At 72.4% G+C, this 45,592-nt stretch carries 45 protein-coding genes, 2 pseudogenes and 1 riboswitch; of the genes and pseudogenes, 22 read left to right on the top strand and 25 right to left on the bottom strand.

Annotated features, from left to right (window positions below):
* Positions 1-271 precede the first annotated feature (271 nt).
* A complete protein-coding gene (locus tag OO63_RS34735; protein ID WP_030358707.1) occupies positions 272-1,081 on the bottom strand; it encodes an SDR family NAD(P)-dependent oxidoreductase in 810 nt (269 codons plus the stop codon).
* A 327-nt stretch (positions 1,082-1,408) separates the two neighbouring features.
* Positions 1,409-3,571, bottom strand: a complete 2,163-nt coding sequence (kdpB, locus tag OO63_RS34730; protein ID WP_030358708.1) for a potassium-transporting ATPase subunit KdpB — start codon at positions 3,569-3,571, stop codon at positions 1,409-1,411.
* Positions 3,572-4,226: 655 nt separating this feature from the next.
* Between kdpB and OO63_RS34725 the strand changes: the two genes are divergently transcribed.
* The gene (locus tag OO63_RS34725; RefSeq protein ID WP_030358709.1) at positions 4,227-4,910 is read left to right on the top strand and encodes a response regulator; all 684 of its coding nucleotides are present in this window, start codon (positions 4,227-4,229) and stop codon (positions 4,908-4,910) included.
* Positions 4,911-5,040: 130 nt separating this feature from the next.
* On the opposite strand, the pseudogene OO63_RS47135 reads toward OO63_RS34725, so the two are convergent.
* Positions 5,041-5,136: pseudogene (locus OO63_RS47135) on the bottom strand (endonuclease/exonuclease/phosphatase family protein); the annotation flags it as partial.
* Positions 5,137-5,346: 210 nt separating this feature from the next.
* Here OO63_RS47135 and OO63_RS47625 point away from each other — a divergent pair.
* Both OO63_RS47625 and lysA read left to right on the top strand, forming a co-directional pair.
* Positions 5,347-6,183, top strand: a complete 837-nt coding sequence (locus OO63_RS47625; protein WP_346009349.1) for an SAV_915 family protein — start codon at positions 5,347-5,349, stop codon at positions 6,181-6,183.
* Between the two features lie 333 nt (positions 6,184-6,516).
* Positions 6,517-7,887 carry a diaminopimelate decarboxylase gene (gene lysA, locus OO63_RS34720; RefSeq protein ID WP_030358710.1) on the top strand — a complete coding sequence of 457 codons (1,371 nt, stop codon included), beginning with the start codon at positions 6,517-6,519 and terminating at the stop codon, positions 7,885-7,887.
* An 81-nt stretch (positions 7,888-7,968) separates the two neighbouring features.
* Here the strand turns inward: lysA and OO63_RS34715 are convergent, their stop codons facing one another.
* Positions 7,969-8,613 (bottom strand): response regulator, encoded by a 645-nt coding sequence (locus tag OO63_RS34715; RefSeq protein ID WP_030358711.1) that lies wholly within the window; start codon positions 8,611-8,613, stop codon positions 7,969-7,971.
* Positions 8,604-9,755 (bottom strand): sensor histidine kinase, encoded by a 1,152-nt coding sequence (locus OO63_RS34710; RefSeq protein WP_030358712.1) that lies wholly within the window; start codon positions 9,753-9,755, stop codon positions 8,604-8,606. The genes OO63_RS34715 and OO63_RS34710 overlap by 10 nt, the downstream gene beginning before the upstream one ends.
* A gap of 156 nt (positions 9,756-9,911) precedes the next feature.
* Here OO63_RS34710 and OO63_RS34705 point away from each other — a divergent pair, with 156 nt between their 5' ends.
* Positions 9,912-10,721, top strand: a complete 810-nt coding sequence (locus OO63_RS34705) for a DedA family protein (RefSeq protein WP_234311182.1) — start codon at positions 9,912-9,914, stop codon at positions 10,719-10,721.
* Positions 10,722-10,795: 74 nt separating this feature from the next.
* Here OO63_RS34705 and purB read toward each other — a convergent pair whose 3' ends face one another.
* Complete coding sequence (gene purB, locus OO63_RS34700) at positions 10,796-12,238, bottom strand: adenylosuccinate lyase (RefSeq protein ID WP_030358714.1); 1,443 nt, start codon at positions 12,236-12,238, stop codon at positions 10,796-10,798.
* A 205-nt stretch (positions 12,239-12,443) separates the two neighbouring features.
* On the opposite strand from purB, the gene OO63_RS34695 reads away from it, so the two are divergent.
* From OO63_RS34695 to OO63_RS34680, 4 genes are all read left to right on the top strand, one after another.
* Entirely contained in the window at positions 12,444-13,010 is a 567-nt protein-coding gene (locus OO63_RS34695) for a TetR/AcrR family transcriptional regulator (RefSeq protein WP_030358715.1), read from the top strand.
* Positions 13,011-13,251: 241 nt separating this feature from the next.
* A complete protein-coding gene (locus OO63_RS34690) occupies positions 13,252-14,574 on the top strand; it encodes an MFS transporter (protein WP_234311183.1) in 1,323 nt (440 codons plus the stop codon).
* Positions 14,571-16,007, top strand: coding sequence for a carotenoid oxygenase family protein (locus tag OO63_RS34685; protein ID WP_063750493.1), 1,437 nt, complete (start codon positions 14,571-14,573; stop codon positions 16,005-16,007). The genes OO63_RS34690 and OO63_RS34685 overlap by 4 nt, the downstream gene beginning before the upstream one ends.
* On the top strand, positions 16,004-16,435 hold the full coding sequence (locus OO63_RS34680) for an SRPBCC family protein (protein WP_051811457.1): 432 nt from the start codon (positions 16,004-16,006) through the stop codon (positions 16,433-16,435). The genes OO63_RS34685 and OO63_RS34680 overlap by 4 nt, the downstream gene beginning before the upstream one ends.
* 19 nt (positions 16,436-16,454) lie before the next feature.
* On the opposite strand, the gene OO63_RS34675 is transcribed toward OO63_RS34680, so the two are convergent.
* Entirely contained in the window at positions 16,455-17,300 is an 846-nt protein-coding gene (locus OO63_RS34675; protein ID WP_030358719.1) for an SGNH/GDSL hydrolase family protein, read from the bottom strand.
* A gap of 58 nt (positions 17,301-17,358) precedes the next feature.
* Positions 17,359-18,084 carry a maleylpyruvate isomerase family mycothiol-dependent enzyme gene (locus OO63_RS34670; protein WP_078619542.1) on the bottom strand — a complete coding sequence of 242 codons (726 nt, stop codon included), beginning with the start codon at positions 18,082-18,084 and terminating at the stop codon, positions 17,359-17,361.
* A gap of 70 nt (positions 18,085-18,154) precedes the next feature.
* Between OO63_RS34670 and OO63_RS34665 the strand changes: the two genes are divergently transcribed.
* Both OO63_RS34665 and OO63_RS34660 read left to right on the top strand, forming a co-directional pair.
* Positions 18,155-19,240, top strand: coding sequence for a LysR family transcriptional regulator (locus OO63_RS34665; protein WP_051811456.1), 1,086 nt, complete (start codon positions 18,155-18,157; stop codon positions 19,238-19,240).
* A gap of 46 nt (positions 19,241-19,286) precedes the next feature.
* Positions 19,287-19,535, top strand: a complete 249-nt coding sequence (locus OO63_RS34660) for a holin (RefSeq protein WP_030358722.1) — start codon at positions 19,287-19,289, stop codon at positions 19,533-19,535.
* A gap of 48 nt (positions 19,536-19,583) precedes the next feature.
* On the opposite strand, the gene OO63_RS34655 is transcribed toward OO63_RS34660, so the two are convergent.
* The 5 genes from OO63_RS34655 to OO63_RS34635 form a co-directional block, all read right to left on the bottom strand.
* Entirely contained in the window at positions 19,584-20,597 is a 1,014-nt protein-coding gene (locus tag OO63_RS34655) for a hemolysin family protein (protein ID WP_030358723.1), read from the bottom strand.
* The gene (locus tag OO63_RS34650) at positions 20,594-21,931 is read right to left on the bottom strand and encodes a hemolysin family protein (RefSeq protein WP_030358724.1); all 1,338 of its coding nucleotides are present in this window, start codon (positions 21,929-21,931) and stop codon (positions 20,594-20,596) included. Before OO63_RS34650 ends, OO63_RS34655 begins: the two co-directional genes overlap by 4 nt.
* 205 nt (positions 21,932-22,136) lie before the next feature.
* Positions 22,137-23,030 (bottom strand): LLM class F420-dependent oxidoreductase, encoded by an 894-nt coding sequence (locus OO63_RS34645; protein ID WP_030358725.1) that lies wholly within the window; start codon positions 23,028-23,030, stop codon positions 22,137-22,139.
* A gap of 183 nt (positions 23,031-23,213) precedes the next feature.
* Positions 23,214-25,778, bottom strand: coding sequence for an ABC transporter permease (locus OO63_RS34640; protein WP_030358726.1), 2,565 nt, complete (start codon positions 25,776-25,778; stop codon positions 23,214-23,216).
* A gap of 10 nt (positions 25,779-25,788) precedes the next feature.
* Positions 25,789-26,706 (bottom strand): ABC transporter ATP-binding protein, encoded by a 918-nt coding sequence (locus OO63_RS34635; RefSeq protein ID WP_051811454.1) that lies wholly within the window; start codon positions 26,704-26,706, stop codon positions 25,789-25,791.
* Positions 26,707-26,882: 176 nt separating this feature from the next.
* On the opposite strand from OO63_RS34635, the gene OO63_RS34630 reads away from it, so the two are divergent.
* The 3 genes from OO63_RS34630 (at position 26,883) to OO63_RS34620 (ending at position 27,976) form a co-directional block, all read left to right on the top strand.
* Complete coding sequence (locus OO63_RS34630) at positions 26,883-27,110, top strand: toxin-antitoxin system HicB family antitoxin (RefSeq protein ID WP_030358728.1); 228 nt, start codon at positions 26,883-26,885, stop codon at positions 27,108-27,110.
* A 36-nt stretch (positions 27,111-27,146) separates the two neighbouring features.
* Positions 27,147-27,485, top strand: a complete 339-nt coding sequence (locus tag OO63_RS34625) for a hypothetical protein (RefSeq protein ID WP_063750494.1) — start codon at positions 27,147-27,149, stop codon at positions 27,483-27,485.
* A 128-nt stretch (positions 27,486-27,613) separates the two neighbouring features.
* Positions 27,614-27,976 (top strand): VOC family protein, encoded by a 363-nt coding sequence (locus OO63_RS34620; RefSeq protein WP_030358730.1) that lies wholly within the window; start codon positions 27,614-27,616, stop codon positions 27,974-27,976.
* A gap of 9 nt (positions 27,977-27,985) precedes the next feature.
* On the opposite strand, the gene OO63_RS34615 is transcribed toward OO63_RS34620, so the two are convergent.
* The 4 genes from OO63_RS34615 to bioB all read right to left on the bottom strand — a co-directional run bounded on the left by OO63_RS34615 (position 27,986) and on the right by bioB (position 32,170).
* Positions 27,986-28,666, bottom strand: a complete 681-nt coding sequence (locus tag OO63_RS34615; RefSeq protein ID WP_030358731.1) for a class I SAM-dependent methyltransferase — start codon at positions 28,664-28,666, stop codon at positions 27,986-27,988.
* Positions 28,667-28,957: 291 nt separating this feature from the next.
* A complete protein-coding gene (gene bioD, locus OO63_RS34610; protein ID WP_030358732.1) occupies positions 28,958-29,671 on the bottom strand; it encodes a dethiobiotin synthase in 714 nt (237 codons plus the stop codon).
* Complete coding sequence (locus OO63_RS34605) at positions 29,668-30,987, bottom strand: adenosylmethionine--8-amino-7-oxononanoate transaminase (RefSeq protein ID WP_030358733.1); 1,320 nt, start codon at positions 30,985-30,987, stop codon at positions 29,668-29,670. The genes bioD and OO63_RS34605 overlap by 4 nt, the downstream gene beginning before the upstream one ends.
* Positions 30,980-32,170, bottom strand: a complete 1,191-nt coding sequence (gene bioB / locus OO63_RS34600; protein ID WP_030358734.1) for a biotin synthase BioB — start codon at positions 32,168-32,170, stop codon at positions 30,980-30,982. Before bioB ends, OO63_RS34605 begins: the two co-directional genes overlap by 8 nt.
* A 197-nt stretch (positions 32,171-32,367) precedes the next feature.
* On the opposite strand from bioB, the gene OO63_RS34595 reads away from it, so the two are divergent.
* Positions 32,368-33,504 carry an 8-amino-7-oxononanoate synthase gene (locus OO63_RS34595; protein WP_030358735.1) on the top strand — a complete coding sequence of 379 codons (1,137 nt, stop codon included), beginning with the start codon at positions 32,368-32,370 and terminating at the stop codon, positions 33,502-33,504.
* Between the two features lie 57 nt (positions 33,505-33,561).
* On the opposite strand, the gene OO63_RS34590 is transcribed toward OO63_RS34595, so the two are convergent.
* Positions 33,562-33,786: a DUF397 domain-containing protein gene (locus OO63_RS34590; protein ID WP_030358736.1), complete on the bottom strand. Its 225-nt coding sequence runs from the start codon at positions 33,784-33,786 to the stop codon at positions 33,562-33,564.
* Positions 33,787-33,795: 9 nt separating this feature from the next.
* Positions 33,796-34,656 carry a helix-turn-helix domain-containing protein gene (locus OO63_RS34585; protein WP_030358737.1) on the bottom strand — a complete coding sequence of 287 codons (861 nt, stop codon included), beginning with the start codon at positions 34,654-34,656 and terminating at the stop codon, positions 33,796-33,798.
* A gap of 262 nt (positions 34,657-34,918) precedes the next feature.
* Between OO63_RS34585 and OO63_RS34580 the strand changes: the two genes are divergently transcribed.
* Positions 34,919-35,350 (top strand): ATP-binding protein, encoded by a 432-nt coding sequence (locus OO63_RS34580; protein ID WP_030358738.1) that lies wholly within the window; start codon positions 34,919-34,921, stop codon positions 35,348-35,350.
* A 10-nt stretch (positions 35,351-35,360) separates the two neighbouring features.
* Here OO63_RS34580 and OO63_RS34575 read toward each other — a convergent pair whose 3' ends face one another.
* Positions 35,361-36,272 carry a LysR family transcriptional regulator gene (locus tag OO63_RS34575; RefSeq protein ID WP_030358739.1) on the bottom strand — a complete coding sequence of 304 codons (912 nt, stop codon included), beginning with the start codon at positions 36,270-36,272 and terminating at the stop codon, positions 35,361-35,363.
* A 179-nt stretch (positions 36,273-36,451) separates the two neighbouring features.
* Here OO63_RS34575 and OO63_RS34570 point away from each other — a divergent pair, with 179 nt between their 5' ends.
* Positions 36,452-37,099, top strand: a complete 648-nt coding sequence (locus OO63_RS34570; protein ID WP_030358740.1) for a LysE family translocator — start codon at positions 36,452-36,454, stop codon at positions 37,097-37,099.
* A 33-nt stretch (positions 37,100-37,132) separates the two neighbouring features.
* Here the strand turns inward: OO63_RS34570 and OO63_RS34565 are convergent, their stop codons facing one another.
* From OO63_RS34565 to OO63_RS34550, 4 genes are all read right to left on the bottom strand, one after another.
* Positions 37,133-37,672, bottom strand: a complete 540-nt coding sequence (locus tag OO63_RS34565) for a DUF6328 family protein (RefSeq protein WP_030358741.1) — start codon at positions 37,670-37,672, stop codon at positions 37,133-37,135.
* A gap of 103 nt (positions 37,673-37,775) precedes the next feature.
* Positions 37,776-38,249 carry a C40 family peptidase gene (locus OO63_RS34560; RefSeq protein ID WP_030358742.1) on the bottom strand — a complete coding sequence of 158 codons (474 nt, stop codon included), beginning with the start codon at positions 38,247-38,249 and terminating at the stop codon, positions 37,776-37,778.
* Between the two features lie 3 nt (positions 38,250-38,252).
* A riboswitch (cyclic di-AMP (ydaO/yuaA leader) is annotated at positions 38,253-38,417 on the bottom strand.
* Positions 38,418-39,040: 623 nt separating this feature from the next.
* Entirely contained in the window at positions 39,041-39,370 is a 330-nt protein-coding gene (locus tag OO63_RS34555) for a hypothetical protein (protein ID WP_030358743.1), read from the bottom strand.
* Between the two features lie 7 nt (positions 39,371-39,377).
* Positions 39,378-40,007: an ATP-dependent Clp protease proteolytic subunit gene (locus OO63_RS34550; protein WP_030358744.1), complete on the bottom strand. Its 630-nt coding sequence runs from the start codon at positions 40,005-40,007 to the stop codon at positions 39,378-39,380.
* A 121-nt stretch (positions 40,008-40,128) separates the two neighbouring features.
* Between OO63_RS34550 and OO63_RS34545 the strand changes: the two genes are divergently transcribed.
* On the top strand, positions 40,129-40,431 hold the full coding sequence (locus OO63_RS34545) for a type II toxin-antitoxin system Phd/YefM family antitoxin (protein ID WP_030358745.1): 303 nt from the start codon (positions 40,129-40,131) through the stop codon (positions 40,429-40,431).
* 106 nt (positions 40,432-40,537) lie between these two features.
* On the opposite strand, the gene OO63_RS34540 is transcribed toward OO63_RS34545, so the two are convergent.
* A complete protein-coding gene (locus OO63_RS34540; RefSeq protein ID WP_030358746.1) occupies positions 40,538-41,548 on the bottom strand; it encodes a hypothetical protein in 1,011 nt (336 codons plus the stop codon).
* A gap of 153 nt (positions 41,549-41,701) precedes the next feature.
* On the opposite strand from OO63_RS34540, the gene OO63_RS34535 reads away from it, so the two are divergent.
* The 5 genes and pseudogenes from OO63_RS34535 to OO63_RS34515 form a co-directional block, all read left to right on the top strand.
* Positions 41,702-42,322: a TetR/AcrR family transcriptional regulator gene (locus OO63_RS34535; RefSeq protein ID WP_030358747.1), complete on the top strand. Its 621-nt coding sequence runs from the start codon at positions 41,702-41,704 to the stop codon at positions 42,320-42,322.
* Between the two features lie 197 nt (positions 42,323-42,519).
* The gene (locus OO63_RS34530) at positions 42,520-42,822 is read left to right on the top strand and encodes an urease subunit gamma (protein ID WP_030358748.1); all 303 of its coding nucleotides are present in this window, start codon (positions 42,520-42,522) and stop codon (positions 42,820-42,822) included.
* Between the two features lie 16 nt (positions 42,823-42,838).
* Complete coding sequence (locus OO63_RS34525) at positions 42,839-43,207, top strand: urease subunit beta (RefSeq protein WP_051811452.1); 369 nt, start codon at positions 42,839-42,841, stop codon at positions 43,205-43,207.
* Positions 43,200-44,921, top strand: coding sequence for an urease subunit alpha (locus tag OO63_RS34520; RefSeq protein WP_030358750.1), 1,722 nt, complete (start codon positions 43,200-43,202; stop codon positions 44,919-44,921). The genes OO63_RS34525 and OO63_RS34520 overlap by 8 nt, the downstream gene beginning before the upstream one ends.
* 14 nt (positions 44,922-44,935) lie before the next feature.
* Positions 44,936-45,505: pseudogene (locus OO63_RS34515) on the top strand (urease accessory protein UreF); the annotation flags it as partial.
* Positions 45,506-45,592 lie beyond the last annotated feature (87 nt).

Raw genomic sequence — 45,592 nt, 5'->3', positions numbered from 1 at the left:
GGGTGGGTGGGCGTTGGGGGGCTGGTGGAGGGGGTGGTGCGACGGTCGACTGGAGGGGGTGGTGCGACGGTCGTCCGGGCGCGGTGCGTGGGGCGGGGTCGGTGCCGGGATGCCACGAGATCAGCGGTGCGTCCTCCGGATCGGGAGGTCCGCACCGCTGACCGTGTGGCGGCAGATTAGCCCTGACCCGCCTTGCCGCCGTGGTTGGCCTTCTTCTTGCGGCGGGCCCTCTTCTTGCGTTCGCGCTTGGACATCTCGGCGTTCGACCCCTTCAAGAGTTGTGGCCGACCAGCAGGGCGGCGAGCTTGTTCAGGCGCTTGACGGTGCGGTCCTCCAGGGCGGCCGCGGCCGGCTCGACCCGCTCGGAACGGTCGTAGTACGCGCCGTTGACGATCTCGGTGGCCGGGTCGCACAGACGCACCACGTGCCCGGCGCCCTCGGCGGCCGACGTGCCCTCGTTGGCGTACAGCGACAGGAGCGCGGTGTCGCACACGCCGGGGTGCACGGACACGGCGGTCACGCGCGGGTCGGCGGCGAAGACGGTGAGGGCGAGCTGCGACTGGGCGTAGGCGGCCAGGCGGGAGTAGCGGCGGGCGCGGTTGGGGTCGCTCCACTGGATGGACGCGGTGCGGTGCAGCGACGAGGAGACGTTGACGACGCGGCCGCCGGGCTCGCTGGTGAGGGACGGCTCGAGGAGGCCCGTGAGGAGGAAGTGGGCGAGGAAGTTCACCTGGAAGGCGATCTCGTTGCCGTCGGCCGTGATGGTGTGGCGCTCCGGCGCGGCCATGCCCGCGTTGTTCACCAGGACGTCCAGGTGCGGGTGCTCGGCGACGACGCGCTCGGCGAGCTGCTCGACTTCCTCCAGATGGGTGAAGTCGGCGCCCAGGGCCCGCAGCTTCGAGGCGTCGACGCCGGCCATGGCGATGAGCCTGTCGACGGCGGCCTGGGCCTCGTCGGCGGTGCGTCCGTGCACGAGCACGGTGACGCCGCGCTCGGCGAGGAGGCGCGCGGTCTCGTAGCCGATGCCGGAGGTGGCTCCGGTGACGAGCGCGGTGCGCCCGGACAGAGAGGCAGAAGACATGTCTGATCCTGTGGTGAAGGCATGCCGGGCAAGCCCTGGTGGGGGCTTGGGGCACGCGATACGAAAGGGCCGTGCGCGCTCGTCAGGAGCGCCGGTCACGGCGGAGGAGGGTGCGGTGCGGCGTCAGCGCACCGTGCTGTGAACAGGGCGCGAGACCGGCACCGCCGTATGAGGCGGCCGGTCGTCATGGCGCACGAAGCAGTTCACGTCGACCATCTAACTGGCCTGTGAGCTGCGCTTCAAGCGCTGCTCACAGGCCTTGACGGGGCCCTGATGCGAGGTCTCCCACCAGGGTGCGCGGCTCGGGGTGCGGGTCCCAGGTGTGCGTCAGCTGAGGCCCGGGATCGTCGACACCACCAGGTCGATCAGCTTGATGCCGAGGAAGGGCAGCACGAGCCCGCCGAGTCCGTACACCGCGAGGTTGCGCCGCAGCAGATCGTGCGCGGACGCGGGCGTGTAGCGCACGCCGCGCAGGGCGAGGGGGATCAGCGCGACGATGATGAGGGCGTTGAAGATGATCGCCGAGGTGATCGCCGACTTGGGGCTGTGCAGGCCCATGATGTTCAGGGATTCGAGGCCCGGATAGGCCCCCGCGAACATCGCCGGGATGATCGCGAAGTACTTCGCGACGTCGTTGGTGATCGAGAAGGTCGTCAGGGCGCCCCGGGTGATGAGGAGTTGCTTGCCGATCTCCACGATCTCGATGAGCTTGGTCGGGTTGGAGTCGAGGTCCACCATGTTCCCGGCCTCCTTGGCGGCCGAGGTACCGGTGTTCATGGCCACGCCGACGTCGGCCTGCGCGAGCGCGGGCGCGTCGTTGGTGCCGTCGCCCGTCATCGCGACCAGCCTGCCGCCCTCCTGCTCCTGCTTGATCAGGGTGAGCTTGTCCTCGGGCGTGGCCTCCGCGAGGAAGTCGTCCACGCCCGCCTCCCGGGCGATGGCGCGTGCCGTGAGCGCGTTGTCACCGGTGATCATGACGGTGCGGATGCCCATGCGGCGCAGTTCGGCGAACCGCTCCCGGATGCCGTCCTTCACCACGTCCCTGAGCTGGACCACGCCGAGCACCCGCGGCCCGTCCCAGTCGTGCACGGCGACAAGCAGCGGAGTCCCGCCGGCCGCGGCCACGGAGTCGGCGAACATCCGTGCCTGCGGCGGGACCTGGCCGCCGCGCAGCTCCACCCAGGTGATGATCTGGGCGGCGGCGCCCTTGCGGATGGTGCAGGCGGCGCCGTTGTCCCAGCGCAGGTCGATGCCGCTCATCCGGGTCCGCGCGGTGAACTCCACGAACTGCGCGTGGGCCAGCTCGCCCTGCGCCGGCGCGCGCAGGCCGTACTTCTTCTTGGCGTGCACGACGATGGAGCGGCCCTCGGGCGTCTCGTCGGCCAGCGACGACAGCTGGGCGGCGTCCGCCAGGTGCAGTTCGTCGACGCCGGGCAGCGGCATGAAGGCGTCCGCCTCGCGGTTGCCGAGGGTGATGGTGCCGGTCTTGTCGAGCAGCAGCGTGTTCACGTCGCCCGCGGCCTCGACGGCGCGGCCTGACATGGCGAGCACGTTGCGCTGCACGAGGCGGTCCATGCCCGCGATGCCGATGGCGGAGAGGAGCGCGCCGATCGTCGTCGGGATCAGCGTCACGAGGAGCGCGACGAGCACGGTCGTGGGCTGCGCCGCGTCCGCGTACGAAGCCATCGACTGCAGGCTCACGACGACCAGCACGAACACGATGGTGAGCGCCGCGAGCAGGATGTTGAGGGCTATCTCGTTCGGCGTCTTCTGCCGGGACGCGCCCTCGACGAGGGAGATCATCCGGTCCAGGAAGGAGTGCCCGGCGCGCGACGTCACCCGGACGACGATCCGGTCGGACAGCACCGTCGTACCGCCCGTGACACCGCTGCGGTCACCGCCCGACTCCCGGATGACCGGCGCCGACTCACCCGTGACCGCGGACTCGTCGACCGCCGCGACCCCGTCGACCACGTCGCCGTCGGCCGGGATCAGCTCGCCCGCCTCGACCAGGACGAAGTCGAAGGGCCGCAGCTCGGTCGCGGCCACCGCCTCGGTGTCCGCGTCCCGCAGGTCCGTGCCCACCCGCCAGTTGTGCCGCAGCCGCAGGGCGACCGTGTCCGTGCGCGCCCTGCGCAGCGCGAGCGCCTGCGCCTTGCCCCGGCCCTCCGCCACCGCCTCCGCGAGGTTGGCGAAGACGAGGGTCAGCCACAGCCAGACGCTGATGAGCCACGAGAACACCGACGGTTCGAACACCGCGGTCCCCGTCGTGATCACCGCGCCGCAGCCCACCACGAACAGCACGGGGTTCTTGACCAGCGCCCGCGGGCGCAGCTTGTGCAGCGCGTCGGGGAACGACTTCAGGACCTGCACGGGATCGACGAGGCCGCCGGGGCGGACGCGCCGGTGGCCGTGACGGCTCTCGGGACTGCGCCCGGACGACTGGCTCTCGGGCGCCGGGGGAGCCTGCTGCGGGGCGGCGGGAAGCATCGGTGAAGGTGACTTTCTGGTGGGGGAGCGGCCACGGAGCGCGGCCGTGCGGAGAGGAAGCTAGCGGCCCCCACCTCACCAAATCACCTTCGCAGCAGGGAATTTACGTCCCCCTGACAGGCCCTCACGACCATCCGTCAAGCCTGCGTCAAGAAGGCCTGGTGACGCATAAGGAGGGCGTCAACAAAACCGGGAAGCGCCGCGGCGGACCCAAGACTGATCACCACGGGGGAACGGCGAACGAGTCCGTGAGGTGCGGCCGGAGGTCGCGTGACGATCACCGCCGGCCGTACGCACAGTCCAGATGCGGGGGCCCGGGCTGTGCCCGCCACACATCAGGATCCGGTCGTCCGTCCAGAGGGACGTCCCGACCCGCGGCTCAGAGGGGGGGCCGCGGGCCGGGCGTCCCCAACTGCCCGTCGCGGGCCGGACGTCCCCAACTGCCCGTCGGACGAAGGGCGTCGGCCCGTCCGCGGTCCGCGGTGACCCCGTGGACGAGTCATGGCCCACACGTAAGAGAGGCGTCAACGGTGTCCAGGACGCCGTATGAGAGACGTCAAGAGAGACGGCGAACCCGCTGGTGGGCGCTTTGCTTCAGAGGACCGCACAATCTTGTGGGCCCGGCCCGCACGCACTTTCAGGAGGCGGCACACCGATGACCCGGGTGCTGGTGGTCGAGGACGACCCACAGCTCGTACGGGCTCTGGAGATCAATCTGAAGGCACGCAAGTACGAGGTGGACGCGGCGGTCGACGGGGGCACGGCCCAGCGTCTGGCCGTGGCGCGTCCGCCGGACGTGGTCCTCCTTGATCTCGGGCTGCCCGACATGGACGGCATCGACGTGGTGCGCTGGTTGCGGGGCTTCAGCCGCGCGCCCATCCTCGTCGTGTCCGCCCGCCAGGCCTCCGACGAGAAGGTCGCGGCGCTCGACGCGGGCGCCGACGACTACATCACCAAACCGTTCAGCATGGACGAACTCCTCGCCCGGTTGCGGGCCGCCGCCCGCAGAACCCGCTCCGTGGAGCGCGGCGAGGCCGCCGCCCTCGTCGAGACCGAGGGCTTCACCCTCGACCTGCTCGCCAAGAAGGCCTTACGGGACGGCCGCGCCGTGCGCCTCACCCCCACCGAGTGGCACCTCCTGGAGGTCCTGGTGCGCCACCGCGGCCGCCTGGTCAGCCAGCAGCAACTGCTCGGCGAGGTGTGGGGTCCCTCGCACAGCACGCGGACCAACTACCTGCGCGTCTACATGGCCCAGCTGCGCCGCAAGCTGGAGCCCGATCCGGCGCATCCGCGGCATCTGATCACCGCGCCGGGGATGGGGTATCGGTTCGAGGGGTAGGGGTGGCCGCCGCGGGCGCGTGGAGTGGGGCCGGTGACGCTGCTGCGGTCGGGCCTACGAGGCGGTGTCGGCCGGGGGGCCGCTGTCGCGCGGGTCCGCCACCGTCCCGCTGCCCCGCGTGTCCGCCACCGTCCGGCCGCAGCTCGCGCAGCACCGCGAGAATCGCCTTGCGCCGCTGCTCCCAGGGCCCGAAGCGCCACCACACATTCCACGTCACTATGCGCACGTACGTCCCCACTCGTCCGGGTCTCCGAGCCGGGCCACGCGTCAGCAGAGTGTCAGCGTGCGCGGAATCACCGTCAACGGCTCGTCAGTTCCGGTCGGTTGACACCCTGTGCCGGGCATACCGTCACTGTGTGCCCGGTGCTCTCCGCCGGGTCCACGGCGACCGCCCAACCCTACGAGGGCCTGCCGAGGCTCCTCAAGGAGGAATCCCATGACGCAGCAGCTGGTGTGTGGAGAAGACCCCGAGCCTTCCGAACGCGGCCCGGCCGGACCGCTGTTCGTTCCCGTCCGGCCGGGACCCGCGGGCTGTGTCGCCCGCCTGTTCCGCACCCCGGTCGGCGGCCGCACGGCCGTCGCCTTCACGACACCACAACGCCTCACCGACGAACTCGGCGCCCGGCAGCCCTGGATCCGGCTCTCCGAACCCGCCCTGCGCGCGCTCACCGAACCGCTCGGCGTTCCCCGGGTCACCGTCGACCCCCGCCTCACGCCCGGCTCGGCACCCAGGGGCCGCACCTCCACCACCGACCACACCCCGGGCTCCCCGGCGCCCCCCAGCCCTGCCCGCCCCGTCCGCCCTGTCCGGCTCATCCGCCTCGTCCGCGCCACGGCTCACGCCCGCCGCGCCCTGGCCCGTCGCCGCCTCCGCGGGCACCGCCGCGCGTGTCTCCCGCTGGCGGGACCGGGACCCCCAGGCCGTCGGAGCGCTGCGCGTCACCGGAACGGCGGTGCTCGCGGGCGCGCTGACGGCCTGGAGCGGCTGAACGAACGCTGCGGCGTGCCGTGTGCTGGGGGCGCGGGAACTGGGTGCCCACGAGCCGGGCACCCACGAGCCGGGCACCCACGAGCTGGGCACCGGGATCTGGTAGCCCGTGCGGGCAACCAGGGGCCACGGAGAGCAGCGCACCGCAGGCGCCGGATTCGCCCGCGGCGCCGGGCAGCTCTACGGGGCGCGACCAGAGAGTTCCGCCGGGTGCGACTGGAGGCTCTCGCCTGGCGCGACCGGAGACTTCCGCCAGGTGTGACTGGACAGTCCCGCCGGGCTTGACCGAACAGCTCGACCGGCTGCGAGAGGGCCGCCCCGCCGGGCGTGACGGGACAACTCGGCCGAGTGCGACCGGCTGCGACGGGGCCGCCCCGCCGGGCGTGACCGGACAACTCGGCCGAGTGCGACCGCTGCGACGGGGCAGCCCGCCGGGCGTGAGCGGAAAGCCCGACGGCGCGTGAGTCGACAGCCTGACGGGCGTGAGCCACCGATACGCGAGCCGAGCACGACTAGCGCCCGCACCAAGAGCACCCGGTGCCCGCGACGAGGGCGACGTGAAGAGGACGACGTGAAGACAACGACGTGAAGACGACGAGGCGAAAAGAGAAGACAGCCATGACCCTTGCGGACATCCCCGCGACACCCGGCCACCCCCCGGCCGCCGTCGACGCCCCGCGCCTGGCCGCGGCCGACGACCTGACCGTGTGGCCGCTCTCCACCCTGCGGCTCGCGCACGGAGAACTGGCCGTCGGCGGCGTACCGCTCACCGAGATCGCCGACCGCTTCGGCACCCCGGCCTACCTCCTCGACGAGGCCGACGTGCGCGAGCGCTGCCGCACCTATCTCCACGCCTTCCCCGACACCGACGTCCTGTACGCGGCCAAGGCGTTCCTGTGCCGTGCCATGGCGCACTGGGTCGAGGAGGAGGGCCTCGGCCTCGACGTCTGCTCCGCCGGCGAACTCGAACTGGCCGTCACCACCGGTTTCCCCGCCGCCCGCATCGTCCTGCACGGCAACGCCAAGAGCCCCGAGGACCTGCGCACCGCCCTGCGCCTCGGCGTCGGACGCATCGTCATCGACAGCGCCTCGGAGATCGCTCGCCTCGCCGCGGCTGTACCACCCGGCAGCCGCCAGAAGGTCCTGGTCCGCGTCGTCCCCGGCATCGCCGCGGGCGGCCACAGCAAGATCCAGACGGGCACGGACGACCAGAAGTTCGGCCTGTCCATCACCGACGGCTCCGCCCAGCACGCCATCGCCCGCATCCTCGACCAGCCCGGCCTCGAACTGGTCGGCCTGCACTGCCACTTGGGCTCCCAGATCACCTCCGACAAGCCGTTCCTCTGCGCCGTGCGCCGCCTCGTCGGGCTGATGGCCCGCATCAAGGACCACCACGGCCTCACGCTCCCCGAACTCGACCTCGGCGGCGGCCACGGCATCGCCTACCGCCCCGGCGAGGACGCCCTCGACATCACCACCCTCGCCCGCAAGGTCCGCGCCGAACTCACCGAGAGCTGCGCCGCCGCCGGGCTCGCCGTACCCCGCCTGATCGTCGAACCCGGACGCGCCATCGCGGGCCCTGCGGGCGTCGCCCTCTACCGAGTCCTGTCGGTCAAGCGCACCGGCGACCGCACCTTCGTCGCCGTCGACGGCGGCATGAGCGACAACCCGCGGCCCGCGCTGTACGGCGTGCGCTATCTGCCGCGCCTCATCGGCCGCCGCTCCACCGCCGCGCCCGCACCCGTGACCGTCGTCGGCCGACACTGCGAGGCCGGTGACGTGCTCGCCGCCGACATCCAACTCCCGGCCGACACCCGACCCGGGGACCTCCTCGCCGTCCCCGTCGTCGGCGCCTACCACCTGTCGATGGCCTCCGGCTACAACCTCGTCGGCCGGCCCCCGGTGGTCGCCGTCGCCGACGGCCACGCCCGACTCCTCGTGCGGCGCGAGTCCCTGGAGGACTTCCGCAGCCGGGACGTCGGCCTCTAGTCGCGGTCCTGCGCTCTCAAGGCCGGACGGCGGCGCGGCCGGGGCACCGGCCCCGTGGCCGACGCACCCGCCCCGTCGGCGTCACGTGCCGAGAAAGCGCAGGATCGCCAGCACACGGCGGCTGTAGCCCGTGACGTCGGTCAGCTCCAACTTGTCGAAGATGGCGTTCACATACTTCTCGACGGCGCTCTGCGAGACGTGCAACTCGTCCGCGATGGCCGCGTTCGTATGCCCCTGCGCCATCATGGCGATGACCTCCCGCTCCCGATCGGTGAGCCGCTGCAACGGGTCCACCTGGCGGCTGTACGTCAGCAACTGACGTACGACCTCCGGGTCGAAGGCCGTCCGACCCGAGCCCACGCGGTCGAGCGCGTCCAGGAACTCGTCGACCTGCACGACCCGGTCCTTGAGCAGATATCCGACCCCCTCCGTCGCGGTGGTCAGCAGGTCCGTGGCGTAACGCCGTTCGACGTACTGCGACAGCACCAGGACACCCGTGCCCGGCCAGTTCTTGCGGATCTCCAGCGCGGCCCGGAGTCCCTCGTCGGTGTGCGTCGGCGGCATCCGCACATCCACCACGGCGGCGTCCGGCGGATCGGCGGCTATCGCTTCCAGCAGGGCCTCCGCGTCCCCCACGGACGCCGTCACCTCGTGCCCCTCTTCGACGAGCAGCCGGGTCAGGCCCTCACGCAGCAGCGTCGAGTCGTCGGCGAGTATTACGCGCATGGCAGCTCCGCTGTGATGATCGTGGGGCCTCCGGCCGGGCTGGCCACCGACAACGTACCGTCGAGCGCCGCGATCCTGCGGCTCAGGCCGAGCAGCCCGCTGCCGGAGGCGTCGGCCCCGCCCCGGCCGTCGTCCTCGACCCGCAGTCGCAGCACCTCACCGGTTCGGTCGGCCCGCACGGTGACCTGCTCGGCGCCGGAGTGCTTGACCGCGTTCGTCACGGCTTCGGCGGCGACGAAGTAGGCGACCGCCTGGGCTGTCGGCGGCGGGGTGTCCCGCAGCTCGCAGGAGAGTCGTACGGGTATCGCGGCCCGCTCGGCGACCGTTTCGAGCGCGGCGGCGAGCCCGCCCTCGTCGAGCGCCGCCGGATACACCCGCCACGCCACCTCCCTGAGCTCCACCAGCGCCTGCTGCGACTCCTCGTGGGCCTGGCGCAGCAGCTCCGACGACTTCTCCGGGTCCGGGGTGCGGCGGGCCCGGCCGAGCAGCATGCCGAGCGCGACCAGGCGCTGTTGGACGCCGTCGTGCAGGTCCCGCTCGATGCGTCGCCGCTCGTCGTGGACGGCCTCCACGACGCCCGCCCGGCTCTTCGCCAGCTCGCCGATGCGGCGCTCCAGGGTCTGGCGGTCGCTGGGGCCGAGGAAGTGGCGTATGAGCTGCTCGTCCATCAGCGCCACCGCGTGCACGCCCTGTATGCACAGGAAGAGCAGGAAGAGACCGCCGAACGTGGCGGGCGCGATGACCAGCGGCCACCGGTCTAGATCGACCAGGAACCAGCCCCACACCAGCAGGGACGCATAGCCGGCGCCGATCGCGGCGGCCAGCAGCACGACGCCGCCCAGCAGCCCCACCGTCCAGCGCGTGGCCACATAGGACAAGGCGGGCATGCCGGTCAGCGGCGCAGCCAGATCCGCGGTGCCGGTGTCGTACCAGCGGGCCATTCGACGGCGCTGCACCTCGGCCCACCAGCGGGCGACCGCGAGTATCTGTGTCTCGCCGCGGCGGTCGTCGGCGGACCGCCCGAGCGTGACGAGCAGCCACAGCCCGGACGCGAGCGTCATGGCCAACTCGGCGACGGCGCTGAGGGATCCGAGCAGGACCCCGGCGGCGACGCGTAGTCGGCGGGCGAGAAAGTTTCGCATGATCAATGACGCTAGCCGAGCGGCGAGTCGAGCGGACTGCGGAAAACCGCAAACCTGGCTGCGGCAGTCCGCAGGGAGGGTCTGCGGCGGTCCGCAGCGCATCTGTGCGGCCGCCCCCATACCGCCGTGGCCTGCGGGTTTCGTACCGTCGAAGACATGATCCTCACCGCTTCGCACACTCTCGGCGCCGCGTACGAATCCGCCGCGGCAGCGGCCTCGGCCACGGTTTCGTCCGCGACCGCGGCCACGGTCTCGTCCCCGACCGTGTCCTCGGCCGCGTCCGGGCCCGCTCGGTCCGTCCGCTCCGCCATATTCGCGGCCGCGCCCGCCGACGCCCCCGCGGGCGGTATAGCGGGCTGGGCCGCCGACCTCATGGACTCCCTCGGCGCGATCGGCGCCGGAGTGGCGATCGCGCTGGAGAACCTGTTCCCGCCGCTGCCCAGCGAGGTGATCCTGCCGCTCGCCGGGTTCGCGGCGAGCCAGGGCAAGTTCAGCCTGCTCGCTGCGCTGCTGTGGACCACGGTCGGCTCCGTCGTCGGGGCGCTCGCGCTGTACTGGGTGGGGGCGCTGCTCGGTCGTGACCGCACCGTCGCCATCGCGGCACGACTTCCGCTGGTGAAGACGGCGGACATAGAGAAAACGGAGGCGTGGTTCGAACGGCACGGCACGAAGGCCGTGTTCTTCGGCCGCATGATCCCGATCTTCCGCAGCATGATCTCGATACCGGCAGGTATAGAACGGATGCCGTTGCCCCTGTTCCTGGGCCTGACGACCCTCGGCAGCCTGCTGTGGAACAGCGTGTTCGTCCTGCTGGGCTACGGCCTCGGCTCCCGCTGGCACGAAGTCACGGATGCCGTCGGGCTGTACTCGAAGGGGGTCCTCGGCGTGGTCGCCCTGGCCGTGATCGCGTTCGTGGTGGTCCGCATACGCAAGGCGGGCCGCGGCGCGCACCGGGCGAGGGGCTAACCCCACCGAGTGCGCGAGCCACGGCCCGCGCGAGCAAGGTTCCGAGAGCGGGAAAGCCTCAGAGCCGGGAAACCTCAGAGAATCGACCCCGGCGTGTAGGCCGCAGCCTCGGGGTGCTCCTTGACGACCGCCTCGATCTGGGCGATGACCGCGGCGACTTGGTCGCTGGCGGCGCCCGTGAACGAGAGCTTGTCGGCCATCAGCTCGTCCAGCTGGGCGCGATCCAGCGGGATGCGGGAGTCCGCGGCGAGCTTGTCCAGGAGTTCGTTGCGCTCGGCGCCCTGCTCACGCATGGCGAGCGCGGAGGCGACGGCGTTCTCCTTGATCGCCTCGTGGGCCTCCTCGCGGCCGACACCGGCCCGCACCGACGCCATGAGCACCTTGGTCGTGGCGAGGAACGGCAGGTAGCGGTCCAGTTCCCGGGCGACGACGGCGGGGAACGCGCCGAACTCGTCGAGGACCGTCAGGAAGGTCTCCAGGAGGCCGTCCAGCGCGAAGAACGCGTCGGGCAGGGCCACGCGGCGCACGACCGAGCAGGAGACGTCGCCCTCGTTCCACTGGTCGCCGGCCAGCTCGGCGGTCATGGAGGCGTAGCCGCGCAGGATGACGGTGAGGCCGTTGACGCGCTCGCAGGAGCGGGTGTTCATCTTGTGCGGCATCGCGGACGAGCCGACCTGGCCGGGCTTGAAGCCCTCGGTGACCAGCTCGTGCCCGGCCATCAGACGGATGGTCTTCGCCAGGGAGGACGGGGCGGCGGCGAGCTGGACGAGCGCCGTCACGACCTCGTAGTCGAGAGAGCGGGGGTAGACCTGGCCGACGGAGGTGAAGGCGCGGTCGAAGCCGAGGTGGGTGGCGATGCGGCCTTCCAGCTCGGTGAGCTTCTCGGCGTCGCCGCCGAGCAGGTCGAGCATGTCCTGGGCGGTGCCGACGGGGCCCTTGATGCCGCGCAGCGGGTAGCGACCGAGGAGGTCGTCCAGGCGGCGGTGGGCGACGAGCAGTTCGTCGGCGGCGGTGGCGAAGCGCTTGCCGAGGGTGGTGGCCTGGGCGGCGACGTTGTGGGAGCGGCCGGCCATGACCAGCTCGGCGTACTCACCGGAGAGGCGGCCGAGGCGGGCGAGGACGGCGACCGTGCGGGAGCGGACCAGCTCGAGGGAGAGCCGGATCTGTAGCTGCTCGACGTTCTCGGTGAGGTCGCGCGAGGTCATGCCCTTGTGGACGTGCTCGTGACCGGCGAGGGCGTTGAACTCCTCGATGCGGGCCTTCACGTCGTGGCGCGTGACCTTCTCGCGCTCGGCGATGGAGGCCAGGTCGACCTGGTCGAGCACGCGCTCGTAGTCCCCGATCGCGGTGTCCGGCACATCGATGCCGAGGTCCTTCTGCGCACGCAGGACAGCGAGCCAGAGGCGGCGCTCCAGCTTCACCTTCTGCTCGGGCGACCAGAGCAGGGCGAGCTCGGTGGAGGCGTAACGCCCGGCGAGGACGTTCGGGATACGGGGCTTTGCAGGCGCGGCAGTCACAGTCGGCCATTCTAGCTGGCGGTTTCTGCAGGCCAGCGCCATGGCTGCCGTCGTCGGAAGCTACAAGGAGTGGGTGGGAGAGGTCGGGAGGGAGAAGGTGACTGGGCGCGACCCGAGGGCGGGTGGAGCGTGGCCTGGGTGCGTCTGGCGGGCGTGGTCGAGGAAAGGGTTGACGAGATGCGGGTGTGAGTGGTCTATTACTCACATGGGTACGACGAAGGCGCGGCAGCTGTCCACGGCGGAGGCGCGCAGAGGTGAGGTGCTGGCCACCGCGGCGAAGGTGTTCGCGGGGCGCGGGTACTACGGGACGTCCACGACGGAGGTCGCCAAGGGTGCCGGGATCTCGCAGTCGTATCTGTACCGGCTGTTCCCCGACAAGCAGGCGCTGTTCGTGGCCGTGGTCGAGGACGTCTCGCGGCTGATCCGTGAGCGGCTCGGCGAGTCGGTCGCGAAGGTGGGGAGCGCGGATCCGGCGGAGGTGCTGTACGCGATGGGGGACGAGTACGCCCGCCTGATCGCGGACCGCGAGGACCTGCTGAAAGTGCTGATGCACGCCAACTGTGCGGTCAGTGAGCCGGAGATCAGGGAGGCGGTACAGGGGATGTACGCACGCCTCGTGGAGTATGTGCGATCCGCGTCCGGTGCGCGGGACGACGAGGTGCAGGAGTTCTTCGCCAGGGGATTCCTGTGCAATGTGGCGGTCTCGATCGGGGCGATGGAAGTGGACGCGCCGTGGACGAGGACGCTGCTGGCGGGCATCAGGCATTACTGACGGGCATCAGGCATGACTGAGCGGCCGTAGCGTCTGCGCGGTGTTGCCGCGTGGGTGTCGCCGCGCGAAAGGCCACGTATGCGTGGCCTTTCTTTCGGGGCAAAGTGTGAGTGGTTGACCACTCTATCTTTCGGGATCAGGGACGTGCTTTCGGGATCAGGGACGTGGGGGTGTCATCGTGAGGGGACAGCGGCGGACAGGAGGGGTGGGGCGGGCGCCCCGGCCGACCCGGGCGTCCGGGGTGGAGCAAGGCCCCGCTCTGGTGGCGCTCGCGACGGCTCAGTTCGTCGTCGTGCTCAGTACGTCCATCGTGAATGTGGCGCTGCCCGCCGTCTCCGGAGGGCTCGGGCTGTCGTCCGGGGCGCTGTCGTGGGTGGTCAATGCCTATGTGCTCGCGTTCGGAGCGTTGTTGCTGCCCGGTGGCCGGTTCGCGGATCTTTGCGGGCGGCGGCGGATGTTCGCGGCGGGGACGACCGTGTTCGCGCTCGCCTCGCTCGCCGCCGGCCTCGCGCCGAACGCCGGCGCGCTGATCGCCGCCCGCGCGGCCCAGGGCGTAGGCGCCGCGCTCCTCGCGCCCGCCGCGCTCGCGCTGGTCCTGTTGATCTTCCCGCCGGGCGCGAAACCCCAGGGTGGCGGCCTGACGCGCGGAGCGGCGCTCGGCGTGTGGGGTGCGGTCTCTGGGGCGGGCGGCGCAGCCGGGGTGATCCTGGGTGGCGTACTCACCGAGTGGTACGGCTGGCGGGCGGTGTTCCTCGTCGTCGTGCCGATCGCCGTCACCTCGCTCGGAGCGACCCTCCTGCTGGTCCCCGCCGACCGGCCGACGGGCGGCGGCCTCGACCTCGTCGGTGCGATCGCCTCGACCACAGGCCTGACGGCGCTCGTCTACGCCCTCACCGCCGGGCAGCCGCTCGCCGCCGTGGCGGGCCTCGCGCTCCTGGCCGCGTTCGCCGACCGCCAGCGCCGGACCACAACCCCGCTCGTACCGCCACGCCTGCTCCGCACCGGACGGGTGGCGGCGGCCAACCTCGCCATGACGCTGCTCGGCGCCGTGTGGGTCGGACTCTTCTACTTCCTGCCGCTGTACCAGCAACAAGTGCTCGGATACAGCGCCCTCGCGGCGGGCCTCACCCAGCTCCCGCTCGCGCTGACCGTCGTCGTCGCGTCCACCCTCGCCCCCCGCCTGCCCGACCGCGCGGGCCTCGGCGCCGCCCTCGCCGCCCTCACCCTGCTCGCCCTGGCCAGGACCGACGGTACCTTCGCCGTCGACCTGCTCGGCCCCTCGGTCCTGGTCGGCGCGGGGCTCGGCGTCGCGTTCGTCCGGCTCACCACGCTGGCCACCGACGGGGTACCGGCCGCCGACTCCGGGCTCGCGGGCGGCCTCGTCAACACCACCCGGCAGACCGGCGGCGCCCTCGGCCTCGCCCTGCTCACCGCCCTCGCCCCCACGGCGGGGGACCACCGCACCGCGTTCGCCACCACGGCCCTCATCGCCCTGCTCACCACGGCCGCGGCACTGACCACCCTCACCGGCTCCACCGACCGCACCAGGAGGAACCCGTCATGACCAAGAAGCCCTACCTCACCGGCCACTACACCCCCGTCACCGACGAGACCACCGCGCACGGCCTGACCGTGCACGGCACCCTCCCGCCCGAGCTGAACGGCCGCTACTTCCGCAACGGCCACAACCCCAAGCCCGGCATCACCCCCACGCACTGGTTCAAGGGCAGCGGAATGATCCACGGCGTCCGGCTGCGCGACGGCCGCGCCGAGTGGTACCGCAACCGCTGGGTGCACACCCCGGCCCTCGACGGCGTGCCCTACCTGGGCGCCGACGGCGTCCCGAACCTCCGCGCCAGCGACGCCGCCACCCACGTCATCGAGCACGCCGGCCGCATCCTCGCCCTCCAGGAGGCCAACCTCCCCTACGAGCTGACGCCCGAGCTGGACACCGTCGGGGCCCACGACTTCGGCGGCCGCCTGAAGACGGCGATGACGGCGCACCCGAAGACCGACCCCGCGACCGGCGAACTGCACTTCTTCGGGTACGGGCCGTTCCCGCCGCACCTGACGTACTACGTGGCCGACGCCAAGGGCGAGATCGTGCGCAGCGAGGTCGTCGAGGGCGCCGGGCCGTCCCTGATGCACGACTTCGGGATCACCGAGCGGTACGTGGTGTGGCTGGACCTGCCCGTCGTCTTCAACGCCGAGGAGCACTCCGGCATCCCGTACCGCTGGAGCGACACGTACACGCCGCGCATCGGCGTGATGCCGCGCACCGGGCCCGCGACGGTGCGCTGGTTCGAGGTGGAGCCCGGCGTGCTCCTGCACGTCGCCAACGCGTACGAGGACGAACGCGGCCGTGTCGTCCTGACCGGTCCGCGCTACGACCGCGGCGCGTGGGAGCAGACCTGGAAGTTCTGGATCGGCGCGCCCGGCCACGCGCCGCAGCCCATGGTCGGCGCGGTCGGCCACCGGTGGACACTCGACCCGGCCACGGGCACGGCCGTCGAGGAGCCCGTGGACGACCTCACCACCGAGTTCCCCACCGTCAACGAGGACGTGACGGGCCGCTTCCACCGCTACAGCTACGCCGTGGCCTTCCCGGGACCGGACCTCGACGAGTACGCGATCGTCAAACACGACCTCACCGCGGGCAGCCGTGAGCTCGTCCCCATGGGCCGGGGCCGGATGCCCGGCGAGGCCGTCTTCGTACCGGCCGAGGGCGCCACCGGCGAGGACGAGGGCTATCTGCTCACCGTGGTGAGCGACCGCGCCGAGGACGCCTCGCAGCTGCTCGTCATCGACGCCTCCGCGCCCGGCACCGGGCCGCTCGCCGTCGTCGAGCTGCCGCGCCGGGTGCCGAGCGGAATCCACGGCTCCTGGATCGCCGACGCCGACGCCGACGCCGACGCCGACGCCGACGCCGACGCGGGCGCAGCCGCAGACGGAGCCGTGGACGCCGACGCCCTGTCCACCGAAGGCGGTGCGGCGTGATCAGCACCCGTCACGAGATCACCGTCGCCGCTCCCGTCGAGACCGTCTGGCGGCTGCACACCGACATCGCCGCCTGGCCCCTGTGGCACAGCGGCATCGAACGGGCCGAGACGTCGGGCGAGTTGGAGGTCGGCATGTCCTTCACCTGGCTCACGCACGGCCTCGACATCACGTCCACGGTCGTGGCCGTCGACGAGGAACGCTCCCTCACCTGGGGCGGCCCCACCTCCGGCATCGACGGCATGCACCGCTGGACCTTCGCGCCGACGCCCGACGGCGGCACGTCGGTGGTCACCGAGGAGTACTGGACCGGCGCGCCGGTCGACGCCGACCCCGAGGGGATGCGGGCGCTGCTCGCCCAGTCCCTGGTCGACTGGCTGGCGGAGCTGAAGGACGCGGTGGAGGCGGGCGGGGCAGCAAGGCTTTAGGGCGGGTGGACGCGCGCGGTCAGCCCGCGTCCGGCTCCACGCGCCGCCACGTCTGTACGGGCCCCGGCGCCGCCGGGTCGTCGGGCGTCACCCAGAACGCGCGTCCCGTCACCGGGTCCACCTGGGCGCCCGAGCGGCCGTCGCCGGACGAGCGGCCGGTGAGGCGGCGGCCGATCCACGGGCCGAGGTACTGCCGGGCGAAGCGGACGTCGTCGACGCGGCGGGTCGCCCAGGCCGCGGGGACGGCCGGCGGCAGCGGGCTGTTCCAATCGTCCTCCTGCCCGTGGCCGAGCGTCTGCCAGACCGCCTCGGCGACCCGGCGGTGCCCTTCGGCCGTCAGGTGCAGCCGGTCCACGTCCCACATCCGCTGGTCGCCGAGCGTCCGGGAGCCGTACAGGTCGACCACGAGCGCCCCGTGCCGTGCCGCGAGGTCGTCGACGTGGGCGAACAGCTCCTCCATCCGCGGGCGGAACCGTTCGAGGACCGGGCCCTGGCGGCCGGGGCTGCGCATCAGGACCAGCTGCTTGCACGCCGGGGCGAGGGTCTCCACCGCCTGCTCCAGGAGGCCGCGCACCCGCCCCATGTCGCACTTGGGCCGCAGTGTGTCGTTGAGACCGCCGACCAGGGTGATCACGTCGGCGCCGAGCGCGGCCGCCATCGGCGCCTGGTCCGCGGCGATCTGCCCGATGAGCTTGCCGCGCACCGCGAGGTTGGCGTACCGGAAGCCCGGGGTGCGGGTCGCGAGCCGCTCGGCCAGTACGTCGGCCCAGCCGCGGTAGCTGCCGTCGGGCAGCAGGTCGGACATGCCCTCGGTGAAGGAGTCGCCGACGGCGACGAGGCTCGTGTAGCGCGGATTGATCTGCATGGCGATGCGATGGTATCCCGGGGCACCCACGTCCGCGCGGGCCCACCCGGGCCCCCGGTCAGTGCGCCTGCCCGGCCACCGTGAAGCGTTCCGCCCGCTCGCCCCGCAGCCGCCCCGCGGGCACCCGCCGCCCGTACGCCACGAGCAGCAGGTCCTGCGCGGCACCGGACAGCGGCGACCCCGACCCGAAGGACCAGTCGGTGTCGTCGGCCCGCAGCTCCAGGCCGGTGAGGTCGGCGCCGAAGAACTTCGCGGACTTCGGTGTGACGTGGTCCAGGAGGATGCGGAGGCGGTCCTCCGGTACGCGGCGGGTGAGGCCGAGCGGCACGGTGATGTCGAGCCCGTGCACGACGTCGTGGCCGAGCGCGCTCGCGAAGCCGCCGACCGGCGGGGTCCACGGGTGGTCCGCGTGGTCCCGCAGGAAGGCGGCGAGGTCGCGCGCGGAGAACGCCGCGGCGTCGGCGCGGGCCCGGCGGTCCGTCATGCGGTGCAGGCTTCCGCCCGCCCTGAGCAGCTCCCACAGGACGCGGGGGAGGGAACAGCGGAAGCCGAGCGACATATGGGCGGCGACCTCGCGCACGCGCCAGCCCGCGCACAGCGACGGCGCGTCCCACTGGGCGGGTTCCAGGCCGTCGAGCAGGTCGGCCAGGTCACGGCGTTCGGCGGCGATGGCGCTGCGGATGCGGCGGGTGGAGGTGTCCGGTGCGGCCGGCGAGTTCCTCCGCGCATGTCCCTGCGAAGGCCCTGGCGAGTTTTCCTGTGAGTTCCCCTGTGCGTTCCCCATGAAGCCAAGATCGGCTCGTTGCCGTCATAAGTCCAAGAGCCAGTACGTCTCGTGGCTAGCATTCCGCGTTATGGAACTTCGCCAGCTCCGGTACTTCCTCACGGTCGTGGAGGAGGCCAACTTCACGCGTGCGGCCGCCGTGCTGCACGTGGCGCAGCCGGGCGTGAGTGCCCAGATCCGGCAGCTGGAACGGGAGTTGGGGCAGCGGCTCCTGGACCGCTCGGGCCGGTCGGTGACCGTGACGGAGGCGGGCGCGGCCGTCCTGCCGTACGCGCGGGCGGCGCTCGCCGCCGTCGACGGGATACGGCAGACCGCCGACGAGTTCACCGGGCTGCTGCGGGGGCGCGTCACCATCGGCCTCGTGTCGGGCGCCGCCACGCACGAGTACGACGTCGCGTCGGTCCTCGCCGACTTCCACGACGCGCACCCGCACGTCGAGATGGCGCTCACCGAGGACACCTCGGACCGGATGCTGGCCGCCGTGCGCGAGGGCCGGCTCGACATCGCCCTGGCCGGTCTCGCCGACGACACCCCGCCGCAGGGCGTCAGTTGGCAGGTCGTGGTCGACGAACCCCTGGCGGCGCTGGTGGCACCGGACGACCCGCTGGTGGCGCGGGCCGTGCCGCCGCCGGACGACGGCAACGGGCGCGGGAGCAGGAGCAGGAGCGGGGGCGAGGGTGAGGGCAGCGGCGATGCGGACACGCCCGACGGGGTCGTCCCCCTGACGGCCCTCGCCGACTGCCCCCTGATCAGCCTCCCGCGCGGCACGGGCCTTCGCGCCGTGCTCGAACGTGCCTGTACGCGGGCGGGGTTCACGCCGCAGGTCGCCTTTGAGGCGGCCTCGCCGCAGTTGCTGGTCCAGCTCGCGGTACGTGGCCTCGGCGTGGCCGTCTTCCCGGCGCCGGGCGCGCGGATCGCCGCGGCGCGTGGCCTGCGGGTGATCGGTTTCGAGGAGCCCTGCCCGCGCGGGCGGATCGGCCTCGCCTGGCGCACGGACGGCCCGGCGGGGCCCGCGGCCCGCGCGTTCCTGACGCGCTTGCTGGCCGCACTGCCCGTACGCGCGGAAGCACCCCCGGATCCGAGCCGCTCCGCACCTCGTGTCCGAGTCGCCCCCACCCTCGACGCGCCTCCCCGACCACCGCGAACATGGCGGTAGTTGAGGACTCACAGAACGGCTCCTCACGACCGGAGAGGGGTCCGTCATGTGGACCGCTGCCTTCTGGAAAGCCACCGCCGAGCGTGCCGTGCGCACCTTCGCTCAGGCACTCGCCGCCGTTCTCGTCGCGGGGGCGACGAACCTCCTGGACGTGGCGTGGGGCGCGGCGCTCGGCACCGCGGGGATGGCCGCGCTGCTCGCCGTCCTGACCGCGCTCGGCTCCGTGAAGGTCGGCCCGCCAGGACCCGGTCTCACCGAGGTCCCGGAAGGCCGGGGACACAAGGCCGTCCTCTGACGGGCCGCGCCGTGGGGGAGGCGTCGTCGGCGACGCCTCCCCCAGGAGTCATGCGGGCTGGCCGAACAGCTCCCGCAGCACGTCCTCCATGGTGACCATTCCCGCCAGCCTGCCGTCCTCGCCGAGGACGGCCGCCACATGGGTGCGGCTGCCCCGCATGGCCGTCAGGACGTCGTTGAGCGACGTGGTCTCGCGCACCCGGGCGATGGCCCGCATGTCCGGCACCCGGAACGGCAGGTCGCGCGGGGACACGTCGAGGGCGTCCTTCACATGGAGGTAGCCGACGATGCGCCGCCCCTCGTCGACGACGGGGAAACGCGAGAAGCCGGTCTGCGACGACAGCTGCTCCAGCTGTTCGGGGGTGACGCCCACGCGCGCGTAGACCACGCGCTCCAGCGGAAGCACCACGTCCCGCACCGCGCGGCGGCCCAGTTCGAGGGCGTCGTGCAGACGCTCCTGCGCGCGGTCGTCGATCAGGCCCGCGTCGCTGGAGTCCTGCACGAGGCGGGCCAGCTCGGCGTCCGAGAACGTCGCCGCGACCTCGTCCTTCGTCTCGACCCGCAGCAGCTTCAGGATCGCGTTGGCGAACGCGTTGATCGTGAACACCACCGGGCGTACGGCCCGGGCGCAGGCCACCAGGGGCGGCCCGAGCAGCAGGGCGCTGCGCACCGGCTCGGCGAGCGCGATGTTCTTGGGGATCATCTCGCCGAGCAGCATGTGCAGATACGTCGCCACGGCCAGGGCGATGACGAACGAGATCGGGTGGACCAGGCCGTGCGGCACGCCCACCGCGTCGAACAGCGGCTCCAGGAGGTGTGCGATCGCGGGCTCGGCGACCACACCGAGCACCAGGGTGCACAGCGTGATGCCGAGCTGCGCGGCCGCCATCAGCGCGGACACGTGCTTGAGGCCCCACATCACGCTCTTGGCGCGCCGGTCGCCGTCCTCCGCGTACGGCTCGATCTGGCTGCGGCGCACGGAGATCAGGGCGAACTCGGCGCCCACGAAGAAGGCGTTGACGACGAGCGTCGCGAGGCCGATCAGCAGCTGGATGACGGTCATCGGTCCTCCTCCGGTTCGTCGGTGGCGGTCTTGGCGGGGGCGTGCAGCAGCACGCGTGCGGCGCGGCGGCCTGCGGCGTCCACGACGTCCAGGTGCCAGCCTGCGACCTCGACGCCGTCGCCCACGGCGGGAATGCGGCCCAGCTCGGTGGCGATCAGGCCGGCGAGCGTCTCGTACGGTCCCTCGGGCACCCGCAGGCCCACGCGGGCGAGCTGGTCGGTGCGGGCCGCGCCGTCGGCCGAGTACAGCGTCCTGCCGTCCTCGTCGGTCCCGGCCGGGGCCAGGTCGGGCGTCTCGTGCGGGTCGTGCTCGTCGTGCACCTCGCCGACGACTTCCTCGACGATGTCCTCCAGGGTCGCGACCCCGGCCGTGCCGCCGTACTCGTCGATGACCACGGCCATGGTGCGCCGGCCCGAGAGCCGGTCCAGGAGCCGGTCCACGGTCAGCGACTCCGGTACGAGCAGGGGCTCGCGCATCAGCTCGCTCACGGGGCGGCGCGCCCGCAGCTCGGCGGGCACGGCCAGGACGTTCTTGATGTGCACGACGCCGACGACCGAGTCGAGGTTGCCGCGGTAGACCGGGAACCGGGACAGGCCCGTCGCGCGGGTTGCGTTGGCGACGTCCTCGCAGGTGGCGGCCACGTCCAGGGCGACGACCTGGACGCGCGGCGTCATCACGTTCTCCGCGGTGAGGTCGGCCAGGTTCAGCGTGCGCATGAACCGCTCGGCGGTCTCCGCCTCCAGGGCGCCCTCCTTCGCGGAGTGCCGGGCCAGGGCGAGTAGCTCCTTGGGGCCGCGCGCGGAGGCCAGCTCCTCGGTGGGCTCCAGGCCGAAGCGGCGCACCGCGCGGTTCGCGGTGTTGTTCAGGTGCCGGATGAAGGGGCGGAACGTGGCGCTGAACACGCGCTGGGGCGTCGCGACCCGCTTGGCGATGGGCAGCGGCGACGAGATCGCCCAGTTCTTCGGCACCAGCTCGCCGACGACCATCAGGAAGACGGTCGACAGGGCGGTGCCGAGGACGAGGGCGACGGTGGAGGACGCCGAGTCGGGGATGCCGGCGGCGTTCAGCGGGCCCTCGATGAGGTCGCCGATGGCCGGTTTCGCGAGCATGCCGACGACCAGGCCGGTCACGGTGATGCCGAGCTGCGCGCCCGAGAGCTCGAAGGTGAGGTTCTTGACGGCCTTGAGGGCGCTGGCCGCGCCGCGCTCGCCGCGTTCGACGGCGCGCTCCAGGTCGCTGCGCTCGACGGTCGTGAGCGAGAACTCCGCCGCCACGAAGATTCCGCAGGCCAGCGAGAGCAGCACCGCCACGAGGAGCAGGAGCACTTCAGTCATCGGGTCACCTCCGTCCCATGATCGGCCAGGGAGGTGGTGAATGCGCGATGTGGGGTACTAGGAGGCTCGCCCATGGGCGGACGCTCACACCTTTCCGTCGTGATTCGAGTGGTGGGCCCATGTTAAAGGATCGGCAAAACGCTGCGCTGCACGTAACTCACTGTTACTGTGCCGTGCCGCTGAGGCGGCGGCACGGAGGCCTGCGTCACTCGCTCCGCAGCTCCTCGATGACGGGCCCGAACACCTCGAAGTACGGCTCCAGGACCGTGATGTACGAGAAGCCGTACCGCTCCCGCTGGGCGCGCAGCTGGTCGGCGATCTGGCGGACCGTGCCCATGAGCAGGATCGGTACGTCCAGGGCGGCGTCGACGGTCAGATGCGGGACGAAGTCGGCGACCTCGCGGCCCTTGGCGCGCCGGTCGTCGGTGATGTCCACCAGCTGGATCAGCAGGTTCAGCTCGGCGGGTGCAGGCCGCCCGGCCGCGTGCCGCCGGTAGGAGGCGACCCGCTCGTCCATCTCCTCGGCCGTCAGGTGGAGCATCTTGCCGCCCGTGTGACCCGGTACCGACCGCGCCCCCGTGAACGCGGCGATGTCCGCGTGCTCCGCCGTCAGCCGCAGCATCTTCTCGCCGTTGCCGCCGATGAGCAGCGGCGGCCGGGGCGTCTGGCCCGGCTTGGGCACGAACCCGGCCTCGGCGAAGTGCCGGTCCAGTGTCTCGACGGTGTGCCGCAGATGGTCCACGCGCTCGCCCGGTGACCCCCACGGCAGCCCGGCCGCGTCGTGCTCGGCGCGCACATAGCCGGTGCCGAGGCCCAGTTCGAGGCGGCCGTCCGTGAGCAGGTCCGTGGTGGCCACCTCACGGGCGAGCAGGGTCGGGTTCCAGAACCCGGCGTTGAGGACGAAGGTGCCGACCCGGGGGCGCTCGGTGGCCTCCGCGGCGGCGACGACGGCCGGGAACGGCGCGGCCATGCCCAGGTGGTCGGGCACGAGGATCACGTCGTAGCCGAGCTGTTCCGCCGTGCGGCACTTGGCCCGCCACTGCGTGCGCGGGCTCGGCTCGACCATGTTGACGCCGAAGCGGAACGGCCGGTGAGGCATGAACTCTCCTTGACGGTACGGGAGTGAGCGTGACGTGGTGGTACGGGAGCGGGCGGGACATGGCGATACGGGAGCGAGACCCGATTCCACCACCTGCCCGCGCCCGCGAGCCACCGCATTCCGGCCCCGCACGGGCCGACGTGTGCCCCGACGCGCACCCCGACCCCGCGCGCCCGATGCCCCTCACTCGTGCGCGATCGCCTCCAGCACGTTCATCCGCGACGCCCGCAGCGCGGGCAGCAGCGCCGCCACGATCCCGACCACCACCGACCCGATCACGACCGCCACCAGCGTCGACCACGGCACCGCGAACGCCTTCAGGCCCTGTAGCTCCAGGACCTGGTGCATCGAAACCCCCCACACCAGGCCGAGCGCGAGGCCGAGCACCGCGCCGAACACCGCGATCACCACCGACTCCAGCCGGATCATCCGCCGCAGTTGCCGCCGCGCGAGCCCGATCGCGCGCAGCAGCCCGATCTCCCGGGTGCGCTCGACGACCGACAGGGCAAGGGTGTTGACCACGCCGAGCACCGCGATGACGATCGCGAGGCCGAGGAGCGCGTACACGAGGTAGAGCATCACGGCGATCTGTTCGCGGATCAGCTTCTTGTAGTCCGCCTGGTCGCGCACCTGCACCTGCGGGTACGGGTCGAGCGCGGTGTCGAGCCGGTCGCGCAGCGCCTCCGAGTCCGTGCCGGGCGCCGTGTTGACGTAGACGGCGGAGTCCTGGCCGTCGGGCACGTACTTCTCCAGCGTGCCGAGCCCCATGAAGAGCCCGCCCTGCATGCCGGGGCCCTCGGGGCCCTCGTTGTCGGTGAGCGCGGCCACCGTCAGCTCCACCTTGCGCTCGCCGGGGAACTCCACGGGCAGCACCGAACCGACGCGTACGTCATGGTCGTTGGCGTAGCCCCGGTCCATCGCGAGCCGGTCGGGGGCGAGCGCCCGCGCCGAACTCCCTTGCGCGTAGGTGGTCTTCACGACCTCGTCGAGCTGATCGCCGAACCCGGCCGCCGTCGTCTCCACGGTCTTGCCGTCCGGCATCCGCAGCTTCAGGGGCGTGAAACGGCTGCGCACGACGAGCCCGGTGCCGTCGGTCGCCTCCACCTTCTCGGTGACCTCGGTCGGGAACGGCATGAACGAACTGTTCTGTACGACGAAGTCCGCGCCCAGCGTCTTGTCGATCTGGTCGTCGAACGACTTGGTCATGGAGGCGCTGGCCACGGAGAGGCCGCCGACCAGGGCGAGCCCGACCATGAGCGCGGCCGCGGTGGCGCCGGTGCGGCGCGGGTTGCGCAGCGCGTTGCGCTGGCTCATCCGGCCCACGGAGCCGTAGACGGCGGGGAAGGCGCCGCCGAGCACCCGGATCACCGGCCGCACCAGGAGCGGGCCCGCGACGACGGTGGCGAGGAGGCTGAGGACCACGCCGAGCCCGAGCAGCGAAGCCGACGTGGAGGTGTCGGACGAGGTCGCGCACCCCACGAGCGCCGCCGCGCCGCCCGCCGCCACGACCGAGCCCACCATGGCCCGCACCCGAAGGGGCCGCCCCACGCCCGCGATCTCGGCGTCCGCGAGCGCGGCCATCGGCGAGACCTGCGCGGCCCGGCGCGCCGGGAGGTACGCGGCGAGGAAGGTGACGCCCACCCCTACGACGTACGACGCGACGGGCGTCGGCCAGGCGATCACCATCTCCGTGGACTTGAGGTTCATGCCGAACACGCCCATCAGCTCGATGAGTCCGGCGGCGAGCCCGATCCCGGCGGCGAGCCCGAGGGTGGAGCCGACCACGCCGAGCAGCACCGCCTCGATGAGCACGGAGCGGCGCACCTGCCTGCGGTCGGCGCCGAGCGCGCGAAGGAGGCCCAGCTCGCGGGTGCGCTGCGCGATGAGCATGGAGAAGGTGTTGACGATCAGGAAGATGCCGACGAGGACGGCGACCCCGGCGAAGCCGAGCATCACGTACTTGATGACGTCCAGGAAGCCGCCGAGCTCGGACGCGGCGGACTCGGCCTGCTCGTCCGCGGTCTCCAGGTCGTAGCGGCTGCCCAGGTCCGCGGCCACCCGGCGCTTGAGCTCGGAGTCGCTGACGCCCGTCGCTGCGTCGACGGAGATGCTGGTCGCGCGGTTCTCGCCGCCGAGCAGCTTGGCCTGCGCGGTCGGGGTGTCCAGGAAGACGAGCGCGGCACCGGGGTTGGTGGTCGTGAACGTGACGATGCCGACGACCCTCGTCTCGAACGACCCCGGCGCGGCCAGGATCTTGAGGGTGTCCCCGATCTCCACGTCCTTCTTGTCGGCCGTGTCCGCGTCGATCATGGCTTCCCCGGCGGCGCGCGGCGCCCGGCCCGAGGTGATCTCCACGGGGGAGCGCTCGGTCTCGTACCAGTTGCCGGCGATGGTGGGCGCGCCCGTGGTGGGGCCGACGGGGTCGTTGTCGCGGTCGACGACGGTGATGTTCTCCACGGTCGCGTCGACGTGCGTGGCCGCGACACCGTCGACCTTCGCGACCCGCTCGGCGAGGTCGGCGGGCACGGTCGGGGTCCGGCCCGTCGGCACGCTCTCGTCGAGGTCGTCCTTGGGCCCGACGGAGAGGTCGGCGGCCGTGGACGCGAAGAGCCGGTCGAAGGTACGGGCGACGGTGTCCGAGAAGATCAGGCTGCCCGCGACGAACGCCACGGAGAGGATCACGGCGAGCGCGGACAGGGCGAGCCTGCCCTTGTGCGCGAGGAAGCTGCGGAGGGTGGCCTTCAGCACGGGTGCCGCCTCAGTCCTGGGGGGACGGGTCGTCGCGGGTGGGTTTCGCCGGAGGGTCGGCGGGCGGATCCCCGGCGGGGTCGGCCGGGGCCGCGGCGGGGCCGGGTGGTCCGGTGGTGTCCGTCGCCCCTCCGGCCGGGTCGGCGGCCGCGCCGTGCAGGACGTCGAACCGCTTCATCCGCTCCAGGACGCCCTCCGCCGTGGGCCGGGCCATCTCGTCCACGATCCGGCCGTCCGCGAGGAAGAGCACCAGGTCGGAGTGGGCGGCGGCGCCCGGGTCGTGCGTCACCATCACCACCGTCTGGCCCAGCGAGTCCACCGCCTCGCGCAGGAACCCGAGGACTTCGAGCCCGGCCCGTGAGTCGAGGTTGCCGGTCGGCTCGTCGGCGAAGATCAGCTCGGGGCGGGAGGCCAGCGCACGCGCGCACGCGACGCGCTGCTGCTGGCCGCCGGAGAGCTGCGCGGGCCGGTGCCGGAGGCGGTCGCGCAGGCCGAGCGTGTCGATGACGTGTTCCAGCCACTCGGCGTCGGGGCGCTGGCCCGCGATGTCCATGGGCAGGGTGATGTTCTCGCGCGCGTTCAGCGTAGGGATGAGGTTGAACGACTGGAACATGAAGCCGATCCGGTCCCGCCTGAGCCGGGTCAGCTCCCGCTCTTTGAGCCCGGTGATCTCGGTGTCGCCGAGCCACACCTGGCCCGCCGAGACCGAGTCGAGCCCGGCGAGGGTGTGCATCAGCGTGGACTTGCCGGAACCGGAAGGACCCATCACGGCGGTGAAGCGCTGCCGCGCGATGTCCACGTCGACCGCGTCCAGGGCGAGCACGGCTGTCTCGCCCGAGCCGTACGCCTTCGTGAGCCCGCGCGCGCGGGCCGCGGATCCGGAGGGCTCGGCGCGCTCCGTGTGCGGTGTCGAAGCAGGTGTGGACAAGGCCGCCTCCCGGGTCGTGGCCGTCCCAACTCGCGTATGCCAGCGAAGAGTAAAGGGTCGGAGCGGTTGGCTGGTATCCCTCGCAGGTCGATGAGTGAGGAGTGTGTAAGGGGCACCTGACCCTCCGGGCCCGGTACCTCTTGCCGGTGCTAGCGGATCGGCGCTAGCTTGTGGACATGGCGAAGACTCAGCTGAACGTGCGGGTGGACGAGGACACCGCCCGGGCCGCGCGCGAACGCGCCATGGCCCGCGGTGTGAGCGTGAATCGCTACATCGAAGAGCTGGTCAAACAGGATGCGGGCGAGCTCGGCCACACGTTCGTGGAGGCCGCCGCCGACTTCATGAAGCAGTACGAGACCGTCTTCGCCGAGGAGTTCGGCGCGGAGCGCGAGGGTCGTCGCTGACCCTTGAACCTCAGAATCGACCTCGCCTGGCTCCTGATGGTCGCCGAGCACAAGACGCCGGGTGATCCACAGGTGACCGACTGGGGCGCCCTGGTGGCCGCCGTCGCCCGTCACCACGCGGAGATCTTCGGCGTTCCCGTCTACGAGGGCCCGCACGACCGCGCCGCCGCCCTCCTCCAGCTCCTGCTGCACCTGCCCGCCCTGGAACGCTCCAACGCGCTCTTCGCCTCCTCGGTCGCCTACGCCTACCTCGTCGCCAGCGGCGTGAAGGTCGTGACCTCGCCCGAGCAGGTGCGGGATCTGGCCCGCCTCATCAAGGAGGACGGGGCGAGCGTGCACGACATAGCGCGTGAGCTGCGGCAGTGGAGCCTGTGATCCGGTGCGGCCGGCCGGTGAGGTGACGCGGGCGCGGTGCGACATCGCGCGGCGAGCGGCCGATGAGTTGTGGCCCGTCCGCCGGTCACCATGGGGCAACCGGTCGCGACCACCAGGAGGACCCCGCCATGCCCGCCACCATCCAGCCGATGCTGATCACCCCCGACCTGGACCGCCTCGTCGCCTTCTACACGGGTCTCCTCGGCGCCGAGGAGACCGAACGCGTGCCGGACGAGGGCCCCGTCTTCTTCCTGAATCTGCGGGTCAAGGAGTCCGACCTCGGCATCGTCGCCGACAAGAACGTCGAGCAAGGCACACCGCAGCGCTCGCTCCTGAGCGTGACCGTGGACGACGTCGACGAGCTCCTCGCGCGCGTGGAGGCCCTCGGCGGCACGGTGCGCGGCCCCGCCAACGACATGCCGTGGGGGCAGCGCGTCGCCCACATCCAGGACCCCGACGGCAACGCGGTGAACCTCGCGCAGCCGATCTGACCGGGCCGTTCAGCCAGCCGCCTCGTCCTCCGCGGGGCGGCGCGCCGAACCCAGGACGCAGTACGACGTGGGGAACTTCGGGCCGCGCTCGGGCACCACGATCGCGCGGTACGCCCCCACCTCGAACCCGGCCGCACGCAGCGCGCCCACCGTGTCCCGGCTGACGTGGCAGCCGCCGAACAGACGCGGCCACACCGTGCGGTCCAGGACGCGCTGCGCCGTCGCCATCGCGCCGCCCGGCGCCCGGCCGTGCTCGAAGAACCTCAGCTCACCGCCAGGACGCAGCACCCGGCGCAGCTCCCCGAGCGCCCTCGGCACGTCCCGCACGCTGCACAGCACAAGGGACGCCACCGCGAAGTCGAACGCCTCGCTCTTCACCGGCAGGGCCTCCGCGGCGCCCGGCACCACGTCCACGGGGACGTCCGCGCGCAGCGCCGCCGACACGGCCAGGCGGCGCAGGACGCTCTCCGGCTCGATCGCGACCACCTCGGCGACGGTGCTCGGGTAGTGCGCGAAGTTCAGGCCGTTGCCCGCGCCGACCTCGATGACGCGGCCCTCGACGCCCCGCAGGAGTTCCTTGCGGTGCGGGGCGATGGCCGGCTCCGCGGAGACGCTGAGGCGGGCGTAGAAGCGGGCGAAGAGGGGGTGGTGGACCGCGTCGCGCGGGGCGGGGCGGGCGGAGGGCGGCATGGTGCCTCCAAGGGTGGGTGGGGGATTCTTCCCCAAACCCGCCCCTTCCCGAAACTGGGGCCCCGCGCCCCAGGCCCCGGGCTGGGACTTCTCGCGCCCGGCGCCGGGGTGGGCCCCGATCGCGCTGCGCGCTCGTCCTCAAGCGCCGGACGGGCTGATTCACCCCGGCCCGGCTGTCGTGCGCGGGATCAGTCCGTCAGACCGTGCGACGGCTCCGGTCCCGGTGGGACGGGCCCGACCTCGGTGGGACGGACCCGACCTCGGTGGGACGGACCCGACCCCGCGCCAGGACTACCCCTCGGACAGCGCTCCCGGCCCCGCCCAGCTCCCGCCGAGCCCCGGCGCCAGCCAGCCCCCGGCCGCCGCCCGGAACTCCGCGCCCGGCAGGGAACCCGCCCCCTCGGGGATCGCGCCGAGCAGGGGTGCCCCCGCCGCGTCGGCCAGTTCGGCCAGGTTGCAGCGGGATGCGAGGTCGGGAGTGGTGGGCCAGCTGCCGATGACGATGCCCTCGGGGGTGAGGCCGCGGGCGCGCAGGGCCTCGGTGGTGAGCGTGGACATGTTGAGGGTGCCCAGGCCCGCGGTGGCCACGATCAGGACGGGGGCAGCGAGGAGCCGGGCCGCGTCCGCGAGGGTCGTGCCCGCCTCGTCGAAGCGGACGAGCAGACCACCGGCCCCCTCGATCAGGACCAGGTCGTGCGACGCCGCCAGCTTCTCCGCCGCCTCGGCCACCTGGGCGGGCGAGACCGTCGAAAGCCCTGCACGGCGCGCGGCCGTCGAGGGCGCGAGCGGCTCGGGGAAGCGCGCCAGCTCCACCGGGGTCACCCGGTCGCCCGCGAGCCGCAGCACCTCGTCGACGTCGCCCGGGTCCCCGGGGCCGACGCCGGTCTGGGCCGGCTTGAGGACGGCGACGCTGCGCCCGGCCGCGAGGGCCACCGCGGCGACGGCCGCCGTCGTCACGGTCTTGCCGATCTCCGTGCCCGTACCGGACACCATGAGCACGCTCATGCCGAGACCTTCCCGCTCGCCTGGGCGGCCGCGCACACCGCGCGGCCGATCCGCGCCACGTCCGCGTCGCTCGTGACGAACGGCGGCATCGTGTAGATGAGGTCGCGGAACGGCCGCACCCACACGCCCTCGCGCACCGCGGCGTTCGTCGCCGCCTCCATGTCGACCTGGTGGTCGAGCTGCACGACGCCGAGCGCACCGAGGACGCGCACGTCACGGACGAAGGGCAGCTCGGCGGCCGGGGCGAGCGCCGCCCGCAGGCCCGTCTCGACGCGCTTGACGTCCGTCTGCCAGTCCTGGCCGACGAGCAGGTCGATGGAGGCGTTGGCGACCGCCGCTGCGAGGGGGTTGCCCATGAACGTCGGACCGTGCGCGAGCACCGGCACCTCGCCCCGCGCGATGCCCGCGGCGACCCGCTCGGTGCACAGCGTCGCCGCCATCGTCAGATAGCCGCCGGTCAGGGACTTGCCGAGGCACATCACATCCGGTGTGACGCCCGCGTGGTCCGCTGCGAACAGCGCGCCCGTGCGGCCGAAGCCCGTCGCGATCTCGTCGAAGACGAGCAGCACGCCGTGCGCGTCGCACGCCTCGCGCAGCGCGCGCAGATAGCGGGGGGAATGGAAGCGCATGCCGCCCGCGCCCTGCACCACCGGCTCGACGATGACGCCCGCGAGCTCGTGGGCGTGCTGTCCGATCACGTCGTGCAGATGCCGGGCGTACGCCTCGTCGTAGGCATCGAAGCCCGCCGGTGGCTGGTCCGCGAACACCTGCTGGGGGAGCACGCCCTGCCACAGGCTGTGCATGCCGCCGTCGGGGTCGCACACGGCCATGGGCTGCCAGGTGTCGCCGTGGTAGCCGCCCCGCCAGGTCAGCATCCGGCGCTTCTCGGGCCTGCCGAGGGAACGCCAGTGCTGGAGGCACATCTTGACGGCGACCTCGACGGACACCGAACCGGAGTCGGAGAGGAAGACGTGCTCCAGACCGTCCGGCGTGAGGTCGACAAGTCGCTTCGCGAGCCGGACGGCGGGCTCGTGCGTGAGCCCGCCGAACATGACGTGGCTCATGCTGTCCAGCTGCTCGCGCACCGCGTCGTTCAGGACGGGGTGGTTGTAGCCGTGGATGGCCGACCACCACGACGACATGCCGTCGACCAGCTCGCCGACGCCCGCGACGCGCAGCCGCACCCCGTGCGCGGACTCCACGACCAGCGGGTCCTGGCGGCCGGGCATCGGGCCGTAGGGGTGCCAGACGTGCGCGCGGTCGAGGTCGAGGATCTCCTTGACGTCCAGGCCGGACGCCGTGGACGCGTCAGGCATTGGGCGCCACGTCCGTTCCGGCGCCCCGGCGGCGTACCGTCACCAGATCCGTGCGCGGGCCCGGCGCGGCGGGCGCGTCGGCCTGCGGGGCGGGCTGCGCGGCCTCTGCGGGAGCGGTGTCGGCGGGCGTCTCGTCGGCCTTGTCCTGCGAGCCGCACACCGAGCCGCACCCACCGCCCCTGCGGTGCTCCGGCAGCGTCACCTGGTCCGTGGTCTCCACCTCGAACCCGGCGTCCGCGATCATCTCCAGGTCGGCCTTGCCCGCCTGGCCCTCGCTGGTCAGGTAGTCGCCGAGGAAGATCGAGTTGGCGAGGTGCAGGGCGAGCGGCTGGAGCGTGCGCAGGTGCAGCTCGCGGCCGCCCGCGATGCGGACCTCGATGTCCGGGCAGACGAACCGGACCATGGCGAGGATGCGCAGGCAGCGCTGCGGGGTGAGGTTCCACTCCTTGGCGAGCGGAGTGCCCTCGAAGGGGATCAGGAAGTTCACCGGCACGGAGTCCGCGTCGAGCTCGCGCAGCGCGAAGACGACGTCGACCAGGTCCTCGTCCGTCTCGCCCATGCCCGAGATCAGGCCCGAGCAGGCGGAGAGCCCGGCCGCGTGCGCCTTCTGCACGGTGTCGACACGGTCGGCGTAGGTGTGCGTCTTGGTGATGTCGCCGTACGTCGCCTCGGACGTGTTGAGGTTGTGGTTGTAGGCGTCCGCGCCCGCGCCGCGCAGGCGCTCGGCCTGGCCGTCGGAGAGCAGGCCGAGGCAGGCGCAGACCTCGACGCCCTCGTTCTGCTCCTTGATCGTCTTGATGGTGTCGGAGACCCGGTCGACGTCCCGGTCCGTGGGCCCGCGCCCGCTCGCCACCAGGCAGACCCGCTTGGCGCCCCCGGCGAGCCCGGCCGCCGCGGCCTTGGACGCCTCGTCCGGCTTCAGCCAGGTGTACTTGAGGATCCCGGTCTCCGCGCCGAGCCGCTGTGAGCAGTACGAGCAGTCCTCCGGGCACAGACCCGACTTGAGGTTGACCAGATAGTTGAGTTTCACCCGTCGGCCGAACCAGTGGCGCCGCACCTTTCCGGCCGCCGCCACCACGTCGAGCAGGTCCTCGTCGGAGGTCGCGAGCACAGCGAGCGCCTCGTCACGGCTCGGCAGTTCCCGCCGAAGCCCCTTGTCCACCAGCGTGTTGAGCAGATCCATGGCGCCGATCCTGACGCACGCCGGACTTTCTGACCATGGAGATTCCGTACAACAGAAGCATCGGGAGGTGTGGGTATTGCCACACCATGGCCCGGTGGTGCGGCCGCTAGGGTCTGTGCACTGTCTACAAACACCCCGGTCCGTACATCCCGTCCGAGCGCGGCATGTACGTCGACCCGTGACGCCCCGGAGGTCCCATGGCTGGCTCGCCGTTCGACTGGATCGACGAGCAGGCGCGGCTGCGTGCCCAGGCGGGCCTGGTGCGCACGCTGCGTCCGCGCCCGGCCGAATCCCATCTGCTCGACCTCGCCGGGAACGACTACCTGGGACTGACCCGCCACCCGGAGGTCACCGCCGCCGCCGCGGCCGCGGCGCACCGCTGGGGCGCGGGCGCCACCGGCTCCCGCCTGGTGACCGGCACCACCGAACTGCACGCCGAACTGGAACGCGAGCTGGCCGACTTCTGCGGCTTCGAGGCCGCCCTCGTCCTGTCCTCCGGCTACGCGGCGAACCTGGCCGCCGTCACCGCGCTCGCCCCGCACGGCTCGCTGATCGTCTCCGACGCGGGCAACCACGCCTCCCTGATCGACGGCTGCCGCCTCGCCCGCGGCACGACCCAGGTGGTGCCGCACGCCGACCCGGCCGCGGTGCGCAAGGCGCTCGGCACGCACGAGGGGCCCGCGGTCGTGGTGAGCGACTCGGTGTTCTCCGTCGACGGGGACGCGGCGCCGCTGTCCGAGCTCGCCGCCGTCTGCCGCGAGGCCGGGGCGGGTCTGCTCGTCGACGACGCGCACGGGCTCGGGGTGCTCGGGGACGGTGGCCGTGGCGCGCCGCACGCCGCCGGGCTCGCGGGGAGCGCCGACACCGTCGTCACGGTCACCCTGTCGAAGTCGCTCGGCAGCCAGGGCGGGGCCGTCCTCGGCCCGGCCAAGGTCATCGCGCACCTGGTCAACGCGGCCCGGACCCTCATCTTCGACACCGGGCTCGCCCCGGCCGCCGCGGGCTCGGCGCTCGCCGCCCTGCGCCTGCTGCGCCGCGAGCCGGAACGGGCGGCCCGCGCGCGGGCGGTGGCCACGAAGCTGCACGAACTCCTGACCGAGGAAGGGCTTTCGGCGGTACGTCCCGACGCCGCCGTCGTCTCCGTGCGCGCGCCGTCGCCGGAAGCAGCGGTGCGCTGGGCGGCCGACTGCCGCCGCGAGGGTCTGGCCGTCGGCTGTTTCCGCCCGCCGTCGGTTCCCGACGGCGTCTCACGGTTGCGGCTGACCGCACGTGCCGACCTGAGCGACGCACAGGTCGCCGAAGCCGTCGCCACGATCAGCCGCACCGCACCCTGACTCCTGAGATCTGGCACCTGAGACCTGGGTCCAGGGTCCGGCGCTCTCGCCCGGGCTTCATCGAAGGGCGTCGATGAAGCCCTCCCAGGCGGCAGGGGAGAAGAGCACGGCTGGGCCCGCCGTGTCCTTCGAGTCGCGTACGGCGAACAGACCGGCGAGCGGTCCGGAGCCGAGCGGCGCTGTTTCCACGCAGTTGTTCATTCCATTGCTGCGGCTGCTGCGCCGCCACCGCGCGTCCCTGAGAGACGTGCTGGAGGGAACGGACCGAGGCAGTGCAGTCATGGTGCCTCCTTACGCGCCGTCACCTAACCCGGCGATGAAATCCATTGAATCCTGAACGGAAAGCGCCTGTCCCTGAAGAGAGTTGAAGGCGTCGGTGTACGCCTGAAGGTCTTCTTTCCGTTCGAGGTAGAGGCTACTCGTCAAGTGGTCGAGAACAACCACATCCAGATCAGAAATGTTCGGAAAGGAGAGAATAACGAAAGGTCCGATGAGCCCGACGTGCTCGCCGGAGACGAACGGCAGCACCTGGATACGCACTTGAGGAAGGCGCGCCGCCTCGAGGAGCCGCCGCAACTGCCCGGCGAGGACCTCGGGACCACCGATCTGACGCCGGAGCACCGCCTCGTCGAGGATCACGCTCAGTCGCAGGGGCGGCTCGCTGCGCAGCACGTCCTGGCGCGCCAGACGCACCTGCACCAGGTCCCTCACCTGTTCCTCGGGCAGCCCGCCGAGCGCGGCACGTGTCACCGCGCGGGCGTAGTCCGGCGTCTGCAGCAGACCGGGGACCACAGTGGTCTCCAGCGTGCGCACCCGGCAGGCCTGTGACTCCAGACTGATGAAGTCGCGGTACGCCGGGGGCAGCAGACCGCGGTAGGCGTGCCACCAGTGCGGCCGCCCGTTCTCGTCCTCCCCGCCCGCGAGCACGACGAGCAGCTCGCGTAATTGCGGATCGTCGACCTCGTACGCCTCGAGGAGCAGCCGCACGTCCGAGGCGCGCACCCCGGAGCGCCCGGTCTCGATGCGGCTCACCTTCGACTGGTGCCAGCCGACCCGGGCCGCCGCCTCACCGCTGGTGAGTCCGGCCTGCCCGCGCAGCGCGCGCAACTCCGCGCCGAGCTTGCGGCGCCGCACCGCGGGACCGTACTGCATGTCCGTCTCCTTCCGGACGTCCGCGCCAACCGTACGGGACAGCGGGAGACTGTAGAGGAAGCGCCAGTGTTGCGCCCAAATACGGTCTGCCGTCGCAGAGTTCACCGCTTCGAGCGACAGATATATGCACATCTCGGTGGATCGCCGCGCGTCACCGGCCCAGGAGTGGCACTCTGGCGCGAAGCACCAGTTCCGGGACTGTCCTCGAGTTCTTCCGCCACGAGTCGGAGTCCGGTCCCGGTGGGAAAGGGACAGTGTCGCCATGGCAGACCTCCAGGAAGTATCAGTCACTCTGCCGAGCGATCCTGTCTCGGTCGCAGCCGCCCGCAGGTATGTGGCGGACACGTTGTCGGAGTGGGGCCTGCCGGCCGACGCCGACGTCGCCGACACGGTGCGGCTCATCGTCTCCGAACTCGCCACGAACGCCGTCCAGCACACCCTCGGCCAGTCCCCGACCTTCACCGTGGACGTGCAGCTCGACCGGGACGAGCGGCTGCGCATCGGCGTCACGGACAGCCACCCGCGCTTCCCCCGGCGCCTGCCCGCCGCCGTCCAGCAGGACAACGGCCGCGGCATGGTCATCATCCGCTGGCTCACCGCCGAGTGCGGCGGCAGACTCTCGATCTGTCCGACGGCGGAGGGCGGCAAGACGGTCTGGATCACCCTGCCGTGGTCGGTGCCGGTCCAGAGCTGACGCCTCGCGGTCAGGTGGCCGAGCGGCCGAACGTCCCCCGCAGCAGCGCCCGGAACGTGTCCGCGGCCGGGCTCGACTCGTCCGTGCGACGGCAGACCCAGATGGTGCGCCGCAGCTCCCCCGGCTCCAACGGCCGGAAGCCGACCGGGGTCGCCGCCGTGCGGGCCACCATCTCCGGGACCACCGCGGCGCCGAGACCCGCGCTGACCATCGCGCACACCAGGGCGTAGTCCGGCGTCTCCACGAGCACCGCGGGCGCAGCCCCCGCCCGCGCGAGCGCCGCCTCCACGCCCTGCCGCGCCGGATGCGCCGGCGCCATGCTGATCAGGGGCTGACCGGCGAGCTCCGCGAGCGGAAGCCGCCCGGTGCCCGCCGTCAGCGCGTGCCCCGGCGCCGTCACGAGCACCAACTCCTCGACGAGGACCGGCTCCAGGGTCACCGACGCGGGCGGCGCGGGCAGCTCGGCCGGTTCGTACGTGTGCGTCAGCGCCACGTCGGCGTCCCCCGCCGCCACCGCGGCCACACCCAGGGGCGGTTCGTGGCCGGTGACCGTCAGCTCGACGTCCGGATGCGCCCGGCGGAACGCGGTGAGCGCGGGCGGCAGCAGATGGATGCCCGCCGTCGTGAACGTGGCGACCCGCAGCCGCCCGCCCCCGAGGCCCACGAGCTGCGCCAGCTCGTGCCGGGCCAGCTCCATCTCGTCCAGGACCCGGCGGGCGCGCGCCAGGAGCAGCTCGCCCGCGCCGGTGAGCCGGGCGCCCCTGTGGTGCCGCACCAGCAGTGCCGCACCCGCCTCCCGCTCCAGCTTGGCGAGCTGCTGGGAGAGCGCGGGCACCGTGTAGCCGAGCCGTTCGGCGGCGCGGGTGATGGAACCGGCTTCGGAGACCGCCACGAGCGCCGCGAGCCGCGTCGGGTCGTACATGCCGTGCCTCTTCCTGTGGCTGTGGACCGCGGCCCTGCGGCGGTACGCGGACGCCCCGGCCGCGGCCTTGCGGGACCGCCGCCGGATCCTACCGGCAGCCCAGCCTAAACAGATGCTTAAGGAAGACGCAGAAGATCTCATATACCTGCTGAAGGCTGACTCGCGGCACAGTGGCCGTCATGGACGCTCAACTGGTCGCCTTCACCGGCGTCGCCGCAGGCATGGTCGCCATGCCCGGCGCCGACTTCACCGTCGTCGTACGCAACGCGCTCGCCTCCCGCCGCGCCGGAGTCCTGTGTGCGCTCGGCATCGCGGCGGGACTCCTGGTGCACACGGCGCTCGCCGTCGCGGGCGTCGCGGCCGTACTCGCGGCCGTGCCCGCGCTGTTCCGCGCGCTGCAGGTGGTGGGCGGCTGCTATGTGCTGTACCTGGGGGTGCGGGCGCTGCGGTCGGCGGTGCGGCCGACCGGGGCGGTGGGGGAGAGGCCCGAGGGGGTGACGGCCGTGGGGGCCGCCGGGGGTGGGCGTGGTGGTGGGCTGCGCGAGGGCTTCCTCACCAACGCCCTCAACCCCAAGGCGTCCCTGACGTTCCTGAGCGTGCTGCCTCAGTTCGTGCCCGAGGGGAGCCCCGCGATGCCCCGCACGCTGCTGCTCGCCACGATCGTCGTGGCCTTCGCGCTGCTGTGGTTCCCGGCCGTCGCGCTGCTCGTGGACCGGCTCGGCCGCCGGCTGCGCAGGCCGGGCGTGGCCCGGGGGATCGAGGGCGGCACCGGTGTGGTGCTCTCGGCGCTGGGCGTGGTGCTGCTCGCGGAACCGCTGTTCGCGTAGCCCGGCCTGTGCACGCGGCTGCACGCGGCCCCGTCAGACGGGCCCTCGCTCTTCCCCCTGCCCTCGCGCGAGCCCCCACGGCAGCAGCCCCCAGAGGCCACCGCACACCACCAGCGTGGCCCCGGCGGCGACGAAGGCGCCGGTGCGGCTCGCCGCCACGTCCACGACGAGCAGGACCGACCCGGTGAGCGCCAGGACGAGCACGGCGAGTCCGGCCCCGGCGAGCCGGGACGACACCTTGACGACGAGCGGCTTCGCGCCACGCGCGAACAGCCCCCGGTGCAGGGCGGCGGGAGCGGTGAACAGCGCGGCCGCGAGGACGGCGAGCAGCAGCGTGGTCACGTACGTGGCGCGCTGGAGGGCGTCGAGCGACGGGAAGCGGGGGGTGAAGGCGAGCGTGAGCAGGAACGCGAAGAGGAGCTGCACGCCGGTCTGAGTGACCCTCAGCTCCTGGAGGAGCTCGAGGAAGTTGCGGTCGGCGCGTTCCAGCGGGGTCTCGTCGCGGCCTCGGCTCTGGTCCTGCGCGGCGGTGCCCGCTGACCGGGGGCCGTCGCCGGGATGGTTCTCGGACATGCACTACGAGTATCCCGGTGCGACGCGAACCACTCCTCGCGGCGGCCGGAACACGCCCGGACGGCGGTGCCTGCCCGAAGGCACCGCCCTCCCGGCACCCGGGTCAGCGGACCCGGCCGTACCAGACGCTGTTCGTCCAGATCTTCTCCAGGCGCACCACGGTGCCCCGCTTCGGCGCGTGCCAGATCTTGTTCTTGCCGGCGTAGATGCCGACGTGGTAGACGTTCCGGCCGGAGTGGAAGAACACCAGGTCACCGCGGGTGCGGTTGGCCTTGGAGACATGCCGGGTCTTGTTGTACTGCTGCGCGGCGGTTCGCGGCAGCTTCTTGCCCACGCGCTTGTACGAGTAGAGCGTGAGGCCCGAGCAGTCGAACCGGTGCGGTCCCACGGCTCCGTAGCCGTACGGAGAGCCCTTCTTGGAAGCCGCGATCTTGAGCGCCTTCGTCCCGTGTGTGGCTGCCTCGGCCTCGGAGACGAGTCCGGGGGCCACGATGGTGCCGCCCACGGCGGCGAGCGTGAGTGCCGATGCGGTACCGGCCCTCGTCAGCAGCGACGGAACACGATTCAGCGCAGTCATGCGCAACCCTTCGTCAGCCGCCTGTGAAGGATGACCTGTCGGGTTCGGGCAGGCGAAGATGCCCGGTCATACAACGACTTCACCCCAAGGGCCGGCCGGTCTCCCGGACAGCCCGCCTTGCTGGGTCCTCCACTCCTGCCGATGCACAGATGTCGACCGGTCATCCGGGTGGCGGCAGGACTCGGCGTCCGCCCGGACCGCCCCGCCGCTTGTGGCGGGGGCTTGTCGTCGGAAGGGATCTTCACCCGAGAGTGGCGAAAAAACCGAGCCGAATCGGCCGTATGTGAGGCTCCTCACGACTGACCCGTTCGGGTGGACAGAGCCTGAAAGGGGCCTGGGTCACAGTCGGAGACGATTGCCCGAACAGCACTGGAAGGTCCGGTTCCGGCTGCCGCGTAAGGGAGTTGTGCAACTCAAGGGGCACGCGCGTGCGAGTGTTTCCTACGCTGAAAGAGCTACCACCTCTGGTCGTACCCGGGCGAGGACCTGAAGCGGTGCGACACCCGTCCGTGCCGTCCGCACCCCCAACGGGCGGACGGCGCGGACGCGCTGCGGCCGGGGCGCTCCGAAGGCCGGCCGGTGAGACGGCGCACCTCGGGTGTGGGGCCGGGAGAGAGGCGGGGCGGCTCGGGGCGGGGCTCCGGCGGGTCGGCCGGTGCGGCGTCGAAGAGTCCCGTCAACTCCTAGCAGAAACGCTTGGCCGACTCGCCGTTTATGGGTGTGCTCACCCCACTTGCGGTCGTGTTGCTCCGCCTTCCCGTCGTCAGGTCGCCCCGCCCGGGACGGAACGGTCACCCACCCGTCGGCGGCGCCCCTTCGCCGACTCCGGGCGGCGGCACGGCCACGCGCGCGGCACGCCGCTCGCCGTCCAGTGTGCGCAACGCGCGGGCCAGCGTCGCCGCGTGGACCTCCGCCTCGCCCCGCTGGTGCATGAGGGTCAGGGCGTCCCGCAGCTCCGTCGCCCTGCTGACGAGGGCTTGTGCGGCGCGCAGGCCGCCGTACGTGTGCTCCGCGCGCGCCGGATTGATGCGGCCGACGAGGTCCACCACCGCGAGATAGGCGTCGATCAGCTCGCCCTCGGCGCGGGTCAGGGCGGGCAGCGGCGGCAGTTCGGGCAGCATCCGGGCCTCACCCGGTGGTGCTGGTCGTGGCCCTGCGGTTCGGCACGACCCGGTCCACCAGGCCGAACTCCACGGCGGCCGCGGCGTCCAGGACCGTGTCGCGCTCGATGGCCGCCGCGATCCGCTCGGCGTCCTGCCCCGTGTGGCGCCCGAGCATCTCCTCCAGGAGCGCGCGGGTGCGCCGCAGTTCCTCGGCCTGGATGACGAGGTCGGTCGGCTGGCCCCGCAACGCCTCGGCGAGCGCGGGCTGCTGGAGCAGCACCCGGGCGCCGGGCAGGATCGACCGCTTCCCCGGCGTGCCCGCGGCGAGCAGCACCGTGGCGGCGGACGCGGCCTGACCGAGGCAGACGGTCTCCACGTCGCAGGTCGTGAACCGCAGGGTGTCGTAGATCGCCGTGGCCGCGCTGAACGAGCCGCCGGGCGAGTTGATGTACAGCGAGATGTCCCGGTCGGGCGCGAGGTACTCCAGGTGAAGCAGCTGCGCCATGACGTCGTTCGCGGAGACGCCGTCGACGGGAGTGCCGAGGAAGACGATCCGCTCCTCCAGGAGCTTGGAGTACGGATCGAGCGTGCGCAGGCCCGAACTGGTGCGCTCGGTGAACTCCGGCAGGACGTGGCGGGCGAACGGCTCCTGCATGGGCGTGCCTCCCCATCTGTGCGGCATGCGTGCGGGCGCACGGGCATGCGTGCGGGCGCCGTCACTGGGCGACGGCCTCTGTAAAAAATGTACAGGACGTACATGACGTTATGATGGGGTCATGGCCTACGAGATTCCGGTGACGCAAGCCCGCGCAGAGCTCGCCGACCTGATCAACCGCGTTGTCTACGGCAACGAACGCGTGGTCGTCACGCGTCACGGCAAGCCGCTCGTGGCCCTTGTCTCCGCCGATGACCTGCGCCGACTCGACGAGCTCGAGGAGGCCGAGGCGATCGGCGCCGCCGCCGAGGAGACGGTGATCTCCTCCGTGTCCTCGCTCGGTTCGTCGTCCACGTCCGGAGCGGGCGGCGAGCGTCAGCGCTTCGGTATCGCGGCGGAGCACCGCGGGCCGAACGTGACCTAGTCCGGAGGGCGTGACACCGGAAGGCGTGACGCCGGAGGACATGACAAAGGCCGTGTGCCCCCGTCCGCTACGGCGGGGGCACACGGCTGTCCGGTGGGGTGCGGCGTCAGCCGACCGGGGCGGGCTCGCGCACCCGCGGTGACGCCGTCGCCGGGAGAGCGCTCCGGCCGCGCCGGGCACCGACGAGGACGGCCCCGAGGCCGATGACCGCCCAGGCGGCGAGGGTGACCGCGGGGCCCGTGGCCGCCGCCCCGTCGAAGAACGCGGTCGAGCGCAGGAGCGAGCCGCCCGCGCCCGGCGGCAGCAACTGGCCGATCAGGCCGGCCGGTTCGGGCAGCAGCTGCGGCGCCGACGTCACCCCCGAGAAGGGGTTGCCGAGCAGCACCATCAACAGCGCGCCCACGCCGATGCCCGCGGGGCCGAGCAGCGCCGCGAGACCGGCCACGGCCGCGGCGACGGCGAGCGCCGAAAGGCTGAGCACCCCGGCCTCCGCCCACCAGTTGCCCGTCAGGATGCCGAGCCAGCTGTGGGCGAGCGCGGCGGCGACGAGGCCGACGAGTGCCGCGGCGAGGACCAGCGTGCCCGCGGCGCGCAGCCCGCGCAGGCCCCGCAGCGTCACCAGCGAGCCCGCCGCGACTCCCGCGATGGCCAGCGGCAGCACGCTCGACCCCAGGGCGGCCCCGCGTGGGTCGGCGGCCGGTGCGGGCACCACGTCGACCGTTGTGACGCGCGCGCCGTCCGGGGCGCCCGCCGTCACCGCCTGCTGGAGGAGTTGTGCGACGACCGGGCTCGCCGCCGAGGCCGTCAGGAGCTTGGGGCCCTGGCCGGTGGCGACGACCGCGCCGTACACGGTCCGGTCCTCGACGGCGGCGCGGGCCGCCGCCTCGTCCGCGTACCGATGGATCTCGAACGCGCCCTCCCGCTGCTGAAGTTGCTTCTGCAGTGGCGCGGTGGCGTGGGCGGGGCCCGCCACGCCGAGCGGCAGATCGCGCGGGGCGTTCCTGGCGGCGGGCCAGGCGAAGGCCCACAGGGCAAGGGCCACTACGAAGGGAACCAGCAGGGCGACCGTCAGCATGCGGCGGGCCTGCGGGGGCGCGGCAGGGGACGGCGTGGGCATGGGGTTCTCCAGAGCAAAGGGGGGAGGGGTGTGCGACGGTGCCGCCTGTGAGGCGGGCTTTCAAAAAGAAGGATCGTTCGTTTTCGACTTGTCCCCACTGTGGGACGGAGCGCCTCGGTTGTCAAGAAGGAATGTTCGTTTTACTTTGAGGGCATGGCTCGCGTATCCCAGGAACACCTCGACGCCCGTCGCCGCCAGATCCTCGACGGCGCCGCGCTCTGCTTCGCCCGCAACGGCTTCCACGCCACGTCGATGCAGGACGTGCTCAAGGAGGTGGGCCTGTCGGCGGGTGCCGTCTACCGCTACTTCAGTGGCAAGGACGAGCTGATCCGCGCCATCGTCTCCGAGGTCCTTTCGGAGATCCGGGACATCTTCGAGTCCGCGGCCCGCCAGACGCCGCCCCCGCCGCCGGACGTCCTGGTCGGCCGCGCGCTCGGCCAGGTGCTCGACCTCAAGCCGGGCCTCGTCGAGCACGACCGGCCGTACTTCCCGCGGCTCCTCGTGCAGGTCTGGACGGAGACGCTGCGCGACGAGGAGCTGCGCACCCTCATCCAGGACGGGTACGACGCGGTGCGGGCGGCCTGGGTCCGGATCGTCGAGGGCTATCAGGCCGCGGGCATGATGCGCGCCGACGTACCGGCGGACCGCGTGGCGCGGACGATGATCGCCGTGGCGCAGGGATTCGCGGCCCAGGTCGCCCTGTTCGACGGGGTGCCGGTGGGCGCGCTGGCCGACGGCGTGCGTGGCCTGATGAGTATGGGCGAGCCCAGCTGACGGTCATGGCTGGGTCAAGGGCTGGTTAACCTCGCTGAAACTCCGTCCAACTAGCCTGCCGTGCCACGCCACCTGGGGATCTCGTACGCCAAGGTGTACCTCGGCGCACCATTCGCTGTGCGCTACATCTTTCCCGTCGCGGTGGCCGCGGCAGCCGGACCCCGCACGGTTCGGAGCAAGGACGATGAGGTGGGGACGTGCGACTGACACCGCACGAGCAGGAGAGACTGCTCATCAATGTGGCTGCCGACGTGGCCGAGAAGCGCCGGGCGCGCGGCCTCAGGCTCAACCATCCCGAGGCGATCGCGCTCATCACGTCGCACATCCTCGAAGGCGCCCGCGACGGCCGCAGCGTCGCCGATCTGATGACGTCGGGACGCACGGTGCTGACGCGCGACGACGTCATGGAGGGCATCCCCGAGATGATCCACGACGTCCAGGTCGAGGCGACGTTCCCGGACGGCACGAAGCTCGTCACCGTCCACGACCCGATCGTCTGACGGGGGCATGGGACGTATGCAATCCGCAGACAGCACGGGCACGGGCCCCGGCCCGGACCTCGACGGCCCCGGCCTCGTCCCCGGCGAGATCCTCTTCGCGGACGGACCCGTCGCCTTCAACGAGGGCCGCCCCACCACCCGCCTCACCGTCCTCAACGCCGCCGACCGCCCCGTACAGATTGGCTCCCACTACCACTTCGCCGAGGCCAACCCCGGCCTGGAGTTCGACCGTTCCGCCGCGCGCGGCCGGCGCCTGAACATCGCCGCGGGCACCGCCGTGCGTTTCGAGCCGGGCATTCCCGTCGACGTGACGCTGGTTCCCCTCGCGGGCGCCCGCGTCGTGCCCGGCCTGCGCGGCGAGACCGGAGGTGCTCTCGATGCCTGAGCTGTCCCGCGCCGCGTACGCCGACCTGTTCGGCCCGACGACCGGCGACCGGATCCGGCTCGCCGACACCGGGCTCCTCGTGGAGATCGAGGAGGACCGCTCCGGCGGCCCCGGACGCTCCGGTGACGAGGCCGTGTTCGGCGGCGGGAAGGTCATCCGCGAGTCGATGGGCCAGTCCCGTACGACCCGCGCCGAAGGAGCCCCCGACACCGTCGTCACCGGCGCCGTCATCATCGACCACTGGGGGGTGGTCAAGGCCGACGTGGGCATCCGCGACGGCCGGATCACCGGCATCGGCAAGGCCGGGAACCCGGACACGATGGACGGCGTGCACCCCGATCTCGTCATCGGACCCGAGACCGAGATCCTGTCCGGCAACGGCAAGATCCTCACCGCGGGCGGCATCGACACGCACATCCACTTCATCTCGCCCACCATCGTCGACGAGGCCCTCGCCTCCGGCGTCACCACGCTCATCGGCGGCGGCACCGGACCCGCCGAGGGCAGCAAGGCCACCACCATCACCCCCGGCGCCTGGCACCTGGCCCGGATGTTCGCCGCCCTGGAGAACGCCCCGGTCAACATCGGCTTCCTGGGCAAGGGCAACACCACATCGGCCGAGTCGATGCACGCCCAACTCCGCGCGGGCGCCGTCAGCTTCAAGATCCACGAGGACTGGGGCGCGACTCCCGCGGTGATCGACGCCTGTCTGAACGTGTGCGAGGACACCGGCGCCCAGCTCGCCGTCCACACCGACACACTCAACGAGGCGGGCTTCGTGGACGCCACCTTCGCGGCCGTCGCCGGACGCACGCTGCACGCCTTCCACGTGGAGGGCGCGGGCGGCGGCCACGCCCCAGACATGATCACGGCGGTCTCGCTGCCCAACATGCTGCCCAGCTCCACCAACCCGACGCGGCCGCACACCGTCAACACCGTCGAGGAGCACCTCGACATGCTGATGGTCTGTCACCACCTCAACCCGGCCGTACCGGAGGACCTGGCCTTCGCCGAGTCCCGCATCCGCCCGACCACCATCGGCGCGGAGGACATCCTGCACGACCTCGGCGCCATCTCCATCATGTCCTCCGACTCCCAGGCGATGGGCCGCGTCGGCGAGGTCATCCTCCGCACCTGGCAGACGGCGCACGTGATGAAGAAGCGGCGCGGATGGCTCCCCGGTGACACCCGGGCCGACAACCACCGGGCGCGGCGCTACGTCGCCAAGTACACGATCAACGCGGCGATCGCGCAGGGCATCGAGGGCGAGGTGGGCTCGGTCGAGAGCGGCAAGCTGGCCGACCTGGTCCTGTGGGAGCCGGCGTTCTTCGGCGTCAAGCCCGAAGTGGTCCTGAAGGGCGGCCAGATCGCGTACGCGCAGATGGGCGACGCCAACGCCTCCATCCCGACCCCGCAGCCGGTCCTGCCGCGCCCCATGTTCGGCGGCCGCGGCAGGGCGCCCGCCCGCAACTCCCTCACCTTCGTCACGCGGTCCGCCCTGGACGACGGCCTGCCCGAACGCCTCGCCTTGGAGCGGCAGTTCGTGCCGATCGCCTCCACTCGGGGCCGGACGAAGGCCGACATGCGCGAGAACGACGCCCTGCCGCGGGTCGAGGTCGCCCCCGACAGCTTCGCCGTACGCATCGACGGCGAACTCGTCGAGCCCGCACCCGCCGCCGAACTGCCGCTCGCCCAGCGGTACTTCCTCTTCTGAGCCGGTGACAGGACATGTCGCGAGCCGCACTCATGGTCCTGGCCGACGGCCGCTTCCCCGCCGGGGGCCACGCGCACTCCGGCGGGGCCGAGGCGGCCGTGAAGGCCGGACGGATCACCGGGGCGAGATCCCTGGAGGACTTCTGCCGGGGCCGCCTGCACACCACCGGCGCGGTGTCGGCCGCGCTCGCCGCCGCGGCCACCCTTGGCATCGACATCCACGACCTGGACGCGGCGGCGGACGCGCGCACCCCGTCCGCCGCGCTGCGGACCACCGCCCGCAGACTCGGCCGCCAACTGCTGCGCGCCGCCCGCATCGCCTGGCCCGCCCCCGAACTGGACGCCCTCGCCCGCGCCTTCCCCAAGGGCGCCCACCAGCCGGTCGTCCTGGGCGTGACCGCCCGCGCGGCGGGCCTCGACGGGTCCGACGCGGCGTACTGCTCGGCGTACGAGAGCGTCAGCGGGCCCGCCACCGCGGTGGTCAGGCTCCTGAGCCTCGACCCGTTCGACGCCACGGCCGTGCTGGCCCGGCTCGCGCCGGAGCTGGACGCGGTGGCGGGGTCGGCGGCGGGGGCCGCCCGGCGGTCCTCCCTCTGCTGAGCCGGTGCCAGGACATGTCGCGAGCCGCACCCATGGTCCTGGCCGACGGCCGCTTCCCCGCCGGGGGCCACG

This window comes from Streptomyces alboflavus (assembly GCF_000716675.1).
GTDB classification, from domain to species: domain Bacteria; phylum Actinomycetota; class Actinomycetes; order Streptomycetales; family Streptomycetaceae; genus Streptomyces; species Streptomyces alboflavus.
The sequence above is the reverse complement of the archived record's forward strand: the minus strand, read 5'-3'. Positions and strand labels throughout refer to the sequence as shown.

What these genes read in the sequence shown, in the direction of transcription:
- OO63_RS34615 (WP_030358731.1), bottom strand. Translation starts at nt 28,666, where the DNA reads ATGCCGCCCTCCGCCCGCCCCGCCCCGCGCGACGCGGTCCACCACCCC.
- OO63_RS34525 (WP_051811452.1), top strand. Translation starts at nt 42,839, where the DNA reads ATGCAATCCGCAGACAGCACGGGCACGGGCCCCGGCCCGGACCTCGAC.
- OO63_RS34645 (WP_030358725.1), bottom strand. Translation starts at nt 23,030, where the DNA reads ATGCCTCACCGGCCGTTCCGCTTCGGCGTCAACATGGTCGAGCCGAGC.
- OO63_RS47625 (WP_346009349.1), top strand. Translation starts at nt 5,347, where the DNA reads ATGACGCAGCAGCTGGTGTGTGGAGAAGACCCCGAGCCTTCCGAACGC.
- OO63_RS34660 (WP_030358722.1), top strand. Translation starts at nt 19,287, where the DNA reads ATGTGGACCGCTGCCTTCTGGAAAGCCACCGCCGAGCGTGCCGTGCGC.
- OO63_RS34625 (WP_063750494.1), top strand. Translation starts at nt 27,147, where the DNA reads ATGGTCGCCGAGCACAAGACGCCGGGTGATCCACAGGTGACCGACTGG.
- OO63_RS34560 (WP_030358742.1), bottom strand. Translation starts at nt 38,249, where the DNA reads ATGACTGCGCTGAATCGTGTTCCGTCGCTGCTGACGAGGGCCGGTACC.
- OO63_RS34620 (WP_030358730.1), top strand. Translation starts at nt 27,614, where the DNA reads ATGCCCGCCACCATCCAGCCGATGCTGATCACCCCCGACCTGGACCGC.
- OO63_RS34580 (WP_030358738.1), top strand. Translation starts at nt 34,919, where the DNA reads ATGGCAGACCTCCAGGAAGTATCAGTCACTCTGCCGAGCGATCCTGTC.
- OO63_RS34555 (WP_030358743.1), bottom strand. Translation starts at nt 39,370, where the DNA reads ATGCTGCCCGAACTGCCGCCGCTGCCCGCCCTGACCCGCGCCGAGGGC.
- OO63_RS34695 (WP_030358715.1), top strand. Translation starts at nt 12,444, where the DNA reads ATGGGTACGACGAAGGCGCGGCAGCTGTCCACGGCGGAGGCGCGCAGA.
- kdpB (WP_030358708.1), bottom strand. Translation starts at nt 3,571, where the DNA reads ATGCTTCCCGCCGCCCCGCAGCAGGCTCCCCCGGCGCCCGAGAGCCAG.
- OO63_RS34715 (WP_030358711.1), bottom strand. Translation starts at nt 8,613, where the DNA reads ATGCGCGTAATACTCGCCGACGACTCGACGCTGCTGCGTGAGGGCCTG.
- OO63_RS34550 (WP_030358744.1), bottom strand. Translation starts at nt 40,007, where the DNA reads ATGCAGGAGCCGTTCGCCCGCCACGTCCTGCCGGAGTTCACCGAGCGC.
- OO63_RS34665 (WP_051811456.1), top strand. Translation starts at nt 18,155, where the DNA reads ATGGAACTTCGCCAGCTCCGGTACTTCCTCACGGTCGTGGAGGAGGCC.
- bioD (WP_030358732.1), bottom strand. Translation starts at nt 29,671, where the DNA reads ATGAGCGTGCTCATGGTGTCCGGTACGGGCACGGAGATCGGCAAGACC.
- OO63_RS34710 (WP_030358712.1), bottom strand. Translation starts at nt 9,755, where the DNA reads ATGCGAAACTTTCTCGCCCGCCGACTACGCGTCGCCGCCGGGGTCCTG.
- OO63_RS34520 (WP_030358750.1), top strand. Translation starts at nt 43,200, where the DNA reads ATGCCTGAGCTGTCCCGCGCCGCGTACGCCGACCTGTTCGGCCCGACG.
- OO63_RS34655 (WP_030358723.1), bottom strand. Translation starts at nt 20,597, where the DNA reads ATGACCGTCATCCAGCTGCTGATCGGCCTCGCGACGCTCGTCGTCAAC.
- OO63_RS34540 (WP_030358746.1), bottom strand. Translation starts at nt 41,548, where the DNA reads ATGCCCACGCCGTCCCCTGCCGCGCCCCCGCAGGCCCGCCGCATGCTG.
- OO63_RS34725 (WP_030358709.1), top strand. Translation starts at nt 4,227, where the DNA reads ATGACCCGGGTGCTGGTGGTCGAGGACGACCCACAGCTCGTACGGGCT.
- OO63_RS34705 (WP_234311182.1), top strand. Translation starts at nt 9,912, where the DNA reads ATGATCCTCACCGCTTCGCACACTCTCGGCGCCGCGTACGAATCCGCC.
- OO63_RS34675 (WP_030358719.1), bottom strand. Translation starts at nt 17,300, where the DNA reads ATGCAGATCAATCCGCGCTACACGAGCCTCGTCGCCGTCGGCGACTCC.
- OO63_RS34670 (WP_078619542.1), bottom strand. Translation starts at nt 18,084, where the DNA reads ATGGGGAACGCACAGGGGAACTCACAGGAAAACTCGCCAGGGCCTTCG.
- OO63_RS34545 (WP_030358745.1), top strand. Translation starts at nt 40,129, where the DNA reads ATGGCCTACGAGATTCCGGTGACGCAAGCCCGCGCAGAGCTCGCCGAC.
- OO63_RS34535 (WP_030358747.1), top strand. Translation starts at nt 41,702, where the DNA reads ATGGCTCGCGTATCCCAGGAACACCTCGACGCCCGTCGCCGCCAGATC.
- OO63_RS34630 (WP_030358728.1), top strand. Translation starts at nt 26,883, where the DNA reads ATGGCGAAGACTCAGCTGAACGTGCGGGTGGACGAGGACACCGCCCGG.
- OO63_RS34565 (WP_030358741.1), bottom strand. Translation starts at nt 37,672, where the DNA reads ATGTCCGAGAACCATCCCGGCGACGGCCCCCGGTCAGCGGGCACCGCC.
- bioB (WP_030358734.1), bottom strand. Translation starts at nt 32,170, where the DNA reads ATGGATCTGCTCAACACGCTGGTGGACAAGGGGCTTCGGCGGGAACTG.
- OO63_RS34575 (WP_030358739.1), bottom strand. Translation starts at nt 36,272, where the DNA reads ATGTACGACCCGACGCGGCTCGCGGCGCTCGTGGCGGTCTCCGAAGCC.
- OO63_RS34585 (WP_030358737.1), bottom strand. Translation starts at nt 34,656, where the DNA reads ATGCAGTACGGTCCCGCGGTGCGGCGCCGCAAGCTCGGCGCGGAGTTG.
- OO63_RS34595 (WP_030358735.1), top strand. Translation starts at nt 32,368, where the DNA reads ATGGCTGGCTCGCCGTTCGACTGGATCGACGAGCAGGCGCGGCTGCGT.
- OO63_RS34685 (WP_063750493.1), top strand. Translation starts at nt 14,571, where the DNA reads ATGACCAAGAAGCCCTACCTCACCGGCCACTACACCCCCGTCACCGAC.
- OO63_RS34570 (WP_030358740.1), top strand. Translation starts at nt 36,452, where the DNA reads ATGGACGCTCAACTGGTCGCCTTCACCGGCGTCGCCGCAGGCATGGTC.
- OO63_RS34650 (WP_030358724.1), bottom strand. Translation starts at nt 21,931, where the DNA reads ATGACTGAAGTGCTCCTGCTCCTCGTGGCGGTGCTGCTCTCGCTGGCC.
- OO63_RS34590 (WP_030358736.1), bottom strand. Translation starts at nt 33,786, where the DNA reads ATGACTGCACTGCCTCGGTCCGTTCCCTCCAGCACGTCTCTCAGGGAC.
- lysA (WP_030358710.1), top strand. Translation starts at nt 6,517, where the DNA reads ATGACCCTTGCGGACATCCCCGCGACACCCGGCCACCCCCCGGCCGCC.
- OO63_RS34735 (WP_030358707.1), bottom strand. Translation starts at nt 1,081, where the DNA reads ATGTCTTCTGCCTCTCTGTCCGGGCGCACCGCGCTCGTCACCGGAGCC.
- OO63_RS34605 (WP_030358733.1), bottom strand. Translation starts at nt 30,987, where the DNA reads ATGCCTGACGCGTCCACGGCGTCCGGCCTGGACGTCAAGGAGATCCTC.